Raw genomic sequence first — 57,671 nt, 5'->3', positions numbered from 1 at the left:
GGCGATGGACACCATCGGGGCACCCGACTCCAGCACCGCCCCCACGGCCTGCGCGACCGGCATGCGCTGCTTGAGCACGCCCGCCGGATGCTGGATCTTGCCGCAGCCCTCGCACTTCAGGTTGCATGCGAAGAGAGGTTCCAGCTCCACGATCAAGGGGAACTTGTCCCGCTTGCGGAGCTTCTGTTCGGCCAAGTATGTAGCGACCTTGATGGACTGACGCAGCGGCATGGCCATCTGGCTCACCTCCTGGGGAGCAGCAAATTACGGTGCCATTCGAAAAAAGCCGGAAGTACCGAACGAAGAACGCGGAAAGCCGATATTCCACCGCGCACCGTGCCGATACGGACGAGTTCATGTTCAGGAGCGTCCACGACCACCCGTACGGCCGCAACGGGGCGCTCGCCGGTGCGCACGGCGCTCAGAAGCGTCGCAGCGGACTCCATATCGACCGCGATCGCGCCGGTCGCGAGCAGATCCGACCGTTCATGACCGCGGACGACGTGGTCCGAGCCGGTGAGCGGGCCGGTGTGGACGTTGCGGCCGGGTACCGCACGCACGAGTTCCTTGACGAGCAGGTCGGTCCCCACGCACGGAACGGTTCCGTCCGCGGCCCGGGTCTCCTCGGCGACGACCAGGTCGCCGGGATGCATCCCGGGCGCGAGCCCGGCGCAGAACCCGGTGGCCAGTACGGCGGCGTCGGCGAGCGCCGGATCGGCCAGCGCCCGCGTGAGGGACCGCTCTGCCGCCTCCGGCCCCATCCCGGTCCGCAGCACGGTGACCGGCCCGCCGGCCTCGCCGCGGTCGCCCCTGCGCAGCGCGAGGTGCTCGATGCCGAGCGCGCAGGCGATCAGCAGCGGTGCCGGGGCGGGGTGGGTGCTCATCAGCCCCCTTGCCGGTGGAGAACGGTTCCCCGTGGACGTAGCGGCCGAGCGCGGTCAGCGGGAAGACCTGCCGGTAGAGGTGGTAGTTGATGGAGAAGTCCCAGGGGAAGCCGGTGCCGGTGAAGTAGGGCTCGTTCCAGGAGCCGTCCTCGCGTTGGGTGGCGGCGAGCCACTCGACGCCCCGCTCGACGGACCTGGAGTCCTGCTCCCCCGCCGCGAGCAGGGCCATCAGCGCCCACGCGGTCTGCGAGGCGGTGGAGGCGCCCTTGCCGCTCCACTCCTTGCTGTCCTGGTAGGAGCGCAGGTCCTCGCCCCAGCCTCCGTCGTCGTTCTGCACGGACTCCAGCCAGGCCACCGCCCTGCGGATCGCCGGGTGCGAGCCGGGGAAGCCGGCCGCGACGAGGGCGGGCACGACGGACCCGGTGCCGTACACGTAGTTGACGCCCCAGCGCCCGAACCACGAGCCGTCCGGCTCCTGTTCGGCCAGCAGCCACTCGATGCCGCGCCGGGTGCGCGGGTCGTGGGAGAAGCCCTCGACGGCCAGCATCTCCACGACGTGGGCGGTGACGTCCGCGGACGGCGGATCGATGACCTCGCCGAAGTCGCAGAACGGCAGCCGGTTGGGGAACGGGCTGGTGTTGTCGACGTCGAAGGCGCCCCACCCCCCGTTCTTCGACTGCATTCCGAGGTTCCAGCGCACCCCGCGCCCGATGGCCTTCTCCACCCGCTCGGGGTCGTGGTGCCTGACCCGGCGCAGCGCGAGGACCACCTCGGCGGTGTCGTCGATGTCGGGGTAGTTGTCGTTGTGGAACTCGAACGCCCAGCCGCCCGGCGGGAGTCCGGGTCGCTTGACGGACCAGTCGCCGGGCCGCACGATCTGCTCGCCGAGCATCCAGTCCGCGGCCTTGACCAGTTGCGGATGGTCGGCCGGCACACCCGCGTCGGCCAGGGCGATCATCGCCAGGCAGGTGTCCCACACCGGCGACTGGCAGGCCTCGATCATCCGGGCCCCGTCCTCGCGCCACACGGCGAAACGGTCCAGTGAGGCCAACCCCTCGCGCATCACGGGGTGTTCGAGGTCGTAGCCCAGCAGATAGAGCGCGATGACGGAGTACACGGCCGGCGGCTGGATGCCGCCCCAGCAGCCGTCGTTCTCCTGACGTTCGATGATCCAGCGAGCGGCGCTGTTCATGGCGGCCCTGCGCAGTCCGCGCGGCACGGCCTTGCGCAGCTGGTGCAGGGCCTTGTCCAGCCGCTGGAAGGCGCCGTCCCAACTGGTCACCGGGGCAAGGGGCTTGGGCGGGTTGGGGTCGGACGGGTCGGTGTGCAGCTCGTCCAGCGGGAAGGGTGCGGGCCGCACCGGCCGCTTCGCGGAGACGATCGTCAGCGGCACGATGGTCTGCCGGGCCCAGCACCCGAAGTCGTAGATGTTGAGCGGCATCCACTTCGGGAAGTAGACGAGCTCCGGCGGGAGTTCGGGCAGATCCTCCCACTTCCACCAGCCGAAGAGCGCGAGCCAGATCCGGGTGAACACCCGGGCGGCGGCGATGCCCCCCTGCGCGCGGACCCACGCGGCGGCCTTGGCCATGTGCGGGGCGTCGGGTTCGTCGCCGGCCAGCCGCAGGGCGACATAGGCCTCGATGGTGGTGGAGAGTTCGCCGGGCCCGCCGTAGAAGGTGGCCCAGGTGCCGTCCTCGCGCTGCTCGCCGCGGATGAACAGGGCGGCGGCGTGCGCGGTGGTCTCGTCGAGGATGTCCAGGAACTGCCGCAGGAGCAGGTCCTCGGCATCCATGGTCACATTGGTCTCGAGGTCGCCCTTCCACCAGCCCTGGGCGTCCTGCCGGGACAGCAGGAAGTCGGTCGCGCGCTGGGTCGCGCGCACGGCGACGTCGTGAACCCCGGCCGCCGCGGGGGTGGTGCTCTCGGTTTCACTGGCCGAGGCAGCTCGGGGCGGCAGTGCCCCGGTGCTTCCGTCGGTCGTCGCTGTCATGGCTTCCCCTTCGTGCAGTCGTGCGAGTCGTGCTGCTGTGGGTCCGCCGTCGGCCGGTGCCTGTGAAACCTCTGCTGCGGCGCCGGCCGGCGACTACGCGAGGGCTATTCGACCGATAATGATCATCTCTTCCGTACGACGACGAAGTCGGCGAGCGCCGCGAACCGATCCCGCACCCGGTCGGGCATGTCGATGGCGTCGAGGGCCTCGATGGCGATGGTGTGCTGGCGGCGCGCCTCCTGCGCCGTCCACTCACGGCCGCCCGCCTCCTCGATGAGGGCGGCGCGGGCGGCGAACTCCTCCTCGGAGAAGTTCTCGAAGTCGCTGCTCTTGGCGTCGGCGGCGAGGATCTCGCCGAGTCGCTCCGAGGCGGAGCCGCCCGCCGCGAGCGCGGCCACGACCGGCAGGGACTTCTTGCGCTGGCGCAGGTCGCTCCAGGTCTGCTTGCCGGTGGACACCGGGTCGCCCCAGATGCCGAGCAGGTCGTCGACGGCCTGGAAGGCCAGGCCGAGGTGGTAGCCGTACTTCTCCAGGGTGTCGGCGGTGCGCTCGTCCGCGCCGCCGAGGACGGCGCCGATGGAGGAGGCGCAGGCGAGCAGGGCGCCGGTCTTGTTGCCCTCCATCTCCAGGCACTCCTCGACGCTGACGCGGTCCCGGTGCTCGTAGGAGATGTCCTGGGCCTGGCCGTCGATCAGGGCGCGGGTGGCGGTGGTCAGCCGGCGGGTGGCGCGGCCGGCCTCGACCGTGCCGAGTTCGAGGAGGACCTCGTTGGCGAGGGCGAACAGGGCGTCGCCGACGAGGATCGCCTGGGCGGGGCCGTGCACCTTCCAGACGGTGTCGCGGTGGCGGCGCTGCTCGTCGCCGTCCATCAGGTCGTCGTGCAGGAGGGAGAAGTTGTGCACCAGCTCGACGGCGACCGCGCCGGGGATGCCGATCTCGGGCGCGGCGCCGGTGACCTCGGCGGACAGCACGGCGAGGGCGGGGCGGACGGCCTTGCCGCCGTCGCCGTCGGCGGGCTTGCCGTCGGCGTCGATCCAGCCGAAGTGGTAGGCGGAGACGGTGTCCATGGGAGCGGCGAGACGGTCCACGGCCGCGCGCAGTACCGGTGTGGCAAGGGTCCGGCCGCGCTCGAGGAGCGCGGTCACGTCCACTGCGGTCTCTCGATCGGCCTTCTCGGCCGGGGGCACAGTGGGCACAGTCTCTCCTCTTGTTGCGGTACCGGGGGTGCGGGGACCTGCCGCGTGCTGGTCGAGCATCAGGCCGCCTCCTCGAACTCGAAGAGACGACGCGGGCGGGGCCGGCCCAGGGCGCTCAGCGCGGCGTCCGCCGCACTCACACCGCTGCGGACCGCACTCTCCATGGTCGCGGGCCACCCCGTGGCGGTCCACGCTCCGGCCAGGTAGAGGCCGGGGGCCTTGGTACGGGCGCCGGGCCGCAGCCGTCCGACGCCGGGGGCGGGAGCGAAGGTCGCCGTGCGCTCCCTGGTCACGAAGAAGTCCTTGACGACGGCGGCGCGCGTCCCGGGAAGGAGCCGTTCCAGCTCGGGCAGGTAGCGCTCGCGCAGCGCGGCGACCGGCTCGTCGATCTCGTCGTGCACCGCCGACTGGGAGAGCGCGAGGTACTGGCCCTCGCGCAGTCCGGAGGCGTCGGTGCGGTCGAAGACCCACTGGACGGGGGTGCCGAGGGCCGCGAAGAACGGCTTCTCGAGCACCTTGCGGTCGTAGACGACGTGCACGTTGAGGATCGGCGCGGTGCCGATCCGCAGAAGATTCTCCGGGGCGTCGAGGGCGCCCTCGGGCAGCAGGTCATGGGCCTCGCGCTGGGGCACGGCGAGCACGACGGCGTCCGCCGTGAGCCGTTCGCCGGGAACCTGAACGCTCCAGCGCCCGTTTTCCTCAGTGAGGACGGAGGTGACGCGTGTACGGACCTCGGTACGCACGCCCGCGGAGTCGAGCGCCTTGCGGGCGAGCCGGTCGTGCAGTTCGCCCAGCGGGACGTGGGCCCATCCGATGTCGGCCGCGCCCGGGTCGGACAGCAGACCGGTCTTGAACACCATCGCGGCGAGCCCCAGCGAGGAGTCGCCCGCGACCGCGTTGAGGGTGGCGACCCCGACCAGGTCCCACAGGGCCTCGACGGCACGCGCCGACTGGCCGTGCGCGGCCAGCCAGCCGCCGAAGTCCTGCGTGTCCAGGTCCGGATCGGCGAGGTCGAGCCCCTTGAGCGCGAGCGCGGCCCGGCCCACCCTGGCCCGTTCGGCGAGCGAGAGATGGGGGTACGTCGCCAGGCTGCGCCCCAGGTGCAGGGGTACCGGCAGGGCGTCGCGCCGCAGTCTGCCCAGCCGCCGGCCCTCGGGCCGCGCGACGTCGAGGACGGGCACGTCGAGACGATCCTGCAGCGGCGCCAGCGCCGCCGCCTCGATGCGGTCCAGGAACCAGCGGTAGGCGGTGCAGCAGCGCAGGTACACGTGCTGGCCGTTGTCGACGGTCAGGTCGCCGCGCCGGAAGGAGAAGGCGAGGCCCCCCAGTCTCGGTCTGCTCTCGACCAGGGTGACGTCGACTCCGGCGTCGGCGAGGGCGAGCGCCGCGGTGATGCCGGCGAGCCCGCCGCCGATCACGACGGCGTCGCGCCCGGACCGTCCCGGGGTGCCGGCGGCCGGTCCCCCCGGCCGCGTGCCGTCGCTCATCGTGCGTCCTCCCCTGCGCGACCGCCGTGGTCGAACCGTGCACGGCAGGCCGTCGCAGTCAGGGACGCCGTCCTCGTCCGGAGGGTTGCGTGCCGCTTTTCACCACGGGAATCACCTTGGACCGCTTTGTCCATCAGGCGCGCCTCCTGACGGTCCTCCGCGTCACATGCCGAGTGTCCAGGCCGGACAGCCCGCGGACGGCGACGTAGGCCTTCTCCCGCCCGGGCAGCGAGACCCGGCCGCGCAGCACGGCCTCGGGGTCGCGCTCGATGCGGTCGAGCAGGCGGCGGTAGATGCCGGCCATGGCGGCCACGCAGGCGCCGCTGCGCCGGTCGAGCATAGGCAGCAGCCGGTAGCCCTCGGCGAACAGGGCGCGGGCCCGCCGCACCTCGAAGTGCACGAGGCCCACGAAGTCGGAGCCCTCCGGCGGGGTGGGGCCGTGGAACCCGGCCGAGCACCCGAACTTCGCGAGGTCGTCGGAGGGCAGATAGGTGCGTCCGCCCTCGGCGTCCTCGCGGACGTCCCTGAGGATGTTGGTGAGCTGCAGCGCGAGGCCCAGGGTGTCCGCGTACTCGGACGCGCGCTCGGCGCCGCGCGCTCCCGGTTCGGTGCCGAAGACGCCGAGCGAGAGCCGCCCGATGGCGCCCGCGACGCAGCGGCAGTACACCTTCAGGTCGTCCCAGGTCTCGTAGGTCTCGCCGCGGACGTCCATCAGCACGCCGTCGATCAGCTCGTCCAGGCCGCCGAGCGGGATCGGGAAGGCCTCGGCGGCGTGGGCGAGGGCGACCGCGACGGGGTCGATGTCGTCCTCGGCGACCTCGCCGGCGCGCACCCGGGTCAGCAGCGCCCGGGTGTCCTCGAGCCTCGCGGCCTTGACGTCCCCGGCGAGCGCTCCGTCGCCGATGTCGTCGACGCGCCGCGAGAACGCGTACAGCGCCGACATCGCGCGCCGCTTCGGCGTCGGCAGCAGTCTGATGCCGTACGCGAAGTTACGGGCCTGCTGTCCGGTGACGGCCTCGCAGTAGCTGTAGGCGGCGAGTACCGGTGCGGACACGTGCTGTTCCGACTCCACGGTCCGGATCACCCCTCTCCTCGCAGAGTCACGCCCACCTCGCGCAGCAGCCGGAGCTTGCCGGGCTTGGGCGGGCCGGGAAGTACGTCGTATTCGGCGGCGGCGATCGCGTGGACCGCCGCCCTTCCCCCCGCCACGAACCCCGCGAGCAGCAGCTTCAACCTGCCGTGGACGCTACCCACCAGGGGGGCGCCTTCATTCAGGAGACAGCGGGCGCGTTCTGCTTCGTATGCAACCAGTGCGCGCACCGATGCGCCCGCGGTGGGTGTGGCGAGATCCGCTTCCTGGACATGGAATCGCTTCATGTCCTCGGCGGGCAGGTAGATACGGTCGCGGCCGAGGTCCTCGGCGACGTCCTGAAGGTGTTCGACGATCTGCAGCGCCGTGCAGATCGCGTCGGAGAGCCGGACGCGCTCGGGCGTCGAGGTGCCGGTGACGGACAGCACCAGCCGGCCCACGGGGTTGGCCGACAGTTCACAGTACGCGAGCAGGTCGTCGTAGGTCTCGTAGCGGCTGACCAGCTGGTCCTGGCGGTTGGCGGCGATCAGGCCGAGGAAGGGCTCGGGCGTGAGCGAGCGGCGGCGGACCGTGTGCTGCAGGCGGCGCAGCAGGGGGTGACGGGGCTCGCCGGTGAAGACCCGGTCGAGGTCTGCTTCGAAGGCGTCCAGGAGGAGCAGCCGGTCCTCGGCGTCCGCGGGCGACACGCCGAGCAGCCGGGCGTCGGCGCCGCCGGGGGCCAGGTCGCCGTCGCCGATGTCGTCGACGAGGCGGGCGAAGCCGTAGACCGCCATGAGGTCGTCGCGCCGGTCCCTGGGCAGGAAGAAGGGTGCCACGGGGAAGTTCTCGCCCGCGGCCTTGTCGAGCGTGCCGCGCTCCGGATCACCGGGGCGCGACGAGTCGCCTGCCGTCACCGCTCGCTGCCCGGCGCGGGGACGGCACACGCTGCGTGGAGCTGGGGAGTTTCCGTAGCCATTGCCGTCACATCTCCCGTTCTACACCGCAGACCCAATACACACTATTTCGGACACGCCGCCCGGCCGTCCGCACGGCTGTCCCGGTTGAGGGTGTCGCGCATTATCGCCCCACTTGCTGCGTTTCGGGACCGGTACAGCTTACGTTGTACAACGCAGCGAGGATCCCTGGGGTGTCCTGCACATCACAACAACACACCGATTGGCGTCAAGATTCCTAAGCGGTCGCCGAGTTGACGTTTCCTTTGCAGACGCGGGGCCCCGCCGCGGAGGTTGCGGCGGGGCCCGGCGATCCGTCCTGGCGCTCGCGTCCAGGCGCGGGTGGACTACTTGCCCGTGAACTTCTCGTACTCCTTGAGGACCTCTTCGGTCGGCCCGTCCATGCGCAGCTCACCGCGCTCCAGCCAGAGCACGCGGTCGCAGGTGTCACGGATCGACTTGTTGTTGTGACTGACCAGAAACACCGTGCCCGCCTCCTTGCGCAGCTCACGGATGCGTTCCTCGGAGCGCTTCTGGAACTTGCGGTCACCGGTGGCCAGCGCCTCGTCGATCATGAGGACGTCGTGATCCTTGGCCGCGGCGATGGAGAAGCGCAGCCGGGCCGCCATGCCGGAGGAGTAGGTGCGCATCGGCAGCGTGATGAAGTCGCCCTTCTCGTTGATGCCGGAGAAGTCGACGATCGACTGGTAGCGCTCCCTGATCTCCTCGCGGCTCATCCCCATGGCGAGGCCGCCCAGGATGACGTTGCGCTCGCCGGTCAGGTCGTTCATCAGGGCCGCGTTCACGCCCAGCAGGGAGGGCTGGCCGTTGGTGTACACCTTGCCGCTCTCGGCGGGCAGCAGGCCGGCGATGGCGCGCAGCAGGGTCGACTTGCCGGAGCCGTTGGAGCCGATCAGGCCGATGGCCTCACCGCGGTAGGCGACGAAGGACACGCCCTTGACGGCGTGCACCTTGCGCACCCCGCGCTCCTCGCCCCGCTTGACGATGCGGCTGAGCGCGGCGGTGGCGCTGCCCTTGCCGGTCTTCGCGCCGTGGACGCGGTAGACGATGTGCAGCTCGTCCGCGATGACGGTCGGGACGGCGTCCTCGGTGTTGTGCTCAGCCACGGCCGTACCGCTCCTCTGCCTTCCAGAAGTACACGAAGCCGCCGGCGAAGACGACGACGGACCAGAACAGGGCGACGGCCCACACGTGCGGGGGCAGGTTGGAGGCGCCGTAGCCGTCGATGAGGGCGAAGCGCATCAGGTCCATGTAGATGGCCGCCGGGTTCAGCTGCATCACGCGGATGAAGGCCTCTGAGCGGCCGGCCAGCATGTGGTTGATCGAGAACATGACGCCGGACATGTACATCCAGGTACGCAGGATGAACGGCATCAGCTGGGCGAGGTCGGGCGTCTTGGAGCCCATGCGGGCCACGATCAGCGCGAGCCCGGTGTTGAAGAGGAACTGCAGCACCAGGATCGGCAGGATCAGCAGCCAGGACAGCCCGGGGTAGCTGCCGAAGGCGATCACGATGACGAACAGCACGATCATCGAGAACAGCAGCTGCTGGAGCTGCTGCAGCGCGAAGGAGATGGGCAGCGAGGCGCGCGGGAAGTGCAGGGCGCGCACCAGGCCGAGGTTGCCGGAGATCGCGCGCACGCCCGTCATGATCGAGCTCTGCGTGAAGGTGAACACGAACACGCCGGTCACCAGGAACGGGATGTAGACCTCGCGCGGCAGGCCCCGGCTGGCGTGCAGGATGACGCCGAAGATGAAGTAGTACACGGCCGCGTTAAGCAGCGGTGTGGCCACCTGCCACAGCTGGCCGAGCTTGGCCTGGCTGTACTGAGCGGTCAGCTTCGCCTGCGAGAAGGCGAGGATGAAGTGACGCCGGTCCCAGAGCTGGCGGACGTACTCGACGAGGGAGGGGCGGGCGCCGCTCACGGTCAGCCCGTACTTGTCGGCGAGCTGTGCCGCCGTGAGGCCCTCGTCGGGCGGCGGGAACGCGCTCAGCGCGACCGTGCCGTCGTGCGTTGTCTCACTCACTGGTTGGAAACCTTCGTCTTCGTGATGCGCAGCCTGTGCGGGCATGGCATGGAACCTGGGGCCCTTGGTCGGGCCGAGGAGTCACAGGAACGAGCTTGTCAGATCACAGGGGGCCGGCCCAGTCGGGTCAGCCGCCACACGGTACGCCACTTCATGGGCCTGCGCGGCCCGCATGCGGTGGTCCAGCCTTCCCGGAACCCGCCGAACCACGCCTTCAGGGCGGGCCGCGAGGGGCGGCGGACGAGGGTGAGCAGCAGCCAGACCCCGAGGTAGACCGGGACCAGGAGCGCGGGGAGGTTGCGGCGGGCCAGCCAGACGCGGTTGCGGGCGACCATGCGGTGGTAGACCGCGTGCCGCGAGGGCGCGGTCGTGGGGTGGAACAGCACCATGTCGGACCGGTAGTCGATCATCCAGCCCGCGTCGAGGGCCCGCCATGCGAGGTCGGTTTCCTCGTGGGCGTAGAAGAATTCGTCCGGCAGGCCGCCGACTTCGGCGAAGACCTGGGTGCGGACGGCGTTGGCGCCGCCGAGGAAGGTGGTGACCCGGGAGGAGCGCATCGGGTCCTTGGCGTTCAGGCGCGGGACGTGGCGGCGCTGGGTGACCCCGGTGTCGGGGTCGGCGATGCGGAAGCTGATGATGCCGAGCTGGGGGTCGGCCTCGAAGGCCCGGCGGCACAGCTCGGCGGTGTCGTGCTGCGCCAGCAGGCCGTCGTCGTCGAGGAACATCAATATGTCGACATCGCGGCCGCTGGGGCCGAATGCCTCTATGCCGACGTTGCGGCCGCCGGGGATGCCGAGGTTCTCGGGCAGCTCGATCGTGCGGACGCCCTCGGGGACGTCCGGGACGGGCGAGCCGTTGCCGACGACGACCACCTCGACGTGGTCGCCGTCCTGCTTGGCGACCGAGTCGAGCAGGGCCCGCAGCTCGTCGGGGCGGTTGCCCATGGTGATGATCACCGCACCGACCTTCATGCCGCTCACTTCAGCCTGCTGGAGGCGAGGATGGACACGAGGTGCAGCAGCGTCTGCAACATGGCGATGCCGGCCAGGACGGCCACGCCGAGCCGGGTGTAGAACAGGTCGCCGTGCATCTGGTCGGCGACCGCCAGGACCAGGATCAGCAGGGACGCCTCGATGCCGAGGATGAGCCGGTGGAACTTCAGCATCGCGGCGGCCCGGCGTGCCAGGGCCATGCCGGAGGAGCGCATCTCGGCGGCCGACTCCTGCACCGGGGGCTTGCCCGCCTGGTGCCGGGCGACGCCGACCAGGTCCGTCTCGGCCTTGATCAGGATGGCGCCGAGCGCGGCCAGGGTGCCGAGGAAGGCCCACAGCCAGTCGATACGGCCGCTGCCCCACAGGTCGGCGGCGCGCAGGCCGAGGCCGACGAGCACGGCGGCGTCGGTGAGGTAGGCGCCGACTCGGTCCAGGTAGACGCCGTTGAGGGAGTACTGCTTCTTCCAGCGCGCGATCTCGCCGTCGACGCAGTCGAGGAGCAGGTACATCTGGACGCAGACGACGCCGAGCACGGCGCCCGTGATCCCCGGCACGAGCAGTGCCGGGGCCGCGAGCACGCCGAAGACGGTCATCAGGTACGTGAGCTGGTTGGGCGTGACCCTGGTGTTCACCAGGTAGCGGTCGACCCGCAGGGACACCTCACGCATGTAGAGGCGTCCCATCCAGTGCTCACCGCTGCGCCGGTCCTTCACCCCCGCGGGGTGGACGACCGGACGGAGTTCAGCTACCGATGGCCTTGACATAGTCGGCGTACGTGTCCTTGATCTGGTCGGTTTTCAGGTCGAGGTGTTCCAGGATGGTGAAGCGGCCGGGCCGGGTCTCCGGAGCGAACTCCACGGCCCGGACGAACTCGTCCACCGTGAAGCCGATCTCCTCCGGCAGCACCGGCAGTCCGTGCCGGCGCAGGACCTCGGCCATGTACGCCGACTCCTCGTGCGCGCCGCGCAGGTACATCGCGAAGGCGGCGCCGAGGCCGCACTGCTCGCCGTGGCTCGCCGCGCGCTTGGGGTAGAGCAGGTCGAAGGCGTGGTTGATCTCGTGGCAGGAGCCCGAGGCGGGCCGGGAGTCACCGGAGATCGACATCGCGATGCCGGTGAGGACCAGCGCCTCCGCGAGCACCTGGAGGAAGCCGTTGTCCCCGATGCCGCCGGGGTGGCGGAGCACCGCCTCGCCGGCCTGGCGGGCCATCGCCGCGGCGAGACCGTCGATCTTCTCGCCCTTGACGCGGTTCGCCAGTTCCCAGTCGGCGATCGCGTTGATGTTGGAGACCGCGTCGCCGATGCCCGCGCGCACGAAGCGGGCGGGCGCCTCGCGGATGACGTCGAGGTCGATGACGGCCGCGATCGGGTTGGGCACGCCGTAGGAGCCGCGGCCCGCGTCGTTGTCGAGGGTGGCGACCGGCGAACACAGGCCGTCGTGCGCGAGGTTGGTCGGTACGGCGACCAGGGGGAGGCCGACCCGCGCCGCGGCGAACTTCGCGCAGTCGATGATCTTGCCGCCGCCGAGGCCCACGACCGCGTCGTAGCGGCCGGCCTTTATGTCGCCGGCCAGCCGCACCGCGTCGTCGAGGGTGCCTCCGCCGACCTCGTACCAGGTCGCGCCGGGCAGCGAGGGGGCGATCCGCTCGCGCAGCCGGGCCCCGGAGCCGTTGCTGACGGCGACGGCGAGCCGCCCGGAGGTGGAGATGCGCTCGTCGGCCAGCACGCACGCCAGATCGTCGAGGGCACCCGGGCGGATGTCCACGACGAGCGGCGAGGGGATGAGCCGGGTCAGTACTGGCACGCGATCTCCCGTCCGCGGGCGAGATCGTCGTGGTTGTCGATCTCGACCCACTCGACGTCGCCGATCGGCGCCGCGTCGATCCGGAAGCCGCGGTTCACGAGCTCCTGGTACCCGTGCTCGTAGAACTGCTGCGGGTCGGTCTCCCAGACCGCCTTGAGGGCGTTGGCCAGCTCGGGGGCGGCGTCGCCCTCGATGAGCGTCACGCCGATGTACTCGCCGGTCGCCTCGGCGGGGTCCATCAGCTTGGTGATCTTCGTCATGCCCTTCGCGGGGTCGACGACGACCTTCATCTCCTCGTCGGCGAGGTGCTTGACCGTGTCCAGGGCGAGGATGATGCGACGGCCCTCGCCGCGTGCGGCGAGCAGCGTCTTCTCGACGGAGACCGGGTGGACGGTGTCGCCGTTGGCGAGGATCACACCGTCCTTGAGGGCGTCACGGCCGCACCACAGGGAGTAGGCGTTGTTCCACTCCTCGGCCTTGTCGTTGTCGATGAGGGTGAGCTTGAGGCCGTACTTCGCCTCCAGCGCCGCCTTGCGCTCGTACACCGCCTCCTTGCGGTAGCCGACGATGACCGCGACCTCGGTCAGACCGATCTCGGCGAAGTTGCCGAGGGTCAGGTCCAGGACCGTGGGTTCGCCCTCTATGCCCGCGGGCCCCACCGGCACCAGCGCCTTGGGAAGGCTGTCGGTGTAGGGGCGCAGACGCCGTCCGGCGCCGGCCGCCAGCACGAGGCCGATCATGCGGGTTCTCCTTCATCGTGTACGGCGGGGGCCCCGGAGGACACCCAGAAGCGGATGCTCTCGACGAGCACCACCAGGGCCACGGCCACGGCGAGGACCGTGAGCGCGACCTTGAACTGCGAAGCGGTGAGCACCGCGGCCAGGACGGTGACGAGCAGCGTCCGTCCTTCGTGCCCCCCGATGGCCCGCGTCAGCCAGGCCGGGGGCGCTCCGGCGCCGCCGCGGATGCGGTACACCGTGTCGTAGTGATGGTAGGCGACGGCCGCCACCAGGCCGAAAGCCGCCGACAGGGCCCCGTTCACGTCCGCGTGGGCCGCCAGGACCAGGACGGTGCCGTACTCCGCGGCGCGGAACAGCGGGGGGACCAGCCAGTCGAGGGCGCCCTTGAGGGGGCGGCACAGGGCCTGACCGGCGGTGACGGCGTACACGACGGCGCCGGCGACGGGCGCCCAGGCCGCCCCGGAGAAGAGACAGCCGGCGAGGACCGCCGTGCCGAACGCCGCGATCAGGAGCGGGTTTCCCAGCCGGACCGGTGTGGCACGCGCCACGAGGGAGGCGAGCGGTCCGTTGTCCGCCAGGTCCGCCAGCGCCCCGGCGGCCCGGTCGGTGCGCCGGGCCTTGCGGGTCAGCGAGCGCAGGACGCGGCCCGCCGTCGTGTACGTCGCCGCGAACGCGCAGCCGACGAGCAAGACGTAGAAGGTGATCCGGGGCGTGGTGACCGCCGTGAGGACCGCGATCATCGCCCAGCGCTCACCGATGGGCAGCACGATCATCCGCCGTACCCACACCGTCCAGCCGACGCTGTCCAGCTTGTCCGAAAGGGCCGCGGTGGGGCTGGTGTTGGCGGTCGCGTCGTGGTTGGCCTCGTTGAAGGAGAAGTCGACGACGTGCCGGCAGGTCTGCAGGACCATCGCGCCCAGGGCCAGCGCCCATACGTCGTCCCCGCCGCGGGCCGCGCCCAACGCCAGCCCCGCGTAGTACGCGTACTCCTTGGCCCGGTCGAAGGTGGCGTCCAACCAGGCGCCCAGCGTGGAGTACTGCAGCGAGTAGCGGGCCAACTGGCCGTCGGCGCAGTCCAGTACGAAGGACGCGATCAGCAGGACGCCGGCGGCGACGAAGCCGGCGCGGGTACCGGTGGCCGCGCAGGCCGCCGCGATCAGCGCGGTGAGCAGGGAGGCCGTGGTGACCTGGTTGGGGGTCAGTCCGCGGCGGGCGCACCAGCGGGCGATGTAGCGGGAGTAGGGGCTGATGAAGAACGTGGTGAAGAAGCCGTCGCGGGCCTTCACGGCGGACTTCAGGCGTACGGCCTCGTCGTCGACGTCCGCGACGGCCTGCCGTGCCTCGTTGCGGGCCTGCGGGTCGGCGGGGACGGCGGCGACCAGGCTGCCGAGTTCGGGGTGGTGCACGCTCACGCCGTCCGCGTCCAGTGCGGCGACGACGCGGTCGGCGAGGCTGTCGACAGCGAGTGCGGTTCCGCCGCCCGCGGAGTTCTCGCGGGCCATCGCGCGGGTCAGCGCCTGACGGCCGGCCGGCTGCGCGGTGACCGCGCCCGGGATCGCGGCGAGGTCGAAGCGCGGGTCGGTGAGGCCGAGGCGCAGCGCGTGCAGGTGGCCGACGAAGCGGGGGTCGACGACCGCGACCCGCTGGCCGCCGGGTATCCGGGCGAGCAGGGTCTCGGCGTCGGCGGCGTCGGAGGCTGTCCGTACGTCGAAGCCGAGGGACCGCAGATCGCCCTCGATCGACGATCCGGGGACCGGCTGACCGGTGAGGATGGCGGTCGACAACCGAACTCACTCCCTGGGTGCCGACGCGCGGGCGCCGGTCATGTGCACGGTGGGGGCGCCCCTTGGCTGCACCAGGCGGGCGGCATGTCGGCAGAGGCTATCGGATGCCCGGAGAGCGCCGTTCACCGCCCGTTCACGGGCCGATCAACACCGTCTCCACCGGCCTTTGCCGCGATCATCATGGGTGATGCGCGGGCCCGCCCACAAACCGCGCGGGGCAGATCAGACATCATGTGACATTGGGGACGGCCGGCCGGCACCGGCATAGGGTGGACGACCATGACATGGCTGATCACAGGCGGAGCGGGATACATCGGGGCCCATGTGGCGCGGCTCATGGCCGACTCCGGGTACGGGGTCGTCGCGCTGGACGACCTCTCGGCCGGGTTCGCCGAGCGGCTGCCGGCCGCCGTGCCGCTCGTCGAGGGTTCGGCGTACGACGGGCACTTGCTGAAGCGGGTGTTCGCCGAGTACGACGTGACGGGCGTCGTCCATCTCGCCGCGCGCAAGCAGGTCCCCGAGTCGGTGGCACAGCCCACCCGTTACTACCGGGAGAACGTCGGCGGTCTCGCGACCCTGCTGGAGGCGGTGGCCGGGGCCGGGATCGGCAGGTTCGTGTTCTCCTCGTCGGCCGCCGTGTACGGCAACCCGGACGTGGACCTGATCACGGAGGCCACGCCGTGCCTGCCGGTGAACCCCTACGGCGAGACCAAGCTCGCCGACGAGTGGCTGGTGAGGGCGGCCGGCCGGGCGCACGGCATGACGACGGTGTGCCTGCGCTACTTCAACGTGGCGGGCGCGGGCGCGCCCGAACTGGCCGACACGGGCGTGTTCAACATCGTCCCGATGGTGTTCGACCGGCTCACCCGGGGCGAGGCCCCGCGGATCTTCGGCGACGACTACCCGACGCCGGACGGCACCTGCGTGCGCGACTACATCCATGTCGCCGACCTGGCCGAGGCCCATCTCGCGGCGGCGCGGGCTCTGGACGCCCGCGCGGGCGGCGATCTGACGGTCAACATCGGCCGGGGCGAGGGCGTCTCCGTACGCGAACTGATCACGGTCATCGGCGAGGTGACCGGCGACCGCCGTGCGCCGGTCGTCGAGGGGCGCCGGCCGGGCGACGCGCCGCGCGCCGTCGCCTCCGCCGCGCGGGCCGCCGAGGAGCTCGGCTGGACGGCCCGGCGCGGGGTGCGGGAGATGGTCGAGTCGGCCTGGCAGGGCTGGCGGCACCACCACTCCAAGTGATCTTTGGCCGCCCTGACCTGCGCTTTGTTTCCGCAGGTCAGGGCACATGACAACGGTGTTCAGTGCCGCGTTGCCGGATACCCCCGCCCCGTAGTTCACTGTGATCCCGGGCGAACATCAGGAGGGCGGCCGACATGGGGGCTGGGCACGATCACGGGCACGGGCACACGCACGCGCCGCCCACCGGCACCGCGGCGGCGGCCTACCGCGGACGGCTGCGGGTGACGCTGTCGATCACGCTCTTCGTGATGGTGCTGGAGATCGTCGGCGGGGTGCTGGCGGATTCCCTCGCGCTGATCGCGGACGCCGCGCACATGGCGACCGACGCCCTGGGCCTCGGCATGGCACTGCTCGCCATCCACTTCGCCAACCGCCCGGCCACCGGCAACCGCACCTTCGGCTACGCCCGCGCCGAGATCCTCGCCGCGCTGGCCAACTGCCTGCTGCTGCTCGGTGTCGGGGGCTACGTCCTGTACGAGGCGATCCAGCGGTTCGTCACCCCGGCCGACACCGCGGGCGGCCTGACCGTCCTGTTCGGCACGATCGGCCTGGTCGCGAACATGATCTCGCTCACGCTGCTGGTCCGCGGCCAGGCGGAGAGCCTGAACGTGCGCGGCGCCTTCCTGGAGGTCGCGGCGGACGCGCTGGGCTCGCTCGCGGTGATCGTCGCCGCGCTGGTGATCCTCGCCACGGGCTGGCAGGCCGCCGACCCCATCGCGTCCCTCGTCATCGGCCTGATGATCGTGCCGCGCACCCTCAAGCTGCTGCGCGAGACCCTGGACGTGCTGCTGGAGTCGGCGCCCAAGGACGTCGACATGACCGAGGTGCGGTCGCACATCCTCGCCCTGGACGGGGTCGAGGACGTCCACGACCTGCACGCCTGGACGATCACCTCGGGCATGCCCGTGCTGTCGGCGCACGTGGTCGTGCGCTCGGACGTGCTCAGCGCGATCGGCCACGAGAAGATGCTGCACGAGTTGCAGGAGTGCCTCGGCGACCACTTCGACGTGGAGCACTGCACCTTCCAGCTGGAGCCGAGCGGGCACGCCGAGCACGAGGCGAAGCTGTGCCATTGAGGCAGGTGGGACGCCCCGCCGGCGGAACGCAGCGGTCCGGCGCGCGCCCGCGTCCTTGAGTCCACAGCCCGCCCGGACGGTTCCCCGCCGACCGCGCAGGGCACGATCAACCACCGGGCCCTTTCCGGCGTCCGACCGGTGTGCGGCCGTGGCGCACGCCGCGCGCGGGACATGCGGTCGCGCCGTGAAGTGCCGGGAGTGCCGGTTTCGTGCGGCACACTTGGGGCGCGAAGACCGATGCGAAGGATGGGTATGCCGATCACACCTGCCACCGCGACGCACAGTCCGTCGAACGGCACCTCAGACGCGATTCTGCTGGAACTGGTCGACGAGGACGGCGTCACGATCGGCACCGCGGAGAAGCTCGCCGCCCACCAGCCGCCGGGCCGGCTGCACCGTGCCTTCTCCGTCTTCCTCTTCGACGAGCACGGCCGGCTGCTGCTGCAGCAGCGGGCCCTGGGCAAGTACCACTCCCCCGGTGTGTGGTCCAACACCTGCTGCGGCCACCCCTACCCCGGTGAGGCGCCCTTCGCGGCGGCGGCCCGGCGCACCTTCGAGGAGCTGGGGGTTTCGCCGTCGCTGCTCGCGGAGGCGGGCACGGTCCGCTACAACCACCCGGACCCGGACTCGGGCCTGGTGGAGCAGGAGTACAACCACCTCTTCGTCGGCATGGTGCAGTCGCCCCTGCGGCCGGACCCGGAGGAGGTCGGCGCGACCGCCTTCGTGACCCCGGCGGAGCTCGCCGAGCGGCACGAGAAGGACACCTTCTCGTCCTGGTTCATGACCGTGCTGGACGCCGCCCGTCCGGCGGTCCGGGAGCTGACGGGCCCGTCGGCCGGCTGGTGACCGTCACGGCACCCGCACCGGTGTGAGCGGCAGGGCAGCCCAGATCACCTTGCCGCCGCTCGCCGTGTGCGCCACGTCGCACACCCCGCCCGCCTCCCGGGTGACCTCGGCGACGAGCAGCAGCCCCCGGCCGCCCTCGCCCCCGTGGTCGGCCTCCAGGGCGGTGGGGCGGTAGGGGTGGTTGTCCTCCACGGACACCCGCACCCACTCGGCGCCGACGGCGACCTCCACGGCGAGCATCGGCGACAGCAGCGCCGCGTGCTTGACCGCGTTGGTGGCCAGCTCCGAGACGATCAGCAGCAGGCCCTGAACCATGTCCTCGGAGACGGGCACGCCCTGGCGACGCAGCAGGTCCCGTACGGCGTGCCGCGCCTGCGGGACCGAGGCGTCGACGGCGGGGGCGGTGAACCGCCAGACGCCTTCGTACGGCAGTGGATCCGGCGGCCCGGGATCGAGGGGCTCCTGCCCCTCGTCCGCTGGGCGCGAGCCTGACCCGCGCCCGTGGTTGTCCATCGTCCGGTCGCCACCCTTGCGCTCGATTGTCACCACACGTCGAGTGTTGGGAACCACCCGCCGCCGCCCGGAGGACTGAACAGAAGTCAGCGAGTATCGAGCACTTGCGACCCCTTTTTGTGCGATACGGGTTCACCCGCGATCGTCCCGGTCGGACATGGCGGCTAGCATCCGGCCCATGGAGCCCCAGCTGCTGCACGGCGTGACCGACGCGGTCGCCACCGTCGTCATCCACCATCCGGCCAAGCGCAACGCCATGACGGCCGCGATGTGGGCGGCCCTGCCGCCGCTGCTCGACGGCCTCGCCGCCGATCCGGGCGTCCGCGCGCTCGTGCTGACCGGGGAGGGCGCAACCTTCTGCGCCGGCGCCGACATCTCCACGCTGCGCGGATCAACGGAGGAGGCGCAGGGGCTCGCCGTGCGGGCCGAGGAGGCGCTGGCCGCCTTTCCCAAGCCGACGCTGGCCGCGATCCGGGGGCACTGCGTGGGCGGCGGGTCACAGCTCGCGGCGGCCTGCGATCTGCGCTTCGCCGAGGAGGGCGCGCTGTTCGGGGTGACGCCGGCGAAGCTCGGCATCGTCTACCCGGCCTCCTCCACCCGCCGCCTGGTGTCGCTGGTGGGGCCGGCCGCCGCCAAGTACCTGCTGTTCTCCGGCGAGTTGATCGACGCCGGGCGGGCACTGCGCACCGGGCTGGTGGACGAGGTGCTGCCCGAGGGCGAACTCGGCAAGCGCGTCGCCGCGTTCACCCGGATCCTGGCCGCGCGCTCCCAGCTCACCCAGGCCGCCGCCAAGGAGTTCGCCGACGGCCGCACCGACCGGGACGCCCACTGGACGGAGCAGATGCGCGCCGGCGAGGACACCGCCGAGGGCGTCACCGCCTTCCTGGAGCGCCGCCCGCCGCGGTTCAGCTGGGCTCTTCCCGGCCGAGGATGAACCGGCTGCGCGAGCGCAGCAGCTCCACGACGTCCGCGGGCGCCTTCTGCGGGGCCCCGGCGTCATAGGGCGGTTGCGGGTCGTACTCGATGCCCAGCTGCACGGCCCGGGCCACGAAGTCGCCGGCGATGCGGCCCACCAGGGCGAGCCCCATGTCGATGCCGGAGGACACCCCGGCGGCGGTGACGTACTTGCCGTCGGTCACGACCCGCTCCCCCGTCGGCTCGGCGCCGAACCGCTTCAGCTCCTCCAGGGCCAGCCAGTGCGAGGTGGCCCGGCGGCCCTGGAGCAGGCCCGCCGCGGCGAGCAGCAGGGAGCCGGTGCACACCGACGTCGTCCAGGCACTCGTGGCGTCGGCGGCGCGGATCCAGTCGAGCAGTGCCTCGTTGTCCATCTGCCCGGTCTGGCCGGGGCCGCCGGGCACGACCACGACGTCGGGGCGCGGCACCTCGGCCAGGGTGCGGTCGGCGGTGAGCGCCAGGAGGGCGTTGTCGGTGCGGACCGGGCCGGTGCGTTCGGCGACGAACACGGTCTCGGAGTCCGGCAGCCGGCCGAGGGTCTCGTACGGCCCCACGGCGTCGAGGGCGGTGAAGCCGTCGAAGAGGACGATCGCGATCTGCATGGTTCCCCCTGGGTTCGGTCGGTTCAGTGGACGGGCGTGGGGCGGAATCTGCGCCGGTACTCGGCGGGTGCGGTGCCGAGGGTGCGCACGAAGGCGCGGCGCATCGCCTCCGGGGTGCCGTAGCCGCAGGCGCGGGAGATCTCCTCGACGCCGTCGGCGGTGTCCTCCAGCAGGCGCCGGGCGTGTTCCAGGCGGACGCGGTCGACGTAGCGGCCGGGCGTCGTGCCGGTCTCGGCCTGGAAAGCCCGGGCGAAGTGGCGGGGCGAGAGGCGGGCGCGGGCGGCCAGCGCCTCGACCGACAGGTCGGCCCCCGGGTGCTCGGTGATCCACTGCTGGACCTCGCGCAGCGGCTCGCGCCGTGCGGTCTGCGCGGTGAGCTGGGCACTGAACTGGGCCTGGTTTCCCGGCCGGCGCAGAAAGACGACCAGGTGGCGGGCGACGGAGAGGGCGACGTCCCGGCCGGTGTCCTCCTCGACGAGCGCGAGCGCGAGGTCGATGCCGGAGGTGACGCCGGCCGAGGTGGCGAGGTTGCCGTCGCGGATGAAGATGGGGTCCGGGTCGACCTCCACGGCCGGATGGTCCCGGGCGAGCCGGGCGCACACCGACCAGTGGCTGGTGACCCGGCGGCCGTCCAGCAGGCCCGCCTCGGCGAGCAGCAGCGCCCCGCTGCACACGGAGACCAGCCGCTCGGCCCGCGGGCCGTGCTCGCGCAGCCAGTCCACCAGGCCCGGATCGGGCCGCCGGGTGCCCTCGCCGCCCGGCACCAGCAGGGTGTGCGCGGCCGGCGCGTCGGCGAAGGAGTGGTCGGGGACGAAAGTCAGGCCGCTGGAGGTGCGTACGGGCCCGCCGTCCGCGGTCACGGTGCGGATCCGGTAGGTGCCCGGGCGGTGCCGCTCGGCGCCGTTGAAGACCTCCACCGGGCCCGAGACGTCGAGGCTCTGCACGCCGTCGAAGAGGACGGCCAGCACGGTTCGCATGTCTCCATCGTCGGGAGCCCGCGCGATGGCCGCAATGACGGGCACCCCACCTTTCCTGCCCTTCCGAGGTGGAAGACGCGCACGTCGGGGTACCCGGAGGTTCCCGGTCACCGCGGCCGGGAGAGGAAAGGGGAAGTTCCGTGTTCCGTGCGATAGCCGACGTCCTGCGCCAGATCGGTGGCGCGATCGCCACCGTCGTGACACTGCCCTTCCGGGCCCTGGCCCGGCTCTTCGGCGGAGCCTCCGGCTCCGCACGCGGTCACCGGGCCTGACCCCCCCACGTCCCGGCCCGCCGAAGCCGCCCTGATCCCCGAGTGTCGGTGTCACCTGCCACAATTGCCGCGCAACCTCAGTGAGAAGGCGGTACGGGATCGTGACCACACCCGGGTCTCTGGCAGCAGGGTCCATCGAAGGCAGGATCGCCGAGGAGCTCGGCGTACGGGAGCGGCAGGTCAGGGCTGCCGTGGAGCTGCTCGACGGCGGTTCGACGGTGCCCTTCATCGCCCGCTACCGCAAGGAAGCGACCGAGATGCTCGACGACGCGCAGCTGCGCACGCTCGAGGAGCGGCTGCGCTACCTGCGGGAGCTGGAGGAGCGGCGGACCGCGATCCTCGACTCGGTGCGCGAGCAGGGCAAGCTCACCGAGGAGCTGGAAGCGCGGATCCGGGGCGCGGAGACCAAGGCCCGCCTGGAGGACATCTACCTGCCGTTCAAGCCGAAGCGCCGCACCAAGGCGCAGATCGCGCGTGAGGCGGGCCTGGAGCCGCTGGCCGAGGGGCTGTTGGGCGACCCGACGGTCGAGCCCCTCGCCGCGGCCGCCGCGTTCGTCGACGCCGACAAGGGGGTCGCCGACCCGCAGGCCCGCCCTCGACGGCGCCCGGGCGATCCTCACCGAGCGGTTCGCGGAGGACGCCGACCTCATCGGTGAGCTGCGCGAGCGCATGTGGGTGCGCGGGCGGCTCGCCGCCAAGGTGCGCGAGGGCAAGGAGGAGGCGGGCGCCAAGTTCGCCGACTACTTCGACTTCACCGAGGCGTTCACCGAGCTGCCCTCGCACCGCGTCCTGGCGATGCTGCGCGGCGAGAAGGAGGAGGTCCTCGACCTCGTCCTGGAGCCGGAGGAGCCGACCGACGGGCCTTCGTCGTACGAGGCGATCGTCGCGTCCAGGTTCGGGATCGCCGAGCGGGGCCGGCCCGGCGACAAGTGGCTGACGGACACGGTCCGCTGGGCCTGGCGCACCCGCATCCTCGTCCACCTCGGCATCGATCTCCGGCTGCGGCTGCGGACGGCCGCCGAGGACGACGCCGTCCAGGTCTTCGCTGCCAACCTGCGCGACCTGCTGCTGGCAGCCCCGGCCGGCACGCGTGCCACGCTGGGCCTGGACCCCGGGTTCCGCACAGGCGTCAAGGTCGCCGTGGTCGACGCGACCGGCAAGGTGGTGGCGACGGACGTCATCCACCCGCACGTGCCGGCCAACAGGTGGGACGAGGCGATCGCCAAGCTGGCCCGGCTGGCCAAGGAGCACGCGGTCGAGCTGATCGCGATCGGCAACGGCACGGCGTCCCGCGAGACCGACAAGCTCGCCGGTGAACTCATCACCAAACACCCGGAGTTGAAGCTCACCAAGGTGATGGTCTCCGAGGCCGGCGCCTCGGTGTACTCGGCGTCCGCGTTCGCCTCGCAGGAGCTGCCCGACATGGACGTGTCGCTGCGCGGCGCGGTGTCGATCGCGCGCCGGCTGCAGGACCCGCTCGCCGAGCTGGTGAAGATCGACCCCAAGTCGATCGGTGTCGGCCAGTACCAGCACGACCTGTCCGAGGTGAAGCTGTCGCGTTCGCTGGACGCGGTGGTGGAGGACTGCGTGAACGGCGTGGGTGTCGACGTCAACACGGCCTCGGCGCCGCTGCTCGCGCGGGTCTCCGGCATCACCTCCGGTCTCGCCGAGAACATCGTGGCGCACCGCGACTCCAACGGTCCGTTCACGTCCCGTACCGAGCTGAAGAAGGTCGCCCGGCTCGGTCCCAAGGCGTACGAGCAGTGCGCGGGCTTCCTGCGCATCCGCGGCGGCAAGGACCCGCTGGACGCCTCCAGCGTGCACCCGGAGGCCTACCCGGTCGTACGGCGCATGGTGAAGACGTCCGGTCAGGAGGTCGCGTCCCTCATCGGCAACACGGGCGTGCTGCGCTCGCTGCGGCCGGACGACTTCGTGGACGAGACGTTCGGGCTGCCGACCGTCACCGACATCCTCAAGGAGCTGGAGAAGCCCGGGCGCGACCCCCGGCCCGCGTTCAAGACGGCCACCTTCAAGGAGGGCGTGGAGAAGATCTCCGACCTCGCCTCCGGGATGGTCCTGGAGGGCGTGGTCACCAACGTGGCCGCCTTCGGGGCGTTCGTGGACGTCGGTGTGCACCAGGACGGCCTGGTGCACGTCTCGGCGATGTCGAAGACCTTCGTCAAGGACCCGCGGGACGTGGTGAAGCCCGGCGACATCGTCAAGGTGAAGGTGCTGGACGTCGACATCCCGCGCAAGCGGATCTCGCTGACGCTGCGGCTCGACGACGAGGCGGCCCCGCAGGGGCAGCAGGGCGGCGGGGGCGAGCGCCGGCAGCGCGGCGGGCGCCCGCCTCAGCAGCGGCAACAGCAGCAGCGCCAGGGCGGCGGCGGTCGTCAGGGCGGCGGCGGTCGTCAGGGCGGGGACGGACGCCAGGCCGCTCCCCCGGCCGACGGCGCGATGGCGGACGCCCTGCGGCGGGCCGGGCTGCTGGACCAGAAGAAGCGCTGACCACTGCGGGCCGGGGCCGGACGGCTCCGGCCCCGGGTGGGTCAGCGTTCGGTCACCTTGCCGTCGGCGACCTCCAGCCGGCGGGTGACGTGCACCGCGTCCAGCATGCGGCGGTCGTGGGTGACGAGGAGGAGGGTGCCCTCGTAGGCGTCGAGGGCGGACTCCAGTTGCTCGATGGCCGGCAGGTCGAGGTGGTTGGTCGGCTCGTCCAGGACCAGCAGGTTGACGCCGCGGCCCTGGAGCAGTGCCAGGGCGGCGCGGGTGCGTTCGCCGGGTGACAGGGTCGCCGCCGGGCGCAGCACGTGGTCCGACTTCAGGCCGAACTTGGCCAGCAGGGTGCGCACTTCCACCGGCTCGGTGTCGGGGACGGCGGCGCAGAACGCGTCCAGCAGGGCCTCGGTCCCGTGGAACAGCTTGCGGGCCTGGTCGACCTCGCCGACCAGGACGCCGGAGCCGAGGGCGGCCGCGCCCGCGTCCAGGGGGACACGGCCGAGCAGGGCGGCGAGCAGGGTCGACTTGCCCGCGCCGTTGGCGCCGGTCACCGCGACCCGGTCCGCCCAGTCGATCTGCAGCGAGACCGGGCCGAGGGTGAAGCCGCCGCGCCGTACCTCGGCGTCGCGCAGGGTGGCCACGACGGCGCCCGAGCGGGGGGCCGACGCGATCTCCATGCGCAGTTCCCACTCCTTGCGGGGTTCCTCGACGACCTCCAGGCGTTCGATCATGCGCTGGGTCTGCCGGGCCTTGGCGGCCTGTTTCTCGCTGGCCTCGCTGCGGAACTTGCGGCCGATCTTGTCGTTGTCGTTCGCCGCCTTGCGGCGGGCGTTCTTGACGCCCTTGTCCATCCAGGAGCGCTGCATCTGGGCCCGGTCCTGGAGGCCGGCGCGCTTGTCGGCGTACTCCTCGTAGTCCTCACGGGCGTGCCGGCGGGCGACCTCGCGTTCCTCCAGGTAGGCCGCGTAGCCGCCGCCGTAGAGGGTGATCTGCTGCTGGGCCAGGTCGAGTTCGAGGACCTTGGTGACGGTGCGGGTGAGGAACTCGCGGTCGTGGCTGACGACGACGGTGCCGGCGCGCAGGCCGCCGACGAAGCGTTCGAGGCGCTCCAGGCCGTCCAGGTCGAGGTCGTTGGTCGGCTCGTCGAGGAGGAAGACGTCGTAGCGGGACAGCAGCAGGGAGGCGAGGCCCGCCCGGGCCGCCTGGCCGCCGGACAGGGATGTCATCGGCTGGTCGAGGTCGACGGCGAGGCCCAGGGAGTCGGTGATCTCCTCGGCCCGCTCGTCCAGGTCCGCGCCGCCGAGGTCGAGCCAGCGCTCCAGGCTCGTCGCGTAGGCGTCGTCGGCGCCGGGGGCGCCGTCGACCAGCGCCTGGGTGGCCTCGTCCATGGCCCGCTGGGCCTCGGCGACGCCGGTGCGGCGGGCGAGGAATTCACGGACGGTCTCGCCGGGGCGGCGCTCCGGTTCCTGCGGGAGGTGGCCGACAGTCGCCGACGGCGGGGAGAGCCTGAGCTCGCCCTCCTCCGGGGCGAGGAGCCCGGCGAGCATCTTCAGCAGGGTGGACTTGCCCGCGCCGTTGGCGCCGACCAGTCCGATCACGTCGCCGGGCGCGACGACGAGGTCCAGGCCGGAGAAGAGGGCGCGGTCGCCGTGTCCGGCGGCGAGGTTCTTGGCGACGAGGGTGGCAGTCATCAGGTCGTCGATCCTAGCGGCCGTACCCCGCGCGGCGGTCAGCGTGCCATCGGCTCCACCAGCACGCTTCCGGCCGTGCGGGCCACGACGTAGGACTCGCCCTTGCGTGCCTTGGTGTCCAGGGCGATGCGGTGGAGGCCCGGTTCGAGGAGGCCGTCGAAGACCTCGTGGGTGTGGGTGCGGTACAGGCGGTCGAGGCGGTACGCGGTCAGCCGCACCCGGCACGGCGAGGTGACCTCGACGCCCGCCTCGCCGTCGGCCGCCACCAGCCGGGTGAGGCGGCGCTGCTCGGCGGGACTGCGGTCCAGGGCGTGTTCGATCTGGGCGACCAGGAGGGGCACGATCGGGGCGAGCCCCTCGACATACGCGACCTCGATGCCGGCCCGGTCGAAGGACCGGCGTACGGCGGCGCGTTCCTCCGCGGTGACCGCGCGGCCGAAGGCGACGGCGCCGTAGGCGCGCAGTTCGTCGGCGGGCACGCCGTGCGCGTCGTGGGCGATGTCGGCGCCGATGCCGATGGTGCGCAGGGCGGCGGCGAGCTTGGCGAGCAGGGCGACGCGGGCGCCGATGAGCAGGACGCGGCGCCGCGCGGACGGGGTCTCGCCGTCGAGGAGGGCGGCCAGCGCGGCGCGGTACTCGGTGCCGCGGAACCGGAACGGCCCTATGCCGTGGTAGCCGTTGAGCTCCAGGTCGGCGCGTTCGTCGGTCTGCCAGGCGAAGTCCCGCCAGACGAAGTCCCCGCCGTCCCGGTCGATGACGGCGGTGACCGCGCCGCACGCGAGGTCGGCGCACTCGGGGCAGCCGTAGATGACGTGCCGGCCGTCGGGCAGCGGGGCGTCCGTCTCCAGGAGCAGGCCGCGGACGTGCTCGGTGAAGATCGCGGGCGGGATGTCGGAGGCGAGCGGGGAGACGGCGTCGAGGTCGGAGAGCTGGAACAGCAGCGGGCGTCCGTCGACGAGGAAGTCCACGAAGTCCCGGTGCACCTGGTGGTCGCCGTTGGCGAGGAGTTCACCGGCGCGCATCGCCGGTGCCAGGCCGAAGGTCGCGTACTCGGCAGGCATGGTGTGAGTATTCCCGCAGTGGGGGCGGTCTGCGCACGGCATGGGACATTCCGCTACGGTCCGGGCGTGGAGAGTGCAGCGAACAACGATGTCGTGGTGGTCGGCGGTGGGGTCATCGGGCTCTCGACCGCCGTCGTCCTCGCCGAGCGGGGGCTCCGGGTGCGGGTGTGGACGCGGGATCCGGTGGAGCGGACCACCTCGGTGGTCGCGGGCGCCCTGTGGTGGCCGTACCGCATCCGGCCCGCGGCGGCGGCGCGCGCGTGGGCGCTGCGGTCGCTGGACGTGTACGAGGCGCTCGCGTCGCGGCCCGAGGTGACCGGCGTACGGATGGTCGAAGGCGTAATGGGCGAGACCGCCTTGGACGAGGACGTGGCGTGGGCTGCCGCCCGGCTGCCGGACCTCAGGGCGTCGACGGCCGAGGAGTACGCGGGCTGGGGGCTGTGGGCGCGGCTGCCGCTGGTCGACATGGCGGCCCATCTGCCGTACCTGCGGGAGCGGTTGGTGCGGGCGGGCGGCGTGGTCGAGGAGCGCGCGGTGGGCGGCCTCGCGGAGGCGGACGCGCCCGTCGTGGTCAACTGCACCGGGCTGGGCGCGCGGGAGCTGGTGCCGGATGCCGCCGTACGTCCCGTGCGCGGTCAGTTGGTCCTGGTGGAGAACCCGGGGATCCGCACCTGGCTCGTCTCCACCGGCGCCGGCGGCGAGATGGCGTACTTCTTCCCGCAGCCGGGGCGGCTGGTGCTGGGCGGGACCGACGAGGAGGACGTGTGGTCCACCGAGCCGGATCCGGCGGTGGCCGAGGCGATCGTACGGCGGTGTGCGGCGCTGCGGCCGGAGATCGCGGGCGCTCGGGTGCTGGGGCACCGGGTGGGCCTGCGGCCGGCCCGGGAGGCGGTGCGGCTGGAGCGCGAACCGCTGCCGGACGGGCGGGTGCTGGTGCACAACTACGGGCACGGCGGAGGCGGCGTGACGGTCGCGTGGGGCTGTGCGGAGGAGGCGGCCGGGCTGGTGGGCCCGGCCGCCTGAGCCGCCGGTCGCCGGATCAGCCGACTCGGGCGTCTCCGGGGACGCGCAGGGCCCCTCTCGGGTCGCCCACGCCGGTCGGGCGGGTGACCGGCGCCGTCGAGGGCGCCGTGCCGGAGGTCGCCCGGGCGAAGGCCGGGGCGCCGCCGAGGAGCGGGACGCGGACCGAGGTGCGGGAGAGGTCCAGGGTGAGCGTCGGCTTGTCGGCGGGCGGGTCGATGAGGTCCTTGTCGGTGCCCGCGACGATCAGGGCGAGACGGTGGCCGGCCGGGACGACGTGGTCGGTGGCCGCGAGGTCGACGGTGATGGTGTACGCCTTGCCCGGGGTGAGCGGGACGCCCTTGCCGGGTGAGGCGTAGGTGCCGAGGTCGGCCCAGCCGCGGCTGAACACGGTGCGGTCGACGTCGGCCGTCTTCGCCGCGGTGTTCTTGAAGCAGGCGCTGTCGCCCGGGGTGCTCGCGCCCCAGCAGCTGCGGTCGGTGAGGGTGGTGATGCCCTCGGCGGCGTCGGCGTAGTCACGGATGGTGTCGGGGCCGAGGTCGACGAGGACGGCGGAGAGGTGGGCCGTCGCGGTGGTCGGGGTCGCGGTCACCGTCACCTTGGAGGAGCCGGACAGACGCAGGTCGTGGCCGAGGGGACGGGTGACGAAGCCGGCCTTGTCGGACGTCGGCGTGTCGATCCGCGCGGCCCAGTCGGTCTCGCTGTGGCTCGGGTCGTCGGTGAAGGTCTCGGTGCCGGAGCCGGGGGTGAGGCCGAGGGTGCCGACGCCGGCCTGGGTCCCGACGGCCGGGCGCAGGGTGGTGGCGGCCGTGCCCCGGGGCGGCCAGACCTTGGAGGTGACCCACTGGTCGGGGTGGCGTTCGATGTCGGCCATGGGCTCGCGGTCGATGCCGTTGTCGTAGCCGAGGAGTTCGTGGTCGAACCAGCGGTGCAGGGTGTCGACCCAGGCGCCGCGCCGGTAGTCGAAGGGGTCGACGTGACCGGTCTGGGAGAGCCAGATCTTGCGCTCCACCCCGTGCCGGGCGAGGGCGTCCCACCACTGGCCGAGGTGCTTGGTGCGGACGTTGAGGTCCTGCATGCCGTGGACCAGGAAGACGCTGGCCCGCGCCTCGGCGGCGTCCTTGACGTAGTCGCGCTCGGTCCAGAAGGGGGTCCAGTCGCCGGTGCGCGGGGCGCCGTCGACGATCTTCTGCTGCACGGCGGCGCACCTGGCGCGGGCGTCGGGGCTGTCGACGTAGTCGCTCAGCCAGTCCGGGCCGGAGTCGTAGAGGTCCGCGCCCTGCTGGAAGTAGTAGTCGTACCAGGAGGAGATGCCGCTGATCGGGACGATCGTCCGCAGGCCCTTGACGCCGGTGGCGGCGACGCCGTTGGCGATGGTGGCGTCCCAGCTCTTGCCGATCATGCCGGTTCTGCCGTTGGTCCAGTCCGCCTTGGCGCGCACGTTCCCGGTGCGGGTGGTGTACGCCTTGCCACGCCCGTTGAGCCAGTCGATCACGGCTTTGGCGGACTGGATGTCGGAGCGGCCGCCGACGTCCACGCAGCCGTCCGAGCGGTTGGTGCCGGCGAGGTCGACGCCGACGAAGGCGTAGCCGCGCGGGACGAAGTAGTTGTCGTAGAACAGCGGCATCTGGACGACGTGGCCGTTCGCGTCGTACGTCTTCTTCTGGCTCTCGTTGCCGCGGCCGCAGCAGGAGTAGTAGGGGCTGGCGTCCATGATGACGGGGATCTTGCGGTGCTGCCGGGCGGGTTCGCGGGGGCGGACGATGTCGGCGGCGACCCGGTCGGTCTTCCCGTCGCCGTCGCCGTCGAGTCCGGTGTCCACCCAGACGGCCTCGCGGACGGCGTTCGTGTACGAGTAGACGGGCCTGCTCTCGCGAGGGGCGCCGTGGGCCACCGCCGGGGTGAGGAAGGCGGCCATGAGGACGGCGACGATCACCGTCGCGAGCGGTCTCCAGGTCGTGAAGCGCGTGCGTGTCGGCATGCGCGGGACGCTACATCGGTCAACTGCCGTGCAAAAGAAGGCGCGTCGGATGCGGGCGTGGCGTGCGGGGCCCTACGGTCCGGTCGGTTCATGAAGGCCGAATGGCGATCGTGTGACAGGGGAGGCGGTGGACACAGCCGGAGCCACAGGGACTGAATAGGCTCCGAACGGACTTCGTCCCCCTACGACTTGGAGTCTTCGTGCACCCCAGAATCCTGGCGCCGGGCGCACTCGCCGCGGCCTCCCTGCTGCTGGCGATCCCGGCATCGGCGGCGAGCCTCTCCCCCGGCGCCCCGGGTATCGGCGACCCCTACTACCCGGACTACGGCAACGGCGGCTACGACGTCTCCCACTACGACCTGCGTCTGAAGTACCAGCCCGCGACCGACGAGTTGGAGGGCACGGCGACCATCCTGGCGAAGACCACACAGGACCTGTCGAGCTTCGACCTGGACTTCCTGCTGGACGTGAGCGAGGTGCGGGTCAACGGCTCGACGGCCGCCTTCACCACCTCCGGCCAGCACGAACTGGTGATCACGCCGAAGACGCCGCTGGCCAAGGGCACGCCCGTCACCGTGTTCGTCCGCTACAGCGGGGTGCCGTCCACGAAGAGCGCGTACGGCTTCAACACCTGGCACCGCACCCCGGACGGGGCGGTCGCGGCCGACGAGCCCGAGGCGGCCTGGTGGTGGTACCCGAGCAACGACCACCCGCTCGACAAGGCGACCTACGACGTGTCGGTGGCCGTCCCCGACGGCACCCAGGCGATCTCCAACGGCACGCTGCAGTCGACGAGTTCGAAGCTGGGCTGGACGCGGTACAACTGGCGGGAGAACAAGCCGCAGGCGACCTATCTGACCACGCTGGCCGTCGGGAAGTTCGACATCACCACCGGCACGTCGGAGGGCGGCGTACCCGTCGTCAACGCCTACAGCAAGGACCTCGGCGACAACGACGGGGCCGCGCGGGCGAGCGTGGAGCGCACCGGTGAACTGGTGGACTGGCTCAGCGGCTACTTCGGGCCGTACCCGTTCGCCTCCGCCGGCGGCTACGTGCCCAACACGACCACCGGGTACGCGCTGGAGACGCAGACCCGCGTGTACTACAGCCCGAAGCAGTTCGCGAACGGCTCCAACACGTCCGTGGTCGTGCACGAGCTGGCCCACCAGTGGTACGGCGACAGCGTGTCGCTCAAGGGCTGGAAGGACATCTGGATCAACGAGGGCTTCGCGCGGTACGCGCAGTGGCTCTGGTCCGAGCACGAGGGCGAGGGCACGACGCAGGAGCTCGCCGACTACGTGTACGCCTCGCATCCGGCCGACGACGCGTTCTGGACGGTGAAGCCGGGCGACCCCGGGCCGGACGACCAGTTCGACATCGCCGTCTACGACCGGGGGGCGCTGGCGATCCAGGCACTGCGCAACGAGGTCGGTGACGATGCGTTCTTCGCCATTCTGAAGGGCTGGCCGCAGGAGCACGCGTACGGCAACGCCTCGGTCGCCGACTTCCGGGCCTACGCCGAGCGGGTCTCCGGCAAGTCGCTGTCGGCGCTGTTCGACACCTGGCTGTTCCAGCCGGTGAAGCCCGCGGCGCCCGCCGCGAGGACGGCGGCGATCGCCGGGAAGGCGGGTGCGGTCGCGCAGCCGAAGTCGTGGAAGAGGATCGCCGCGACGAACGACGTGCGCTGAGCCGCACCCCGCCCCCTACAGCTCGGCCGCCCTGGCGAGCAGTTCCTCCCGGCCGATCGGCTCCGCCCGGGTCGAGGGGACCGTGCAGGCGTGGGCGCCCGCGACGGCGCCGTACAGCGCGCAGCGCCGGGGGGTCTCACGGTTGAGCCAGCCGTGCAGGAAGGCGGAGACGAAGGCGTCGCCCGCGCCGTTGGAGTCGACCACCGGCGAGGGCGGCGCCACGGGCGGCACGTGGGTCAGCTCGTCGTCGGCGAGCAGGAACGCGCCCTTCGCCCCGGCCATCGCCACGACCACCTCGGCGCGGCCGCGCTCGGTGATTGCGCGCATCGTCCGCTCCGGGTCGGTGAGGGCGGCGGCGGAGACGAAGACGATGTCGGCGGCGTCGGCGAACGCCTGGTGGTACGGGTTCTCGCCGTCCCAGTCGTGCAGGTCGGTGGAGAGGGTCACGCCGCTCTCGCGCAGCGCGGGCAGGGCCTCGGCGCAGGGCTGGGTGATGGACACGTGCGCGTGGCGGCTCGCCGCGGCCAGCTCGTTGACCACGCCCTCCGGGAGGCGGTCCGTGCCGCGGGTGCGGCTGGAGTCGTACAGGGACAGCCGGCGGCCGTCGGGGCCGACGAGGTTGACGGCGCGCTTCGTCCCGGCGGGGTGCGGGACCGCGGTGAGCGGGATGCCGTGGTCCTCGTGCAGGGCGCGGACCAGGTCGCCCTCGGGGTCGTCGCCGAGCAGGTCCAGGTGGTGCACGCGCAGGCCCAGGGCGGCCAGCCCGAGCGCGACGAAGTCGCCGGTCTGTCCGGCGCGGGTGCGGATGCCCTGCTCGATCAGGTAGCTGTCCGCGTACGGCAACGGCAGCTCCGGCACGTACACGATGGTGTCGACCCCGGCTCCACCCAGCACGAGCACGTCGTTCTCGCGACTCACGTTCCGCCCTCCCCATGGTCGTAGACGGTGACGGCGACGCCCCGCTCCACCAGTCGCCGCAGGATCAGCGGCTAGACACGGGACCAGGTGCCACCTGCCAGACCGCACCCTATCCGGGGCATGTGGACCGAGGCGCCCAGCTCCAGGGCCTTGTCGGCCACTCCGCCGAGGGCCAGGTCGATCGCCTCGTAGCGCACGGGGACCCCCTTGCTGCCGGTTCTGATCCCGCGCTGGCCGATCATGTTGGCCACCCAGACATACGGCTCGACCTGGACGCACTGGACGGCACCCAGCCCGAAGTCGTTCGCCGCGCGGTTCCGGTGCCAGGCGCGGTACGCCGCCTCGGGTTCCGGCCAGCGACGCGACAGCGCCACCACGAACCCCCTGCCCCATCCAACGGGGCCGCGTCGGTGCGGGGTGCGGCCGTTGCCGTGGTCACGGCGTCCTTGCTCACGGATCGATCCACTCTCTGGTTCGCCCGAGCGGGTCGCGCTCGGCTGGTGCGGACGTACGGGCCGGCGCGCTCGGTCGGGACGCCGGCCAACGCGGCGCCTTCCCCCGGGCGCCGGGGCGCATGCGATGGCGTGGATCACACGGAGGTGCTGTCCGGCCGGTCCGGAGCGCGCGGCTGCCGAGGTTTCGCAGTACTGGTGTGACAGCGATACTGCTGCACATGACGACCGACACCGACAGCGCCACAGGGGAGCCGACGCTCACGATCGACGAGCTGGCCGCGCGGGCCGGCATCACGGTCCGCACGGTCCGGTTCTACGGCACCAAAGGGCTCATCCCCCCGCCGGTGATCGGTCCGCGCCGCGTCGGCCACTACGGCCCCGGGCACCTGGCCCGGCTCAACCTGATCGAGGAACTGCAGCACCAGGGCATGACGCTGGCGGCGATCGAGCGCTACATGGAGCAGCTGCCGGCGGACCTGAGCCACCACGACCTGGCGATCCACCGGGCCGTCGTGGCCTCCTGGGCGCCGGACAGCGTGGAGACGGTGACCCCCGAGGAGCTGCGGCGCCGGGCGGGGCGGGCGCTGAGCGAGGAGGACGTCGAGCGGCTGACCGCGATGGGCATGGTGCGGCGCGAGGGGGACGCCTTCCGGGTGGACTCGGGGCTGCTCCGGCTGGCCGTGCAGCTGCTCGACGTGCCGCTGTCGCAGGAGGCGATCCTCGCGGCGCGCGAGGTGATGATCGAGCACTCCCGGGCGGCGGCCCGTGAGCTGTCCCGGCTGTTTCGCAGCGAGGTGTCCGAGCGGGCCGAGGAGGACGTGAAGTCCCTGTCCGCGCACATGCAGCCCATCGTGGTGCAGGCGCTGCTGACCACCTTCCAGCGGTCGCTGAAGGAAGAGGTGCACCAGTGGCTGGCGGCCCCCGAGGAGGGCCGCCCCGCCTGACACCCGGGCGTCAGCAGCGCGGGATCGGTTTGCTGTACGTCGTGGTGCTGGGGGTCGCCACGTAGTGGTCGGAGACGTAGTGGCCGTTGTCGAGACGGTCCCAGATCTTCGTCGTGCCGACCGTCGTGCCGGTGCGCTGGCAGGTGACCCAGGCGAGCGCGCCGTTCGGTGAGGTGCCGACGGCACTGTAGCCGGAGCCGGGGCCGCTGCGTTCGGTCAGGCCGTTCGTGGCGGTGACCTGGTACGGGTAGGTGCAGCGGGGCAGCGGGGAGCTATAGCCGGTGCCTGACGGGGTGCTGACGTAGTGGTCGGAGACGTAGGCGCCGTTGGTGAGCTTGTCCCACACGGACGTGGTGGCGACCTTGGCGCCGGGGGCCTGGCAGACGACGTCGAGGGTGGTGCCGGGCGCGTAGGTCGCGGCGACGGGGTAGCTCGTCGAGGGACCGGTGCGGGCGTTGAGCGCGGTCGTGCTGGTCACCTTGTAGGGGTGGGCGACCGTGGCGACGGGAGCGTCGAGGCGGTCGGTGTCGATGTTGAGGGTGACGCCGCCGTAGGTCTCGTCGTGGCCGCCGCGGAACTGCTTGGCGCGCTGGTGGACGGCCCACTTGGAGTCGGTGACGCCGGTCCAGCCCTTGAGGGAGTCGACCCCGTCGTAGCGCGCGATCCACAGGGCGTCCGGGCGCGCGTAGCTGGTGGACGTGTACGCGGCGGCGAGTTGCCCCGCGCCGAGGTTGAGGTTCATGTAGACGCCGGACACCCAGCCGACGCGGTGCAGTTCCTTGGTCCAGGCGGAGAGGTAGGTCAGCACGGCCGTGCGGCACGTGGTGTCCGTCTGGCTGTAGTTCTCGATGTCGTTGTAAAGGGCGCTGCCCGGCCGCATGCCCAGTGCTTTCGCCGCCGTGACCGCCTCGGTGGCGGCCGCGGTGCCCTGCGAGCGGGCGGTGGCCGGCGTCGTGCTGATCTTGTCGTCGGTCGGACGCGCTCCGCAGGGCGGCTGCAGGCCCTTGTGGATGGGCAGCAGACGCCATTTCAGCTGCGACACGGAGGCCACCCAGGAGGAGGTCAACTGCGGCTGGGCGCAGGTGCGGTTGACGCCGGAGACGTAGACGCCGAGGGCACCGTACGGCGAGGCGTTCCAGGCCTGCACGGACGAGAGCGGCGGTGCCGTACAGGTGTCGAAGGCGAGTCCGGAGTAGCGGGTCGCGCTCGCACCGGACGGGTAGGCGACGGAGGTGGCGGGTTCGGCGCTGGCCGCCGGGGCGAGGACGAGGGCGGCCGCGCCGGTCAGGAGGCAGGCGGACGACAGGACGAGCAGTCTTCTGGGGACGGTGCGCTGATGTGGCATGACGGCCCTCCGGGCGGCTGTCAGTTGATGTGCCGTCAGCGTGGACGCGGTCCCGGTGCGCTGCCATGGGCCGACCGGCCCCCGCCCGGGCCGGCCCGGCCCCGTTCAGGACCGCACGGGTACGTCGATCAGCAGCGGCCCGGTCAGCCGCCCCGCCCCCGCGACCAGTTCACGCAGGTGCTCGGCGCTCTCGGCTCGTACCGCGTCCACCCCGAAGAACCGTGCCGCCTGCGTGAAGTCCAGCTCGCCCAGGTCCGTGCCGGGGCAGACCCCCTGGCCGCCCATCGCCTGGTAGGTCTCCTGCACGGTCCGGTAGGCGCCGTTGCCCATCACCACGAACAGCACGGGGGTGCGCTGCCGGGCGGCGCTCCACAGGCCCTGCAGGCCGAACAGCGTGGAGCCGTCGCCGAGGACGGCGACCACCGGGCGGCCGGGTTCGGCGAGGGCGCGGCCGACGGCGGCGCCGATGCCCCAGCCGAGGCCGCCGCCGACGGTGTGGGTGTAGCTGCCGGGGCGGTCGAGGCGGACGAGACGGCGGAGCAACAGGCCGACGGTGATGGCCTCTTCGACGACCACGGCGTCCGGGGGCAGGCCGCGGGCGACGGCGTGGGCGGCGGCCCAGGGGGCGAGCGGGGCCGTGGAGTGGGCGGCGCGGGCGGTGGATTCGTCGCGGTCGCGCTCGGCGGTGTGGCGTTCGCCTGCGTGCAGCGTGCGGGACTTGGCGGTGTGGGCCGGGACGTGGTCCCGCAGCAGTTCCGAGAGCCGGTCCAGGGAGGGGGCGAGCGCCCCCACCAGGCCGATCGCCGCGGGGAAGTTGCGGCCGATCTCGTCGGGGTCGGAGTCCAGCTGGACGACCTGCAGGCCGGGCGGCAGCGGCGGACCGGGCGTGTAGGCGTGCGGGGTGAAGGCGTGGGCTCCGACGATCAGGACGGTGTCGTACGCGGCCAGGGCGGCGCGGACGGCGTCGTGACGGGGCGGCAGCATCCCGGCGTACAGGGGGTGCGTCGTGGGGAAGTCCAGGCAGTCCGCCATGGGCTGGTGGTGGACGACCGCCCCGCAGGCCTCCGCCGTGCGCACCAGCGCGGCCAGGGCGCCCTCGCGGCCCACGCCGTCCCCGGCGACGATCGCCGGGCGGGCGGCGGCGCCCAGCAGGGACGCGGCGTGTTCGAGGCCCGCGGCGGGTCCCGCGGGCGGAACGGGAGTCCGGGTGGGGACCTCGACCTCGGTGTCCTCGGTGAGCAGGTCCGTGGGCACGGAAAGGAACACCGGCCCGGCGGGCGGGCGTACGGCCAGGGCGAAGGCGCGGCGCAGGGCGAGCGGCAGGTCGTGGGCGTGCTGGACGTCGTACGCCGCCTTCACCGCGGGGCCGGCGATGCCCATGAGGTCGCCGGAGAGCATCGGGTCCTGCTGGAGGTGGCGGCGGTCCTGCTGACCGGCCGTCACCACCAGCGGGGTGCGGGAGCGGCGGGCGTTGAGCAGGCCGATGAGGCCGTTGGCGAGGCCGGCGGCGATGTGCAGGCTGACGAAGGCCGGGCGGCCGGTGCCGCGGGCGTAGCCGTCGGCCATGGCGACGACGGAGCCCTCGTGGACGCCGAACACGTACTCGGGGGCGCCGGGTGTGTCCGACAGGGCGGCCAGGAAGGGGAGTTCGGTGGTGCCGGGGTTGCCGAAGACGCGGTCCACGCCCTCGTCGCGCAGGATGTCCAGGACGGCGAGGGCGGGACGGTATCCCATGGGGGCTCCTCCGGGGACGGGACCGGGCTGACGTCTCGCGGGTCAGCGTGGGTGTCCCGCCCTCCGAGGGCAAGCGGGTCCGGTTCCCGACCGAAAGAAACCGGGCAGCGGCGCCGGGGGGTACCGGCGCCGCCGCCCGGGTGCGCTACGCGTCCGCGAACCGCTCCCCCTGCTCGGCCTTGCGCACCAGCAGCGCGGGCGGCTCGAACCGCTCGCCGTAGCGCTCGGCCAGCTCACGGGCGCGGGCCACGAATCCGGGCAGTCCGCCGTCGTAGCCGTTGATGTACTGCAGCACGCCGCCCGTCCAGCCGGGGAAGCCGATGCCGAGGATCGACCCGATGTTGGCGTCGGCGACCGATGTCAGGACGCCCTCCTCCAGCAGGCGGACGGTGTCGAGGGCCTCGGAGAAGAGCATGCGCTCCTGCATGTCCGCGAACGGGATCTCGTGGCCCGGCTCGGTGAAGTGCTCGCGCAGTCCGGGCCACAGACCGGCCCGCTTGCCGGTCTCGTCGTAGTCGTAGAAGCCCGCTCCCCCGCTGCGGCCGGGGCGGTCGAACTCGTCGACCATGCGGTCGATGACGGCCTCCGCGGGGTGCGTCGCCCAGGTGCCGCCGGCCTCCTCGACGGCCCGCCGGGACTCGTTGCGGATCTTGCGCGGCAGGGTGAGGGTCAGCTCGTCCATCAGGGAGAGCACCTTGGCCGGATAACCCGCCTGGGCGGCCGCCTGCTCGACGGACGCGGGCTCGATGCCCTCGCCGACCATGGCGACGCCCTCGTTGATGAAGTGGCCGATCACCCGGGAGGTGAAGAAGCCGCGGGAGTCGTTGACGACGATCGGGGTCTTGTTGATCTGCCGGACCAGGTCGAAGGCGCGTGCGAGGGCCTCGTCGCCGGTCCGCTCGCCCTTGATGATCTCGACCAGCGGCATCTTGTCGACCGGAGAGAAGAAGTGCAGGCCGATGAAGTCGCTCTGGCGCTCCACGCCCTCGGCGAGCGCGGTGATCGGCAGGGTCGAGGTGTTGGAGCACAGCAGCGCGTCCGGCTCGACGATGTGCTGTATCTCCTGGAAGACCTTGTGCTTGAGCTCGGGGTTCTCGAAGACGGCCTCGATCACCGCGTCGCAGCCGGCCACGTCCTGCGGGTCGGCGGCCGGCGTGATGCGGGCGAGCAGCGCGTCCGCCTTCTCCTGGGTGGTACGGCCCCGGGAGACGGCCTTGGCGCACAGCTGCTCGGAGTAGCCCTTGCCCTTGACGGCCGCCTCCAGGGAGACGTCCTTCAGGACGACGTCGATGCCGGCGCGGGCGCAGGAGTAGGCGATGCCCGCGCCCATCATCCCGGCGCCGAGGACGGCGACCTTGCGGACCTTGCGGTGTTCGATGCCCTTGGGCCGGTTGGCGCCGGAGTTGACGGCCTGGAGGTCGAAGAAGAACGCCTGGATCATGTTCTTGGAGGTCTGGCCGGCGGCCAGCTCCACGAAGTACCGGGCCTCGATGACCTGGGCGGTCTCGAAGTCGACCTGGGAGCCCTCGACGGCCGCGGCGAGGATGTTGCGCGGGGCCGGGTAGGGGGCGCCGTTCGTCTGCTTGCGCAGGTTGGCCGGGAAGGCGGGCAGGTTGGCCGCGAACTTGGGGTGGGCGGGGGTGCCGCCCGGGATGCGGTAGCCGGGCCGGTCCCAGGGCTGCTGCGACTCGGGGTGTGCGTCGATGAACGCGCGTGCCTTGGCGAGCAGTTCGTCCGGGGTGGCGGCCACGTCGTCGACGAGGCCGTTCTGCAACGCACGCTGCGGGTTGTACTGGGTGCCCTGGAGCAGGACCTTGAGCAGGGCGTCGGCGATGCCGAGCATGCGGACGGTGCGGACGACGCCGCCGCCTCCGGGGAGCAGACCGAGGGTGACCTCGGGGCAACCGATCTTGGAGCCGGGGGCGTCGAGGGCGACGCGGTGGTGGCAGGCGAGCGCGATCTCGTAACCGCCGCCGAGGGCGGCGCCGTTGATCGCGGCGACGACCGGCTTGCCGAGGGTCTCGAGGCGGCGCAGGTTGCGCTTGATGGCCATGCCGCCGTCGAAGAGGTCCTGCGCGGTCTCGGGGGTGACCCGGATGAGGTCGCGCAGGTCGCCGCCGGCGAAGAAGGTCTTCTTGGCGGAGGTGACGATGACGCCGCGGATGGAGTCCTTCTCGGCCTCCAGGCGGTCGATGATCACGGCCAGGGAGTCGCGGAACGCCTGGTTCATGGTGTTCGCGGACTGGTTCGGGTCGTCGAGGACGAGGGTGACGACGCCGGTGCGGTCCTGTTCCCAGCGGATGGTGGTGCTCTCGGTCATGAGGGGGTCTCCGTTGAAGTCTCGTGTGGCCGCTGGGTGTTCAGACGCGCTCGACGATGGTGGCGATGCCCATGCCGCCGCCGACGCAGAGGGTCGCGAGGCCGTACCGCTTGTCCTGGCGCTCCAGTTCGTCGACGAGCGTGCCCAGGATCATCGCGCCGGTCGCGCCGAGGGGGTGGCCCAGGGCGATGGCTCCGCCGTTGACGTTGACCTTGTCCAGGGACAGGCCCATGTCCTTCACGAAGCGCAGGACGACCGCCGCGAAGGCCTCGTTGATCTCGACGAGGTCGATGTCGTCGATGGTCAGGCCGGCCTTGGCGAGGGCCTTGCGGGTGGCGGGGGCGGGGCCGGTGAGCATGATGGTGGGTTCGGAGCCCGAGACGGCGGCGGAGACGATCCGTGCGCGGGGGGTGAGGCCGTAGCGCTCGCCGATCTCCTTCGTGCCGATCGCGACGAGCGCGGAGCCGTCGACGATGCCGGAGGAGTTGCCGGCGTGGTGGACGTGGTCGATCTTCTCGACCCAGTGGTACTTCTGCAGGGCGACGGCGTCGAAGCCGCCCAGCTCGCCGATGTCGGCGAACGAGGGCTTGAGCTTGGCCAGGGAGTCGGCCGTGGTGCCGGGGCGCGGGTGCTCGTCGTGGTCGAGGACGGTCAGGCCGCTGCGGTCCTTCACCGGCACGACGGAGCGGTCGAAGCGGCCCTCCTTCCAGGCGGTGGCCGCGCGCTCCTGCGACAGGGCGGCGTACTCGTCGACGTCCCGGCGGGAGAAGCCCTCGATGGTGGCGATCAGGTCGGCGCCGATGCCCTGCGGCACGAAGTTCGTGGCGAGGTTGGTCATCGGGTCGTTGAACCAGGCGCCGCCGTCGGAGGCCATGGGCACCCGGGACATGGACTCGACGCCGCCCGCGAGGACGAGGTCCTCGAAGCCGGAACGGACCTTGGCGGCGGCCATGTTGACGGCTTCCAGGCCCGAGGCGCAGAAGCGGTTCTCCTGCACGCCGGCGACCGTGTCGGGCAGGCCCGCGGCGATGGCGGCGATGCGGGCGATGTCGGAGCCCTGGTCGCCCACGGGTCCGACGACGCCGAGCACGATGTCGTCGATCGCGGCCGGGTCGAGGCCCGGGAAGCGGCGGCGGAGTTCGTGGATGAGGCCCACGACCAGGTCGACGGGCTTGGTGCCGTGCAGGGCGCCGTTCGCCTTGCCGCGGCCGCGCGGGGTGCGGATCGCGTCGTACACGTACGCTTCGGTGCTCACTGGGAAGCCTTTCGAGGGTGAGGGTCGGGCCGGGCGGAAGGGCGTCAGCCGAGCAGGGAACGGCCGATGATCTCCTTCATGATCTCGGTCGTACCGCCGTAGATGGTCTGGATGCGGCCGTCGACGAAGGCCCTGGCGACGGGATATTCGCTCATGTAGCCGTAACCCCCGTGCAGTTGGAGGCAGCGGTCGGTGACCCGCTTCTGCAGTTCGGTCGCCCACCACTTGGCCATCGAGGCGTGCACGGCGTCGAGCGCGCCGTTCGCGTGCTCTTCTGTGCAGCGGTCGAGGAAGGTGCGGGTGACCGCGCACTCGGTGGCCATCTCGGCCACCTCGAAGCGGATGTGCTGCTTGGTGGCGAGCGGCCGGCCGAACGCCTCGCGTTCCCTGACGTACGCGGTGGTGATCTCCAGCAGGTGCTCGGCGGCGGCGATGGCGGAGACGGCGATGCTCAGGCGCTCCTGCGCGAGGTTGGTCATCAGGTGGACGAAGGCGCCGTTGAGCTCGCCGAGGAGGTTCTCCTTGGGCACGCGCACGTCGTGGAAGAACAGCTCGGCCGTGTCCTGCGCCTTCTGCCCGATCTTGTCGAGGTTGCGGCCGCGCTCGAAGCCCTCCGCGCCCCGCTCCACGACGAGCAGCGACAGCCCGTGCGCACCGCCCTCGGGCGTCGTCCGCGCGACGACGATCACCAGGTCGGCGAGGATGCCGTTGGAGATGAACGTCTTGGAGCCGTTGAGCACCCAGTGGTCGCCGCGGTCCTCGGCGTGGGTGCGGATGCCCTGCAGGTCGGAGCCCGCGCCGGGTTCGGTCATGGCGATGGCGGTGATGATCGAGCCGTCGCAGAAGCCGGGCAGCCAGCGCCGCTTCTGCTCGTCGGTGGCCAGCGAGGTGAGGTAGGGGCCGATGATGTCGTTGTGCAGGCCGAGGGCGAGGCCGGGCGCGCCCGCGCGCGTGAACTCCTCCGCCAGTACGGCGCTGTAGCGGAAGTCGTCGGTGCCCCCGCCGCCGTACTCCTCGGGCACGGCGAGGCCGAGCAGGCCCTGTTTGCCGGCCGCGCGCCAGGCGTCGCGGGAGACGACGCCGTCCTTCTCCCACTGCTCGTAGTACGGCAGCACCTCCCTGGCCAGGAAGGCGCGCACGGTCTCCCGGAACGCGTCGTGCTCGGGGGCGAAGATCTGCCGCTTCATTCGAGGCCCTTCAGGAGGTCGGGTACGTCCCAGTCGCGTGCCACGCCCGCGGTGTCGGCGCCCGGCCGGGCGGGGCCCGTGCGCACGGTGGTGGGGGTCGCGGAGAAACGGGGTGCGGGGGCGGGCTGGGTGATGCCGCCGTGGTCGGTGAAGGTGCCGCGGGCGGCGAGGTGCGGGTGGCCGGGGGCCTCGGTCAGGGAGAGCACGGGGGCCACGCACGCGTCGGAGCCGTCGAAGACGGCCGTCCACTCGTCCCTGGTACGGGAGGCGAAGCGGGCGGCGACCGCCTCGCGCAGCTCGCCCCAGCGGGTCCAGTCCTTGCGGGCGTCGGCGTGCTCCGGCAGGCCCAGGAGGGTGACGAACTCGTCGTAGAACTGCGGCTCCAGGGGGCCGACCGCCATGTACCGGCCGTCGGACGTGGCGTAGGTGCCGTAGTACGGGCAGCCGCCGTCCAGGAGGTTGGCACCGCGCCGGTCCTGCCAGCCGCCGGCGGCGAGCATGCCGTGGATCATCGCGGAGAGGTGGGAGGTGCCGTCGACGATGGCGGCGTCGACGACCTGGCCGGTGCCGGTCGCGCGCGCGTGGTGCAGGGCGGCGAGGACGCCGACGACGAGGTAGAGCGAGCCGCCCGCGTAGTCGCCGAGGAGGTTGGCGGGGACGGCCGGCGGCCGGTCCGGTTCGCCGATCATGCCGAGCGTGCCGGTGAGGGCGATGTAGGCGATGTCGTGGCCGGCGCGCTGGGCGAGGGGGCCGCCCTGGCCCCAGCCGGTCATACGGCCGTAGACGAGCGCGGGGTTGCGGGCGTGGCAGTCCGCGGGGCCGACGCCGAGGCGCTCGGCGACGCCGGGGCGGTAGCCCTCGATCAGGATGTCGGCGCGGGCGGCCAGGTCGAGGACGCGTGCGGGGCCGTCGGCGGCCTTGAGGTCGACGACGACCGAGCGCTTGTTGCGGTTGGTCACGTCGAAGGCGGGGTCGATCGCGAGGCCGGCGCCGCCGGGGCGGTCCACGCGGACGACGTCGGCGCCGAGGTCGGCCAGGAGCATGGCGGCGAAGGGGCCGGGCCCGATCCCGGCCAGCTCGACCACGCGCACGCCGGTGAGCGGCCCCTGCCCTGGCGTCGTCGCCATCCGGCCCCCAGACTGATCCATGGGTATGACACAACTGATGTAACACCAGTGATGCTATGAACCTGTCCCGATGAACACAAGACCCGGACGAGCAAGCGCTTAGCCAATTATGGTGAGTGCGCGCCACCCGGCGCCGGGTCCCGGCACACCTCAAGCTAGCCTCGGCGACCGACAACGGCGCGCGCAGCGGACAAGAGGTGTCATGAGCAGGCTGAACAGGACGGACCGTCCGTACGACATCATGCTTTTCGGAGCCACGGGTTTCGTCGGGACGCTCACCGCGCACTACCTCGCCGCGCACGCGCCCGAGGGGCTGCGCTGGGCGATCGCCGGCCGCAGCGAGCGCAAGCTGCAGGAGCTGCGCGAGCGGCTGCCGGGCGGCGAGAAGGCCGGCGTGCTGACGGCCGACGTGTCCGAACCGGCCGGCCTGCGCGAACTCGCCGAGCACGCGCGCGTGGTGGCCACGACCGTAGGGCCGTACGTGACCTACGGCGAGGACCTCGTCGCCGCCTGCGCCGACACGGGGGCCGACTACCTCGACCTCACCGGCGAGCCGGAGTTCGTGGACCTGACCTATGTGCGGCACGACGCACGCGCGCGGGAGACGGGCGCGCGGCTGGTGCACGCGTGCGGGTTCGACTCGATCCCGCACGACCTGGGCGCGTACTTCACGGTGCAACAGCTGCCCGAGGGGGTGCCGCTGAGGGTGGACGGGTTCGTCACCGCCGACGCCACCTTCTCGGGCGGTACGTTCGCCTCGGCGCTCAACCAGTTCTCCCGGCTGCGGCCGATGCTGGCCGCCGAGCGGGACCGGCGCCGCCACGAGCCGCGCCTGGTGGGCCGGCGGGCCGCCGCGCCGACCGGTGCGCCGCGGTTCGCCAAGGAGGTCGGCGCCTGGGCGCTGCCGCTGCCGACCATCGACCCGCAGATCGTGCACCGGTCCGCGAAGGCGCTGGAGCGCTACGGCCCGGACTTCCGCTACCGGCACTACGCGGCGGTACGGCACCTGCCCGTCGCGGTGGGCGGGGCGGCGGCGATGGGCGCGCTGGTCGCGGCCGCCCAACTGCCGCCCGCAAGGCGCTGGCTGTCGGACCGGCTCAAGCCCGGCGACGGACCGGACCCCGAGAAGCGCGCCAAGAGCTGGTTCACGGTCCGCTTCGTCGGCGAGGGCGGCGGCCGGCGCGTCTTCACGGAGGTCGCGGGCGGCGATCCCGGCTACGACGAGACGGCCAAGATGTTCGCCGAGTCGGCCCTGTCCCTGGCCTTGGACGACCTGCCGCCGACGTCCGGTCAGGTCACCACGGCGGTCGCGATGGGCGACGCCCTGACCGACCGCCTGCGCCGCGCGGGCATCACCTTCCGGGTGGCGGCGAGCCGGTGACCGGGTAGGGCCCGTCCGGGCCCTACAGCGACCAGCCGGCCACCGTGTAGATCATCCCGCCGATCCAGCCGAGCCCGGCCAGCACGGCGAGAACCAGAGCGGCCGTCACGGCCCGCTCGACGGGCCGGTTCGGATCGGCGAGGGGCTTGGGGGCGCGGGCGCGATGCGTCGTCATGGGCCCCACCCTGCCGACCGCGCCCACCCGCCCACATCCGTACAGGTACTCAGTACGGGTACTCACACGCCCATGGCGGCTGCCGGTCCGCGTCCTCAGGCGCCGGCCGGCGGCCGCTCTCCCAGGGCTTCCTCGATCCGGTCCCGTACGGCCGGGTCCTGGGTGAGCTCGGCGAGGCGCCGGGCGAGCGGGCCGATCTGCCAGCCGGCGTGGTGGTCGAAGTAGGGCGGCGGTCCCGCCGTGTTGTGCGCGACCTTGCCGACCAGTTCGGCCAGGCGCAGCACGATGCGCCGCTCCTCCGTGAGCCCCGCCTCGTCCGCCGTGCCGCTCCCGCGCACCAGGGCGAAGAGTTCACGTCCCTGGTTCCATCGCGCGAAGTCGCGCGCGAGCTCCAGGGCGGCGGCGACCTCGGGCGTCCGGTCGGAACGGCCGGCCGCCGCCTCCAGCACCCGCCCCGCCCAGGTCACCGGGGCGGCCTGCCGCTCGAACAGGGACCGGCCCCAGGAGCGGGCGGGATCCGCGGCCGCGAGGTCGGCGACCGGCTTCCGCGGCGAGATCGCCTCCCGCAGTGCCCGGCGGCACAGGGTGTCCGCTGTGCGGGTCGTTTCCGGGAGGCGGTAGGCGGGGGTCAGGGCGAGGACGTGGGCGCAGGCGTTGTCGAGGGTCGTGCGGTGGCCGACCGAGACGAACACCGGCTTGACGGATTCGCGGGTGCGCAGGGCGCGGCCGACCTCCTCGGGCCCGGTCTCGGTGTCCGCGAGGAGCGGGGAGGTGCTGCCGCGCGGGGCGGGCGGGTCCTCGTGACGGAAGGTGAAGGGGTTCTTCGCTACGCCGATCGTCGGCAGGTCCGTCAGGACGCCCAGGTGGCTGGCGAGGCCGAAGCGCCGGGGGTGGGCGAGGCCGTAGCCGTCGCAGACGACCAGGCCGGGCGGACACGGCAGGGCGGCGAGGGCGGCGAGGACGGTCGGTATCTCCCGGAAGGCGAGGAGTCCGGGGACGTACGGGAAGGAGATGCGGCCGATCGCGGTGGCCTCCGCGACGACCCGCAGTGTCGCGGCGTCCAGCACGACGGCCGCGGCGGCCACGACGTCCCGCTCGTCGTCGTAGGCCACGTCGACGCCCGTGACGTGCCCGCTGCCGGGCGGCGGGCCGGGGGTGTCCAGCACGACCCGGGCGCGCAGTTCGTCCTGCACGGCCCGGGCCTCTTCCTCGGTCGCGGGCCAGCCCGCGGGAACGCGTACGGTCGTCATGATGGGGACGAGCGTACGGGTCCCGGCGAGCCGGCCCGGGCCGGGCGGGTCAGCTCTTCTTGGAGTCCAGCGCGCGCTGCAGCTGGTCCTTGTTCATGTGCGAACGGCCTTCGATGCCGCGCTGCTTGGCCTCGTTGTACAGCTGGTCGCGGGTCGGGCCCTGGGGGCCGGTCCGGTTGCCCGACCGCTGGCCGCCGCGCTTGCTCGACGACATGTCCTGCTTCGAGCTGCGGCTCGCCGTCTTCGACTCGCCCGACCGCGCGCGTTCCTTGTTGACCGTCCGCGCCGCGATCTCCTCGGCGCGCTTGGTGCTCTCTCCCCGGTCCTGCGCGCTCTTCTTGATGTGCTCGTACTGGCGCTCCCGCTTCGAGCTGGAACCTGCGGGCATGGTCGCTCACTCCTTTCGCGGTCGACGGCCGGCGCCGTCGGCGACCGGGTACCCGCATTCGGGCCCATGCGTCACCGTTCCAGGCGAGCCACCCGTCCCTTCTCCCCCGCGGCCCAGCAGCCGAGGTCCGCGGCGCAGTCCACGGTGTCGTACGAGCCCGTGTCGACCGTCCGCCAGGTCCGGCCGCCGTCCGTGGTGAGGTCGGTGCCGGTGGGGCCCACCGCGAGGGCGGCGGCGCGGCTGTGCGGCAGCCACGCGGCGCCGGAGCGGTAGGCGGGCGGCGGTGCCGCGGCGGGCCGCCAGGTGCGGCCGCCGTCGTCGGTGACCGCGGCGGCCTGGGGGGAGGCCTGGTCGGGGCGGTAGTCGCCGCCGACGGCGAGACCGTTGGCGCGGTCGCGGAAGGCGAGGGCGAAGACGCCCTTGGCCGGGTCGTCCGCCGGGATCGGCGTGTCGGCGGCCGTCCAGGTCAGCCCGCGGTCCGCGGAGTGCAGCACGCGTGCGCGTGCGCCGCCTCCGGTGGCCAGCCAGACGTCCGACGGCCCCGAGGCGACCAGGCACTGTCCGCTCGCCGCGAAGCCCGCCTCGCCGTCCAGGGCGGCCGGCATGCCCGCGCTCGGCAGCTCCTTCCAGGAGCGGCCGCCGTCACCGGTCGACAGGATGCGGAACCTGCCGTCCACCGGGTCGCTCATCGCGAGGCCGTGGCGGCGGTCGAAGAAGGTCATGCAGTCGTAGAAGGCCTTCGCGTCGGTGTTGCGGAAGGACTCCGTCCAGGTCGCTCCGCCGTCGTCGGTGCGATAGACGCGGGACGCCTCGCCCTCGCCGATCGCCAGCACCACCGCCCGGCGCGCGTCGAAGGCCTCGATGTCGCGGAACTGCAGGTCCGACGCGCCGGGCGGCGAGACGTTCCGCCAGCTCGCCCCGCCGTCGGTGGTCCGCAGCACCGTGCCCTGGGTTCCCGCCACCCACGCGGTGTCCCTGCCGACGGCCGACAGACCGCGGAAGCGCACCTCGGGCGCCTGGGTGTCCTTCAGCTCCCAGTGCGGTGCCGGCCGCCCTCGCTCCCCCGCCTGGGCCGGTACGGCGGTCAGGGCGGCCAGCGCCACCGAACACACCGCCCCCGCGGCCACCGTGCGGAACGTGCGTCTCATCCGTCGCGTGATCACCGATCGCCTCATGGCGGGCGAAGCTAGTCCACGGCACCGGCGCCGTCCAGATGCCCACCGCGTCCCCTCAGGTCCCAACTGCCCTCCGGAGCACCCGCGGTGGATCACGTCACTTCTGTGAATGAACGCGGTGACGGAGGTCACTCGAAACTCGTGTGCACGGATTCACCGATTCCGGCGTCTCTAGCAGTGCCCGGCTCAGTAGCCCGCAAGCTCGTCCAGCTCGTTCAGCCGTCACAAGGGAGCAGGCGTTGTCCACCGTCATCGAGCAGCCCGTCGAGGCCCGCCTCGTCGCCGCCGCACCGCGTATGCCGAGCATCCCGGCGACTCTTCACTACGACCGCACCGATCCGTTCGCGGTGCGCATGACCTTCCCCGCCCCCGCCACGCTGGAGGGCGTGGAGGTCTGCTGGACCTTCTCGCGGGAACTGCTCGCGGCCGGCCTGGAGGGGCCGGAGGGGCACGGGGACGTGCGGGTGCGGCCGTACGGGTACGAGCGGACCGTCCTGGAGTTCCACGCGCCCGAGGGGACGGCCGTGGTGCACGTGCGGTCGGAGGAGGTGCGGGCGTTCCTCGACGCGACGGGGGAGCTGGTGCCGGCCGGGCTGGAGCATCTGCACCTCGATCTGGACCACGACCTGGCCGAGTTGATGCGGGACGCCTGCTGAAGACGCGGTGCGTCGTCGGTCGGCTGCGGCTGAGTTGTGGCTTGTCGCGCAGTTCCCCGCGCCCCAGGGGTGGTCAGGGCGTCGCCAGCTCGTTGAGGGCCGTGTAGTCCAGGCCGCCCGCCAGGGAGTCGTACGTTCCCTTCTCCAGCAGTTCCCTCGCCGCCGCTCGGGCCACGGCGTACGCCGCCTGCGCCACCTCGGAGCCGACGCTCACCCGCGCGACGCCCAGCGCGGCCAGTTCGGTGACCGGTGGGGCGCCCGGGCCCGCAAGGACGTTCAGCGGGGCGTCGATCGACGTGGCGAGGAGTGCGATCGTGTCCGGGTCGACGGCCCCGGGGACGAAGACTCCGTCGGCGCCCGCGGCGAGGAAGGCGGCGGCCCGCTCCAGGGTGCGGTCCACTCCCCCGCCGTCCCGCAGGAACGTGTCGATCCGGGCGTTGACGAACAGCGGCACGCCTTCCGCGTCGGCGGCCTCCCGGGCGGCCGCGATCCGCTCGGCCTGCTCGGCGACCGGCCGCAGGGGGCCGGCCGCGGGCTCGTACAGCGCGTCCTCGATGTTGACGCCCACCGCGCCGGCCGCGATCACCGCGCGGATCGTGTCGGCGACCCCCGCCGCGTCCTTCGCGTAACCGCTCTCGATGTCGGCGCTGACGGGCACGCCGACCGCGGCGGCCACGCGCGCGACGGCGGCGAGCGCCGTGTCCCGGTCCAGTCGGTCGCCGTCGGCCGCGCCGAGCGCCCAGGCGAGTCCCGCGCTGGTCGTGGCGACGGCCGCGGCGCCCGCGTCGGCGACGACGCGCGCGCTCATCGCGTCCCAGGCGTTGGCCAGGACGAGCGGGTCGCCGGGGACGTGCAGGGCGTGGAAGGCGAGGGCGCGGTCGCGCAGGGGGTGCGGGTTCGTCGTCATGCCCCTCACCCAACCAGCCGCCCCGCGGCGGCGGCTGGCAGGAATCCGACCTCTACGTGAGCGCCCGGCCCGGCGTCGACAGGGCGGCGCACAGCTCGCCGAGCACGCCCCGTACGCCGCTGAGCGTGATCAGCTCCTCGACGCGGGCGTCGTGGTGTGCGCGGTCGCCGTCCGGGAACAGCGCGGGCGGGTTCGCGGCGGCCGCGAGGGCGGCGAACGCGGCCTGCCGGCCGGAGACCTCGGGCAGGCGCTCCCGCAGGATCCGCCGCGCCTCCTCCCGCAGGGCCTCCACGCGGGCCGTGTCGTCCAGTACGTGCTCCACGCTCGGGAACACCCCGAGGACCCGCTTCTTCTCCGCCCGCAGACACCCTTCGGCGGTCAGTTGCTCGCGGGCCGCTTCGAACGTCACGCGCGCGTGCAGCGTCACCCAGTTCCGCCAGCGGTGCGGCCGGGACTCGCGGACCAGTTCCAGGAGGCCGTCGAGCACGGCGTCCGCGGCGAGGGAGTCCATGTCCACGGGCGTGGCGATGCCGTCGTCGTCGGTGAGCAGGCCGCGCAGGGCCAGTTCGGTGAGGGCGCCGGCCCGCACCACGTGCGCGGCGGCCATGGCCTCGCCGCCGGGGGTGTCCCAGGCCAGCAGGCAGAGCTTGGCCGGGAGGGGGAGCGAACCGTGGGGCACGAGGTCTCCTTGGTGCGGCGAGGTCGGGGCTCACGTTAATTCGTTGACAGCCCCGAACCCCGCTCGTACGGTGTATGGCGGTTCTGTTGTCGTCGATCGGAGAAGGACGTTGCTCCTCTGAGGTCCTGAGACACCGCGTCACACCCGAGAGGTGTGTGCGCAGCGTGCGACCTCGGTGTTCGAGCCGTCCCGACGGAGCAGGGCCTTCTTCGTGCCCTCCTTCTCTCCTCGGGTCCCGCCTCCCGGGTCGCCGGTGTCTCGATACGCGTTTGCCCCTGACCGCACCACGCAATCGCGGAGGCCCCGTATGTCCCCTTCCCTCACCTGTACCTCCCTGTCCTTCTCCTGGCCGGACGGCACGTCCGTCTTCGAGGGGCTCGACGTCGCCTTCGGCCCGGGCAGGACCGGGCTCGTCGGCGTCAACGGGTCGGGCAAGTCGACCCTGTTGAAACTGATCGCCGGCGAACTGGCCCCGGCCGACGGCGCCGTACGCGTCGCGGGCGAGGTCGGGCACCTCCCGCAGAACGTCACGCTCGACACGCGGCTGCGCGTCGACGAGGCGCTCGGCATCGCCGAGCGGCGGGCCGCACTGCACGCCATCGAGGCGGGCGACGTGGCCGAGGAGCACTTCGAGACGGTCGGCGACGACTGGGACGTGGAGGAGCGCGCCCTCGCCACCCTCGGCGAACTGGGGCTCGGCCACATCGGCCTGGACCGCACCGTCGGCGAGGTGTCCGGCGGCGAGTCGGTGCTGCTGCGGCTGGCCGCGCTGCTGCTGCGCCGGCCGGACGTGCTGCTCCTGGACGAGCCGACGAACAACCTCGACCTGTACGCGCGCAGACGGCTGTACGCGGCCGTGGAGTCCTGGCCGGGTGTCATGGTCGTGGTCTCCCACGACCGTGAACTGCTCGAACTGGTCGACCAGATCGCGGATCTGCGCGCCGGGGAGGTGACCTGGTTCGGCGGCAACTTCTCCGCGTACGAGGATGCGCTCGCCGTCGAACAGGAGGCGGCCGAACGGATGGTGCGCGTCGCCGAGGCCGATCTGCGCAAGCAGAAACGCGAACTCGTGGACGCCCAGGTCAAGTTGGCCCGCCGCAAGCGGTACGGCCAGAAGATGTGGGACCAGAAGCGCGAACCGAAGATCGTCATGGGGGCGCGCAAGCGTGCGGCCCAGGTGTCGGCGGGCAAGCACCGGCTTCTGCACGAGGAGCGGCTCACCGAGGCGAGGGAACGGCTCGACGACGCGGTGGAGGCCGTGCGGGACGACGACGAGATCCGCGTCGACCTGCCGTACACCGCCGTACCGCCGGGCCGGAGCGTGCTCACCCTGCGGGAGCTGGAGCTCGCCTACGGCGCGCGCGTGGCCGGCGGGCTCGACCTGCACGGTCCCGAGCGCGTCGCGCTCATCGGGCGCAACGGCGCGGGCAAGACGACGCTGCTGCGGACGATCGCCGGGGAGCTGGCGCCGGTGTCGGGCGAGGCGCTGGCGCACGTGCCGCTGCGGTTCCTGCCGCAGCGCCTCGACGTCCTCGACGACGAGCTCTCCGTCGCCGAGAACGTGGCCCGGTTCGCGCCGGGCGCCACCAACAACGGGATCCGGGCGCGGCTGGCCCGCTTCCTGTTCCGGGGTGCCCGCGCCGACCAGAAGGCGGCGACCCTGTCCGGCGGCGAGCGCTTCCGGGCCGCGCTGGCCGCGCTGATGCTGGCCGAGCCGGCACCGCAGCTGCTCATGCTCGACGAGCCGACCAACAACCTCGACATGGCGAGCGTGCGGCAGCTCACCAGCGCCCTGGAGTCGTACGAGGGGGCACTGATCGTGGCCAGTCACGATCTGCCGTTCCTGGAGTCGATCGGCATCACGAGGTGGCTGCTGCTCGACGGCGAGCTGCGGGAGACGACGCCGGAGGAGGTGGGGTAGCGCGTTGCGAGAGGGGCACAGCCCGGCAACGAGGGTTTTGTCCTCGCCCGTCCGGGCTGCATGATGGCGGACCGGGCCCCCGCACACCCACGGGTGCCCGGCTCCCCCGCCCCTCCGATGCGAAAGGCCCCTCGTGCCCAGCAAGAAGGCCCTCGTCCGCCGCCCCAGCCCGCGCCTCGCCGAAGGTCTGGTGACGCACATCGAGCGGGAGAAGGTCGACGCCGATCTCGCGGGCGAGCAGTGGGAGGGCTACGTCGAGGCCCTGCGGGCGCACGGCTGGGAGACGATCGAGGTCGACCCGGCCGACGACTGCCCGGACTCGGTGTTCGTCGAGGACACCGTCGTCATGTACAAGAACGTCGCGCTGATCGCGCGCTCCGGCGCCGAGTCGCGCCGGGAGGAGACGGCCGGCGTCGAGGAGGCCGTGGCCCGGCTGGGGTGCTCGGTGAACTGGATCTGGGATCCGGGCACGCTGGACGGCGGCGACGTGCTGAAGGTCGACGACACGATCTACGTCGGCCGGGGCGGGCGCACCAACGCGGCGGGCGTGCAGCAGCTGCGGGCCGCCTTCGAGCCGCTCGGGGCTCGGGTCGTGGCGGTGCCGGTCAGCCGTGTGCTGCACCTGAAGTCGGCGGTCACCGCGCTGCCCGACGGGACCGTCGTCGGGCACATCCCGAAGGTCGACCGGCCCGCGCTGTTCCCGCGGTTCCTGTCGGTGCCGGAGGAGTCCGGCGCGCATGTGGTGCTGCTCGGCGGGGACAAGCTGCTGATGGCGGCGAGCGCGCCGAAGACGACGGAGCTCCTCGCCGATCTCGGTTTCGAGCCCGTCGTCGTCGACATCAGCGAGTTCGAGAAGCTCGAGGGATGTGTGACGTGCCTCTCGGTCCGGATGCGCGACCTGTACGCCTGACAGGTGGGCCGTTCACCCTTTCGGCCCCAGGACCTGCGGGTCCTGGGGCTATTTGACATGCCCCCGGACGCCTGCGACAGGGCGCCTGATCAGCGATCTTTACAGCGCCCTTAACCTACGGCTTCGTAACCTACGGATTCGTAGCCTACGATCCCGTAGGTTCCGGCACCGCTCGCCGGTCAGTTCCGCTTCTGTCATGCGTCCCCCTGGAGTTCCCGTGACGATCACTTCCCCTTCCCTCGGCAGCCCCGCCGTCTGGACCGACGCCCGGCTGCTGTACGCCCTGGAGGAAGTGGTCGAGAAGGAACTCAACCGGCACCTGCAGGTCGCCAAGGACTGGATGCCGCACGAGTACGTGCCGTGGTCGGACGCCCGTAACTTCCCCGGCCTCTTCGAGGACGGCGAGGCCTGGGACAAGGAGCAGTCGAACGTCACCGACATCGGCCGCATCGCGCTCGTGGTGAACCTCCTCACCGAGGACAACCTGCCCAGCTACCACCACGAGATCGCCTCGCTCTTCGGCCGCGACGGCGCCTGGGGCACCTGGGTGCACCGCTGGACCGCCGAGGAGGGCCGGCACGGCATCGTGATGCGCGACTACCTCCTCGCCTCGCGCGCGGTGGACCCGGACCAGCTGGAGCGGTTCCGGATGGCCCACATGAGCGAGGGCTTCGAGTCGGACAACCGCCACTCGATGCTGCACTCGGTGGCCTACGTCGCCTTCCAGGAGCTGGCCACCCGCATCTCGCACCGCAACACCGGCCACCAGTCCGGCGACCCTGTCTGCGACCGCATGCTGGCCCGCATCGCGACCGACGAGAACCTGCACATGGTCTTCTACCGCAACCTGCTGAAGGCCGCCTTCGAGCTCGCCCCCGACCTGACGATGCAGGCCGTGCGGGACGTCGTCGTCAACTTCCGCATGCCCGGCCACGGCATCCCCGGCTTCGAGCGGGCGGCGGCGCAGATGGCGATCGGCGAGGTCTACAACCTGCGCATCCACCACGACGACGTCATCCAGCCGGTCCTGCGCTTCCTGAAGGTCCTGGAGATCGACGGTCTCGGCCCCGAGGGCCGCGCGGCCCAGGAGGAGCTCGGCCTGTTCATGGGCGGGCTGGACGCGGAGGCCCTGAAGTTCGACGAGAAGCTCGCGGCCCGCAAGGCGCGGATGGCGGCGCGCGCGGCAGGCTGAGGCCACCCGCGGCGCCCGGCCCGGCCCGAAAGGGCGGGGCCGGGCGCTCACTCGTACGCCGTCGTCTCCTCCAGCGCCTCGTCCCGTACATCGGCGCAGGGATGACGGCGCAGCGCCCGCAGCCGCTCGCGCCAGGGCGCGGGCCAGTCGGTCCGGCCGCCGAGCGCCTGGACGACGGCGAGGGCGAGCAGGCCCTCGGTGTGACCGCCGTGTCCGGTCAGCCGTACCGCCTCCGCCAACAGCGCCTCGGTGTCGACCCGCTTCTCGTGGTGCTGCAGGCGCGAGCGCAGCGTGTGGGCGATCCGCCCGGCGAGCACGGGCCGCCCGGCGCCCACGACGTCCGACAGCCGGTGAAGGCCGGGCGGTACGGCGGCCAGGTCCAGGTGGGCGACGGCGAGCGCGGCGGCCTGCGGGACGTGGGCGTCGTACTCCCCCAGCACCTCGCTCGCGGCGAGCGCGGCGGGGCGCAGGGCCGCCGGAGCGGTCCGGGCGCCGTCGCCGAGGCACGCGGCGAGGTACGCCAGGCGCCGCCGGGCGGGCAGGTCGCGCCCCTCCTCGGCGTCGGGTTCGGCGTCGGCCGGCGTCTCGGCCAGGGTCCGCAGCGCCTCGCGGAGCCGGAGGGCGCCCTCGGGGCTCGCCGACGCGGCCGTGACCAGTCCCCGGGCGGCGGCGTGCCAGGTCGTGCGCTCCGAGAGGTCCGTCACGGCGCGGGCCAGTACCGCGGGCGCCTCGGGGGACCAGGCGGTCCAGCGGGCCAGGGCCGCGAAGGCCAGGTCCGCGGTCCCCGGGTCGCCGGTGCCGCTGACCTCGCGCACCAGGGCGGCGTACCGCTCCCGCCGGGGTGCGGGCAGGTCGAACGGCGTGACCCGCAGCACGGCGGCGCGCAGTACCGGTTCGGCGCCGGCGGCGTCGCGCAGCAGCGCCCAGATCTCCTCGTGGGCCAGCAGCCCCGACGTGCAGGCGACACAGGCCGCGCGCACGTCGGGGTGGGTGCCGGGGCGCGCGTAGGTCTCGGCGACCAGGCGCGCGGCCAGGGGCACCGGCAGCCGGGCGGCGGCGAGCCGCACGGCCTCCTTGCGGCTGGTCACCTTGGCGTCCGGCGCGGTGAGCACGTCCGTGAGCCGCGTGGCCAGGTGGGACGGCCGCGCGTACCGGCTCGCGCGCGTGGCCGCGTAGACGGCGACCCGGGCCCGGTCCGTGCCGGCGAGGGCCAGCAGTTCGGGCAGCGCGTCGGCGGGGCGGTCGGTGCGGGACAGCGCGGCCAGCGCCGCCTCCGCCAGGACCACGTCGGACGAGCCGGTCCAGCGGCGGGCGAGCCCGGCACCGCCGTCCGGGACGTACGCCGCCCGGGCCACGGCCTGCGCCCGCTCGTACGCCGGCAGCCCGGCGTCCCCGGCCAGTGCGGCCAACTGCCGCAGCAGGGCGGCCTGTTGACGCGGCACCCAGCGTCGTACGTCGGCGGTCACGGGTACGGACCACGGGGTGCCCTTGGTCAGGAAGCGCCCATGGGGCGGCGTCTCGGCGAGCAGCCCGTCCAGCAGGTCGGTGCGGCGCCGGACGAGGACGCGCAGCACGGCGGGCAGTACCGCCGCCGACGGCTCGTGGGTGAGGACGCGCGCCACCCGTTCGTCGCGTGCGGCGGGCGGCTCCAGCCACAGGTCGACTGCCGTGCGCACGGTGGAGTCGCCGCCGTACCGGACGGCCTGCCACAGCAGTTCCTGGAGCTCGGTCATGCCGGCCGCGCGGCGGCCCACGGCGCGGGCGAGGGCGAAGGCGAGGCCGTAGTCGGCCTTCTCCGCGCCGGCCTCGATCCACGGCCGTAGCGCCTCGAACACCTGGTGCTCCTGGCCGCGCCGCAGGCTGCGGTCGAGGAGTCCGAGGTCCGCGCCGCCGGTGTGGCCTGAGATCCGCACCAGGGTGCGCAGCGCCCAGTTCACCAGTTCCCTGGAGCCGCCCGCCGCGTGCTCGCGCAGCACGGCCACGGCGAGCGCGCTCAGCCGCCGCCGGGTCTCGGGCGAGGAGTCGCGGGCCTCGACGGCGTCGGCGGCGATCCGGTCCAGGTGGGGCGCGGCGTCCTCGGTGAACAGGGCCGCCCGGGTGTCGGCGAGGGCGCGCAGGGCGGCCGAGCGGACCGGGTCCTGTTCGTTGCGCAGGCGTTCCATGTCCCGCAGGACGGCGGTGACGGCGGTCGGGTCGCCCCAGCGCGCGGCGTTGCGGATCAGCAGCGGCCAGGCCTCGGCCCGGTCCTCGGCGGCCGGACGCCGGGTGGCCGCGAGAAGTCGCTCGCGCACCTCGGCGACGGGCAGAAAGGACTCGGCGAGCAGCACCGCGGTCCACCGGGCCCCGCGCTCGCGGGCCCGGGCCGCCGACTCACGTGCCACGTCGGCCGCGTGACGGCAAGTCAGGACGTCAAGGACGGTGGCGTCGATGGTGTCGGAGCCCCCGCGTCCTTCGTCGACGGCGTTGTACAGCGCCTCCCTCCGGCCGGGCGGGAGCGCCTCCAGCAAGGCCGGCAGTCCGCCGTACTGCACCAACAACCGCCCGTAGTCGACGAGTTCGGGCCGCCCGGAGCGGGCGAGGCGGCGCAGGGCGGCCGGGCCCATCGTGCGGAGGCCGACGTCGGCCCACGCGGGCGTGAGCAGCAGGCGCAGCATCCGGCCCGGATCGGCGGCCGCGAACTTCGTTGTCTGACAGCGGAGTTCGTACGGCACACGGGTGGGTCCCAGCCGTTCCAGCAGCCCCAGCACCCGCGCCGGCGCGGTGGGCGTGACCGCGGCCACCGCGTGGCCGTAGCGCGTCCACCAGGTCTGGCGCAGTGCCGGCGGCAGGCCGGCGAGCTGCTCCTCCAGCACGTCGAGCAGGGTCTCCGGGTGCCGTTTCGCCAGTGCCGTCCACGCGCCGACGGCGTGCAGGAGCCCGGGCAGCAGCCGTTCGACGGTGCCGGCCGTGCAGCCCGGCAGCAGGCGGGCCGCCTCGGTGTCGCCCCACTCCTCGCGCAGGGTGTCGACGAGCCGGTCGGCGAGCGCGGTGCGCCCCGAGGCGACCACCGCGCGCAGCAGGTCCCGGCGCACGGTCTCGCCGGCGTCCGCGAGCCCCGTCTCGAAGGCGCCGTCCGGGACGCCCAGGCTGTCGGCCACCCGCAGGGCGTGACCGCGTACGAAGGAGTCGGGGTCGGCGATCCGGGCGGCGACGAAGCCGGCGTCGCGCCCGACGGACGCGGCGACGACGGCGAGCTGCCGGCCGTAGGTGCCCCGCGTCTCGAGTTCCTCCAGCAGCGGTCGCAGGGGTGTCGTCTCCCGGACGCGCGCGGCGAGTTCCCGCATGCGGTGCGGGTGGGGCAGCGGATCGAGGGCGTGGAGCAGGCTCTCGGTCTGCTGCTGCGGGGTGAGGCGGACCATGCGGGGGATTGTGCCCGCACACACGCGTGTGGCGGGCGGATTTTCGCTCAGCGCGAGGTGCGCCTGATCTCCAGCCGCTCCTTCTCCGACAGCCCGCCCCAGACGCCGAAGCGCTCGTCGTTGCGCAGCGCGTACTCCAGGCAGGCGGGCCGCATCTCGCACAGGGCGCAGATGCGCTTGGCCTCGCGGACCGAACTGCCGGGCTCGGGGAAGAAGAAGTCGGCCCCCGTCTGCGCGCACAGGGCCTGGGCCTGCCAGGCGAGGTCGCCCGGGATGATGGTGTCGATGTGCATGGGCGTGATCGTGCCGGGCGGCGAAAAACGTTCGCTCAACGCCCGATCAACGCCGTCGTTCACGGCCTCCGGCCACCTTGATGGTGGCCCGCGGGCCCGCCCCGGCGCACGGCGGCGCGCGGGGACGCGGCGTGATCCGTTCCGGCGGCGATTGTCGGTGGGCGGTGCAAGACTCGGCAGTGCGGAGAACGGGACCCCTGCGAGGAGGGCGACAATGCTCACCACCGATTTCGTCAACGGCGCTCCGGACTGGATCGACGTCGGCACGTCCGACATCGACGGAGCCATCTCCTTCTACGGCGGGCTCTTCGGCTGGCAGTTCCGATCGGCGGGCCCCGACGCCGGCGGCTACGGCTTCTTCCAGCTGGACGGCAGGACGGTGGCCGGCGCCATGCAGACCGGACCCGAGCAGGGCCCGCCGTCGTGGACCGTCTACTTCCGCTCCGCCGACGCCGATGCCACCGCCAAGGCCGCCGAGCAGTCCCACGGCAGCGTGTTGCTGCGGCCCATGGATGTGATGGGCGAGGGCCGCATGGCGATCCTCGGGGACAAGGCGGGCGTGCCGTTCGGCATCTGGCAGCCCGGCCGGACCAAGGGCGTCGACCTGGCGAACGAGGTGGGCGCCCTGTCGTGGGTGGAGCTGTACACCCCGGACATGGCCGCGGCGGCCTGGTTCTACCACGAGA

Annotated in this window: 48 protein-coding genes and 4 pseudogenes (2 of these 52 only partly in view); 15 read left to right on the top strand and 37 right to left on the bottom strand. The window is 72.6% G+C overall.

All coding sequences use genetic code 11. From position 1 onward, the window contains the following. From hpnH to LN251_RS26770, 15 genes and pseudogenes are all read right to left on the bottom strand, one after another. Window positions 1–237 carry the 5' end (the start) of an adenosyl-hopene transferase HpnH gene (gene hpnH, locus LN251_RS26840; RefSeq protein WP_194081685.1) on the bottom strand. 786 nt of this gene lie to the left of the window's left edge, so the window shows 237 of its 1,023 coding nt (coding positions 1–237); the start codon lies at window positions 235–237; its stop codon lies beyond the left edge, outside the window. Window positions 238–242: 5 nt separating this feature from the next. Next, window positions 243–884, bottom strand: a complete 642-nt coding sequence (locus tag LN251_RS26835; protein WP_458246644.1) for a phosphorylase family protein — start codon at window positions 882–884, stop codon at window positions 243–245. A gap of 16 nt (window positions 885–900) precedes the next feature. After that, a pseudogene (shc, locus tag LN251_RS26830) lies at window positions 901–2,874 on the bottom strand (squalene--hopene cyclase); the annotation flags it as partial. 122 nt (window positions 2,875–2,996) lie between these two features. Beyond that, entirely contained in the window at window positions 2,997–4,061 is a 1,065-nt protein-coding gene (locus tag LN251_RS26825; RefSeq protein WP_458246806.1) for a polyprenyl synthetase family protein, read from the bottom strand. A 68-nt stretch (window positions 4,062–4,129) separates the two neighbouring features. Then, the gene (hpnE, locus tag LN251_RS26820) at window positions 4,130–5,557 is read right to left on the bottom strand and encodes a hydroxysqualene dehydroxylase HpnE (RefSeq protein ID WP_458246643.1); all 1,428 of its coding nucleotides are present in this window, start codon (window positions 5,555–5,557) and stop codon (window positions 4,130–4,132) included. After that, complete coding sequence (locus LN251_RS26815; protein ID WP_458246642.1) at window positions 5,554–5,691, bottom strand: DUF6380 family protein; 138 nt, start codon at window positions 5,689–5,691, stop codon at window positions 5,554–5,556. The genes hpnE and LN251_RS26815 overlap by 4 nt, the downstream gene beginning before the upstream one ends. Further along, the gene (hpnD, locus tag LN251_RS26810) at window positions 5,691–6,641 is read right to left on the bottom strand and encodes a presqualene diphosphate synthase HpnD (protein ID WP_362985975.1); all 951 of its coding nucleotides are present in this window, start codon (window positions 6,639–6,641) and stop codon (window positions 5,691–5,693) included. Before hpnD ends, LN251_RS26815 begins: the two co-directional genes overlap by 1 nt. Continuing rightward, a complete protein-coding gene (gene hpnC, locus LN251_RS26805; protein WP_458246641.1) occupies window positions 6,638–7,540 on the bottom strand; it encodes a squalene synthase HpnC in 903 nt (300 codons plus the stop codon). Before hpnC ends, hpnD begins: the two co-directional genes overlap by 4 nt. A 386-nt stretch (window positions 7,541–7,926) precedes the next feature. Next, complete coding sequence (locus LN251_RS26800; protein ID WP_249839828.1) at window positions 7,927–8,706, bottom strand: ABC transporter ATP-binding protein; 780 nt, start codon at window positions 8,704–8,706, stop codon at window positions 7,927–7,929. Then, a complete protein-coding gene (locus tag LN251_RS26795) occupies window positions 8,699–9,628 on the bottom strand; it encodes an ABC transporter permease (RefSeq protein WP_458246640.1) in 930 nt (309 codons plus the stop codon). The genes LN251_RS26800 and LN251_RS26795 overlap by 8 nt, the downstream gene beginning before the upstream one ends. Window positions 9,629–9,726: 98 nt before the next feature. After that, a complete protein-coding gene (locus LN251_RS26790; RefSeq protein ID WP_458246805.1) occupies window positions 9,727–10,599 on the bottom strand; it encodes a glycosyltransferase family 2 protein in 873 nt (290 codons plus the stop codon). Between the two features lie 5 nt (window positions 10,600–10,604). Further along, entirely contained in the window at window positions 10,605–11,384 is a 780-nt protein-coding gene (locus LN251_RS26785) for a CDP-alcohol phosphatidyltransferase family protein (RefSeq protein ID WP_362985972.1), read from the bottom strand. Next, on the bottom strand, window positions 11,362–12,423 hold the full coding sequence (locus LN251_RS26780) for an iron-containing alcohol dehydrogenase family protein (protein ID WP_383667944.1): 1,062 nt from the start codon (window positions 12,421–12,423) through the stop codon (window positions 11,362–11,364). The genes LN251_RS26785 and LN251_RS26780 overlap by 23 nt, the downstream gene beginning before the upstream one ends. After that, complete coding sequence (locus LN251_RS26775; protein WP_458246639.1) at window positions 12,411–13,163, bottom strand: phosphocholine cytidylyltransferase family protein; 753 nt, start codon at window positions 13,161–13,163, stop codon at window positions 12,411–12,413. The genes LN251_RS26780 and LN251_RS26775 overlap by 13 nt, the downstream gene beginning before the upstream one ends. After that, the gene (locus LN251_RS26770) at window positions 13,160–14,947 is read right to left on the bottom strand and encodes a DUF5941 domain-containing protein (RefSeq protein WP_458246638.1); all 1,788 of its coding nucleotides are present in this window, start codon (window positions 14,945–14,947) and stop codon (window positions 13,160–13,162) included. Before LN251_RS26770 ends, LN251_RS26775 begins: the two co-directional genes overlap by 4 nt. A 279-nt stretch (window positions 14,948–15,226) precedes the next feature. On the opposite strand from LN251_RS26770, the gene galE reads away from it, so the two are divergent. From galE to idi, 3 genes are all read left to right on the top strand, one after another. Further along, a complete protein-coding gene (gene galE, locus LN251_RS26765; protein WP_458246637.1) occupies window positions 15,227–16,195 on the top strand; it encodes a UDP-glucose 4-epimerase GalE in 969 nt (322 codons plus the stop codon). Window positions 16,196–16,329: 134 nt separating this feature from the next. Beyond that, a complete protein-coding gene (locus LN251_RS26760) occupies window positions 16,330–17,271 on the top strand; it encodes a cation diffusion facilitator family transporter (RefSeq protein WP_458246636.1) in 942 nt (313 codons plus the stop codon). 252 nt (window positions 17,272–17,523) lie between these two features. Next, window positions 17,524–18,117, top strand: coding sequence for an isopentenyl-diphosphate Delta-isomerase (idi, locus tag LN251_RS26755; protein WP_458246635.1), 594 nt, complete (start codon window positions 17,524–17,526; stop codon window positions 18,115–18,117). A 3-nt stretch (window positions 18,118–18,120) separates the two neighbouring features. On the opposite strand, the gene LN251_RS26750 is transcribed toward idi, so the two are convergent. Further along, complete coding sequence (locus LN251_RS26750) at window positions 18,121–18,630, bottom strand: ATP-binding protein (protein WP_458246804.1); 510 nt, start codon at window positions 18,628–18,630, stop codon at window positions 18,121–18,123. Window positions 18,631–18,808: 178 nt separating this feature from the next. Between LN251_RS26750 and LN251_RS26745 the strand changes: the two genes are divergently transcribed. Then, window positions 18,809–19,564: an enoyl-CoA hydratase/isomerase family protein gene (locus LN251_RS26745; protein WP_458246634.1), complete on the top strand. Its 756-nt coding sequence runs from the start codon at window positions 18,809–18,811 to the stop codon at window positions 19,562–19,564. Here LN251_RS26745 and LN251_RS26740 read toward each other — a convergent pair. Further along, window positions 19,536–20,186 carry a DJ-1/PfpI family protein gene (locus LN251_RS26740; RefSeq protein ID WP_458246633.1) on the bottom strand — a complete coding sequence of 217 codons (651 nt, stop codon included), beginning with the start codon at window positions 20,184–20,186 and terminating at the stop codon, window positions 19,536–19,538. The genes LN251_RS26745 and LN251_RS26740 overlap by 29 nt on opposite strands. Before the next feature lie 23 nt (window positions 20,187–20,209). Next, window positions 20,210–21,163: a GlxA family transcriptional regulator gene (locus LN251_RS26735; RefSeq protein ID WP_458246632.1), complete on the bottom strand. Its 954-nt coding sequence runs from the start codon at window positions 21,161–21,163 to the stop codon at window positions 20,210–20,212. A gap of 140 nt (window positions 21,164–21,303) precedes the next feature. Between LN251_RS26735 and LN251_RS26730 the strand changes: the two genes are divergently transcribed. Beyond that, window positions 21,304–21,435, top strand: a complete 132-nt coding sequence (locus LN251_RS26730; protein ID WP_260844787.1) for an LPFR motif small protein — start codon at window positions 21,304–21,306, stop codon at window positions 21,433–21,435. A 101-nt stretch (window positions 21,436–21,536) separates the two neighbouring features. After that, window positions 21,537–23,943: pseudogene (locus LN251_RS26725) on the top strand (Tex family protein). 41 nt (window positions 23,944–23,984) lie between these two features. On the opposite strand, the gene LN251_RS26720 reads toward LN251_RS26725, so the two are convergent. Beyond that, entirely contained in the window at window positions 23,985–25,625 is a 1,641-nt protein-coding gene (locus LN251_RS26720) for an ABC-F family ATP-binding cassette domain-containing protein (RefSeq protein WP_458246631.1), read from the bottom strand. Window positions 25,626–25,663: 38 nt separating this feature from the next. Then, entirely contained in the window at window positions 25,664–26,686 is a 1,023-nt protein-coding gene (locus LN251_RS26715; RefSeq protein ID WP_458246630.1) for an oxidoreductase, read from the bottom strand. 66 nt (window positions 26,687–26,752) lie between these two features. On the opposite strand from LN251_RS26715, the gene LN251_RS26710 reads away from it, so the two are divergent. Beyond that, window positions 26,753–27,709 (top strand): FAD-dependent oxidoreductase, encoded by a 957-nt coding sequence (locus LN251_RS26710; protein WP_458246629.1) that lies wholly within the window; start codon window positions 26,753–26,755, stop codon window positions 27,707–27,709. A gap of 16 nt (window positions 27,710–27,725) precedes the next feature. Here the strand turns inward: LN251_RS26710 and LN251_RS26705 are convergent, their stop codons facing one another. Further along, a complete protein-coding gene (locus tag LN251_RS26705) occupies window positions 27,726–29,687 on the bottom strand; it encodes a Xaa-Pro dipeptidyl-peptidase (protein ID WP_458246628.1) in 1,962 nt (653 codons plus the stop codon). 200 nt (window positions 29,688–29,887) lie between these two features. Here LN251_RS26705 and LN251_RS26700 point away from each other — a divergent pair, with 200 nt between their 5' ends. Next, complete coding sequence (locus tag LN251_RS26700; RefSeq protein ID WP_458246627.1) at window positions 29,888–31,375, top strand: M1 family metallopeptidase; 1,488 nt, start codon at window positions 29,888–29,890, stop codon at window positions 31,373–31,375. Between the two features lie 15 nt (window positions 31,376–31,390). Here the strand turns inward: LN251_RS26700 and LN251_RS26695 are convergent, their stop codons facing one another. Together LN251_RS26695 and LN251_RS26690 are read right to left on the bottom strand one after the other, a co-directional pair. Then, complete coding sequence (locus LN251_RS26695) at window positions 31,391–32,293, bottom strand: adenosine kinase (protein WP_458246626.1); 903 nt, start codon at window positions 32,291–32,293, stop codon at window positions 31,391–31,393. After that, window positions 32,290–32,751: pseudogene (locus LN251_RS26690) on the bottom strand (Appr-1-p processing protein). Before LN251_RS26690 ends, LN251_RS26695 begins: the two are co-directional and overlap by 4 nt. Before the next feature lie 215 nt (window positions 32,752–32,966). Here LN251_RS26690 and LN251_RS26685 point away from each other — a divergent pair. Continuing rightward, window positions 32,967–33,692 (top strand): MerR family transcriptional regulator, encoded by a 726-nt coding sequence (locus tag LN251_RS26685; protein ID WP_362985959.1) that lies wholly within the window; start codon window positions 32,967–32,969, stop codon window positions 33,690–33,692. A 10-nt stretch (window positions 33,693–33,702) separates the two neighbouring features. Here LN251_RS26685 and LN251_RS26680 read toward each other — a convergent pair whose 3' ends face one another. The 6 genes from LN251_RS26680 to LN251_RS26655 form a co-directional block, all read right to left on the bottom strand. Then, window positions 33,703–35,037, bottom strand: a complete 1,335-nt coding sequence (locus LN251_RS26680) for a glycoside hydrolase domain-containing protein (protein ID WP_458246625.1) — start codon at window positions 35,035–35,037, stop codon at window positions 33,703–33,705. A gap of 105 nt (window positions 35,038–35,142) precedes the next feature. Next, window positions 35,143–36,771, bottom strand: a complete 1,629-nt coding sequence (locus LN251_RS26675) for a thiamine pyrophosphate-binding protein (RefSeq protein ID WP_458246624.1) — start codon at window positions 36,769–36,771, stop codon at window positions 35,143–35,145. A gap of 145 nt (window positions 36,772–36,916) precedes the next feature. Then, window positions 36,917–39,091, bottom strand: coding sequence for a 3-hydroxyacyl-CoA dehydrogenase NAD-binding domain-containing protein (locus LN251_RS26670; RefSeq protein WP_458246623.1), 2,175 nt, complete (start codon window positions 39,089–39,091; stop codon window positions 36,917–36,919). A gap of 40 nt (window positions 39,092–39,131) precedes the next feature. Continuing rightward, on the bottom strand, window positions 39,132–40,346 hold the full coding sequence (locus LN251_RS26665) for an acetyl-CoA C-acetyltransferase (protein WP_458246622.1): 1,215 nt from the start codon (window positions 40,344–40,346) through the stop codon (window positions 39,132–39,134). Between the two features lie 44 nt (window positions 40,347–40,390). Next, on the bottom strand, window positions 40,391–41,533 hold the full coding sequence (locus tag LN251_RS26660; protein WP_458246621.1) for an acyl-CoA dehydrogenase family protein: 1,143 nt from the start codon (window positions 41,531–41,533) through the stop codon (window positions 40,391–40,393). Further along, window positions 41,530–42,660, bottom strand: coding sequence for a CaiB/BaiF CoA transferase family protein (locus LN251_RS26655; protein WP_458246620.1), 1,131 nt, complete (start codon window positions 42,658–42,660; stop codon window positions 41,530–41,532). The genes LN251_RS26660 and LN251_RS26655 overlap by 4 nt, the downstream gene beginning before the upstream one ends. A 202-nt stretch (window positions 42,661–42,862) precedes the next feature. Here LN251_RS26655 and LN251_RS26650 point away from each other — a divergent pair, with 202 nt between their 5' ends. Beyond that, a complete protein-coding gene (locus LN251_RS26650; protein WP_458246619.1) occupies window positions 42,863–44,041 on the top strand; it encodes a saccharopine dehydrogenase family protein in 1,179 nt (392 codons plus the stop codon). Between the two features lie 22 nt (window positions 44,042–44,063). On the opposite strand, the gene mmpA is transcribed toward LN251_RS26650, so the two are convergent. The 4 genes and pseudogenes from mmpA to LN251_RS26630 form a co-directional block, all read right to left on the bottom strand. Beyond that, on the bottom strand, window positions 44,064–44,216 hold the full coding sequence (gene mmpA, locus LN251_RS26645) for a morphogenic membrane protein MmpA (protein WP_203237637.1): 153 nt from the start codon (window positions 44,214–44,216) through the stop codon (window positions 44,064–44,066). 557 nt (window positions 44,217–44,773) lie between these two features. After that, window positions 44,774–45,466, bottom strand: a pseudogene (locus tag LN251_RS26640) (endonuclease V); the annotation flags it as partial. 49 nt (window positions 45,467–45,515) lie between these two features. After that, a complete protein-coding gene (locus LN251_RS26635; protein WP_458246618.1) occupies window positions 45,516–45,854 on the bottom strand; it encodes a plasmid stabilization protein in 339 nt (112 codons plus the stop codon). Window positions 45,855–45,925: 71 nt separating this feature from the next. Continuing rightward, window positions 45,926–47,002, bottom strand: coding sequence for a WD40/YVTN/BNR-like repeat-containing protein (locus tag LN251_RS26630; protein ID WP_458246617.1), 1,077 nt, complete (start codon window positions 47,000–47,002; stop codon window positions 45,926–45,928). A 266-nt stretch (window positions 47,003–47,268) separates the two neighbouring features. Between LN251_RS26630 and ssgD the strand changes: the two genes are divergently transcribed. Next, window positions 47,269–47,685, top strand: coding sequence for a spore wall synthesis regulator SsgD (ssgD, locus tag LN251_RS26625; RefSeq protein WP_458246616.1), 417 nt, complete (start codon window positions 47,269–47,271; stop codon window positions 47,683–47,685). Between the two features lie 73 nt (window positions 47,686–47,758). On the opposite strand, the gene LN251_RS26620 is transcribed toward ssgD, so the two are convergent. After that, a complete protein-coding gene (locus tag LN251_RS26620; RefSeq protein WP_458246615.1) occupies window positions 47,759–48,592 on the bottom strand; it encodes an isocitrate lyase/PEP mutase family protein in 834 nt (277 codons plus the stop codon). Between the two features lie 52 nt (window positions 48,593–48,644). Next, complete coding sequence (locus LN251_RS26615) at window positions 48,645–49,271, bottom strand: GOLPH3/VPS74 family protein (RefSeq protein WP_458246614.1); 627 nt, start codon at window positions 49,269–49,271, stop codon at window positions 48,645–48,647. A gap of 307 nt (window positions 49,272–49,578) precedes the next feature. Between LN251_RS26615 and LN251_RS26610 the strand changes: the two genes are divergently transcribed. From LN251_RS26610 to LN251_RS26600, 3 genes are all read left to right on the top strand, one after another. Beyond that, window positions 49,579–51,192, top strand: a complete 1,614-nt coding sequence (locus LN251_RS26610; protein WP_458246613.1) for an ABC-F family ATP-binding cassette domain-containing protein — start codon at window positions 49,579–49,581, stop codon at window positions 51,190–51,192. A gap of 133 nt (window positions 51,193–51,325) precedes the next feature. Continuing rightward, window positions 51,326–52,102: a dimethylargininase gene (ddaH, locus tag LN251_RS26605; protein ID WP_458246612.1), complete on the top strand. Its 777-nt coding sequence runs from the start codon at window positions 51,326–51,328 to the stop codon at window positions 52,100–52,102. 217 nt (window positions 52,103–52,319) lie between these two features. Further along, window positions 52,320–53,294, top strand: a complete 975-nt coding sequence (locus LN251_RS26600; RefSeq protein ID WP_458246611.1) for an acyl-ACP desaturase — start codon at window positions 52,320–52,322, stop codon at window positions 53,292–53,294. Window positions 53,295–53,341: 47 nt separating this feature from the next. Here LN251_RS26600 and LN251_RS26595 read toward each other — a convergent pair whose 3' ends face one another. Both LN251_RS26595 and LN251_RS26590 read right to left on the bottom strand, forming a co-directional pair. After that, entirely contained in the window at window positions 53,342–56,692 is a 3,351-nt protein-coding gene (locus LN251_RS26595) for a hypothetical protein (RefSeq protein WP_458246610.1), read from the bottom strand. A 47-nt stretch (window positions 56,693–56,739) separates the two neighbouring features. Further along, window positions 56,740–56,985 (bottom strand): WhiB family transcriptional regulator, encoded by a 246-nt coding sequence (locus LN251_RS26590; RefSeq protein ID WP_458246609.1) that lies wholly within the window; start codon window positions 56,983–56,985, stop codon window positions 56,740–56,742. A gap of 214 nt (window positions 56,986–57,199) precedes the next feature. Here LN251_RS26590 and LN251_RS26585 point away from each other — a divergent pair, with 214 nt between their 5' ends. Further along, window positions 57,200–57,671, top strand: the 5' portion of a protein-coding gene (locus tag LN251_RS26585; protein ID WP_458246608.1) for a VOC family protein. 314 nt of this gene lie beyond the right edge of the window; the window shows 472 of its 786 coding nt (coding positions 1–472); it begins with the start codon at window positions 57,200–57,202; its stop codon lies beyond the right edge, outside the window.

The organism is Streptomyces sp. MAI_2237, from assembly GCF_054189285.1.
Note: the sequence above shows the minus strand (reverse complement) of the source record. Positions and strands in the feature narration are given on the sequence as shown.

Coding starts and splice junctions, on each gene's coding strand:
- LN251_RS26835 (WP_458246644.1), bottom strand. CDS start 884: ATGAGCACCCACCCCGCCCCGGCACCGCTGCTGATCGCCTGCGCGCTC.
- LN251_RS26720 (WP_458246631.1), bottom strand. CDS start 25,625: ATGACTGCCACCCTCGTCGCCAAGAACCTCGCCGCCGGACACGGCGAC.
- LN251_RS26670 (WP_458246623.1), bottom strand. CDS start 39,091: ATGACCGAGAGCACCACCATCCGCTGGGAACAGGACCGCACCGGCGTC.
- galE (WP_458246637.1), top strand. CDS start 15,227: ATGACATGGCTGATCACAGGCGGAGCGGGATACATCGGGGCCCATGTG.
- LN251_RS26595 (WP_458246610.1), bottom strand. CDS start 56,692: ATGGTCCGCCTCACCCCGCAGCAGCAGACCGAGAGCCTGCTCCACGCC.
- LN251_RS26815 (WP_458246642.1), bottom strand. CDS start 5,691: ATGGACAAAGCGGTCCAAGGTGATTCCCGTGGTGAAAAGCGGCACGCA.
- LN251_RS26630 (WP_458246617.1), bottom strand. CDS start 47,002: ATGAGACGCACGTTCCGCACGGTGGCCGCGGGGGCGGTGTGTTCGGTG.
- LN251_RS26635 (WP_458246618.1), bottom strand. CDS start 45,854: ATGCCCGCAGGTTCCAGCTCGAAGCGGGAGCGCCAGTACGAGCACATC.
- LN251_RS26655 (WP_458246620.1), bottom strand. CDS start 42,660: ATGGCGACGACGCCAGGGCAGGGGCCGCTCACCGGCGTGCGCGTGGTC.
- LN251_RS26740 (WP_458246633.1), bottom strand. CDS start 20,186: ATGCAGATCGCGATCGTCCTCTTCGACGGCTTCACCGCCCTCGACGCC.
- hpnE (WP_458246643.1), bottom strand. CDS start 5,557: ATGAGCGACGGCACGCGGCCGGGGGGACCGGCCGCCGGCACCCCGGGA.
- LN251_RS26705 (WP_458246628.1), bottom strand. CDS start 29,687: ATGCCGACACGCACGCGCTTCACGACCTGGAGACCGCTCGCGACGGTG.
- mmpA (WP_203237637.1), bottom strand. CDS start 44,216: ATGACGACGCATCGCGCCCGCGCCCCCAAGCCCCTCGCCGATCCGAAC.
- LN251_RS26760 (WP_458246636.1), top strand. CDS start 16,330: ATGGGGGCTGGGCACGATCACGGGCACGGGCACACGCACGCGCCGCCC.
- LN251_RS26790 (WP_458246805.1), bottom strand. CDS start 10,599: ATGAAGGTCGGTGCGGTGATCATCACCATGGGCAACCGCCCCGACGAG.
- LN251_RS26785 (WP_362985972.1), bottom strand. CDS start 11,384: ATGTCAAGGCCATCGGTAGCTGAACTCCGTCCGGTCGTCCACCCCGCG.
- LN251_RS26620 (WP_458246615.1), bottom strand. CDS start 48,592: ATGACGACGAACCCGCACCCCCTGCGCGACCGCGCCCTCGCCTTCCAC.
- LN251_RS26675 (WP_458246624.1), bottom strand. CDS start 36,771: ATGGGATACCGTCCCGCCCTCGCCGTCCTGGACATCCTGCGCGACGAG.
- LN251_RS26650 (WP_458246619.1), top strand. CDS start 42,863: ATGAGCAGGCTGAACAGGACGGACCGTCCGTACGACATCATGCTTTTC.
- LN251_RS26715 (WP_458246630.1), bottom strand. CDS start 26,686: ATGCCTGCCGAGTACGCGACCTTCGGCCTGGCACCGGCGATGCGCGCC.
- LN251_RS26610 (WP_458246613.1), top strand. CDS start 49,579: ATGTCCCCTTCCCTCACCTGTACCTCCCTGTCCTTCTCCTGGCCGGAC.
- LN251_RS26775 (WP_458246639.1), bottom strand. CDS start 13,163: ATGATCGGCCTCGTGCTGGCGGCCGGCGCCGGACGGCGTCTGCGCCCC.
- LN251_RS26750 (WP_458246804.1), bottom strand. CDS start 18,630: ATGGACAACCACGGGCGCGGGTCAGGCTCGCGCCCAGCGGACGAGGGG.
- LN251_RS26685 (WP_362985959.1), top strand. CDS start 32,967: ATGACGACCGACACCGACAGCGCCACAGGGGAGCCGACGCTCACGATC.
- LN251_RS26745 (WP_458246634.1), top strand. CDS start 18,809: ATGGAGCCCCAGCTGCTGCACGGCGTGACCGACGCGGTCGCCACCGTC.
- LN251_RS26735 (WP_458246632.1), bottom strand. CDS start 21,163: ATGCGAACCGTGCTGGCCGTCCTCTTCGACGGCGTGCAGAGCCTCGAC.
- LN251_RS26680 (WP_458246625.1), bottom strand. CDS start 35,037: ATGCCACATCAGCGCACCGTCCCCAGAAGACTGCTCGTCCTGTCGTCC.
- LN251_RS26590 (WP_458246609.1), bottom strand. CDS start 56,985: ATGCACATCGACACCATCATCCCGGGCGACCTCGCCTGGCAGGCCCAG.
- idi (WP_458246635.1), top strand. CDS start 17,524: ATGCCGATCACACCTGCCACCGCGACGCACAGTCCGTCGAACGGCACC.
- LN251_RS26660 (WP_458246621.1), bottom strand. CDS start 41,533: ATGAAGCGGCAGATCTTCGCCCCCGAGCACGACGCGTTCCGGGAGACC.